The sequence below is a fragment of the Streptomyces sp. 8N706 genome, assembly GCF_052245415.1.
Taxonomy (GTDB): Bacteria; Actinomycetota; Actinomycetes; order Streptomycetales; family Streptomycetaceae; genus Streptomyces.
Map to the genome: position 1 here is coordinate 1 of NZ_JBQQBW010000026.1, position 57,671 is coordinate 57,671.

The window sequence follows — 57,671 nt, forward strand, 5'->3', positions numbered from 1 at the left end:
CTCCGGTACTGCCGGTCCCGGCTCGCAGCGCGGCGGTCAGCTCGTCGGTGTTCGTGCCGAGCACGACTGTGCGGGCACGCAGCCGGGCCCGCGTGGTGGCCAGCGAGTACGCCACGTCCAGCGCGGACGGCGAGCCGTTCCCGTCCTCGTCGGTCAGTCGGCGGAGCAGGGCCTCGGCCTGCGCGGGCAGCGCCTCCGGGGTGGCCGCGGAGAGCACCCACGGGATCAGCGGCGGAGCCGCGGCGGTCGCCGGCTCCGGTTCGGGCTTGGGCTCGGGTTCCTCCAGGATCACGTGCGCGTTGGTACCGCTGAGGCTGAACGAGGACACCGCCGCCCGGCGCGGACGGCCCACGCGCGGCCAGTCCATCGGCTCGTCCAGCAACCGCACCGCGCCGTCGTCCCAGTTCACGTGCGGGCTCGGGGCATTCAAGTGCAGGGTCGGGGGCAACCGGCCGTGCCGCATGGCCAGCACCATCTTGAGCACACCCGCCAAGCCCGCCGCGGCCTGGGTGTGCCCGAGGTTGGACTTCGCGGACCCGACCAGCACGGGCCGCGCCCGGTCCTGCCCGTAGGTCGCCAGCAGCGCGGTGGCCTCGATCGGGTCGCCGAGTGGGGTGCCGGTGCCGTGCGCCTCCACCGCGTCCACCTCGCCGGGCGCCAGGCCCGCGACGGCCAGCGCGTCCCGGATCACCCGCTGCTGGGCCGATCCGTTCGGCGCAGTCAGCCCGTTGGACGCGCCGTCGGAGTTGAGTGCCGAGCCGCGCAGCACGGCGAGCACCCGGTGGCCACGTTCGCGCGCGGTGGAAAGCCGCTCCATCACCAGCAGGCCGGCGCCCTCGCTCCACGCGGTGCCATCCGCGGCCGCGTCGAACGGTTTGCACCGGCCATCCGGGGCGAGCACCCCCACCTGGGAGAACTCCACGAACAGCGTCGGCGTGGTAAGCACCGTGATGCCACCCGCCAGCGCGACCGTGCACTCACCGGCCCGCAGCGCCTGCGCGGCCTGGTGCATCGCCACCAGCGCGGAGGAACACGCCGTGTCCACCGTGATCGCCGGGCCGTGGAAGCCGAACGTGTAGGCCAGCCGCCCCGACGCGACGCTGCCCGCGTTGCCGGTCGAAACGTCGCCGGTGAGGTCCTCGGGCGTCCGGTGCGCGCGGCGCGCATAGTCGTTGCCCATCAGCCCGAGGTAGACACCGGTGCGGGTGCCCCGCAACGCGGTCGGGTCGATCCCGGCGTCTTCCAGCGCGTGCCAGGCCAGTTCCAGCAGGATGCGCTGCTGCGGGTCCATCGAGACCGCCTCGGCCGGGGCGACGCCGAAGAAGCCGTTGTCGAACTCGGCGATCCCGTCCAGGAAGCCGCCGTGCCGCACGTAGCTGCGCCCGCCACGGCCCGGCTCCGGGTGGTAGACCTCGTCCAGGTTCCAGCCGCGATCTGCCGGGAACTCGGTGATCGCGTCCCGCCCGGCGGACAGCAGCGCCCACAGCTCGTCCATGGTGGACACCCCGCCGGGAAAGCGGCAGCTCGCGCCGACCAGCACCACCGGGTCGTCCATGTCGTGCGGGCCGGGCCCGGCGACCGGTGTCCGGCCGCCAGGTACCGCGCCGGGGAGCTGCCCGGACAGGTACCCGGCCAGGGCCGTGGGGGTGGGGTGGTCGAACACCGCGGTCGCGGGGAGCCGCACCCCGGTCGCGGCGGTGAGCCGGTTACGCAGCTCCACCCCGGACAGCGAGTCGAAGCCGATGTCGCGGAACGCCCGCGCCGGGTCCACCCGGCGCTCCACGCCGAGCACGGAGCCCACCGTGGCCAGCACGAGATCGAGCACCGACCGCTCGCCACCGGAGACGAACACGGGCGCCGCGGCCGCGGCGGCCGGCCGGGCCGCGCTCCGCCGGACGCCGAGCAGCCCGGCCCACACCGGAGCCCGCTCCGGGCCTGCCGCACGCACGTTGGCCAGGTCGAAACGGGCGGGCACGGTGCACGCCAGGTCGGTGCCCAGCGCCGCGTCGAACAGTGCGAGCCCGTGTTCGCGGGACATCGGCACGAGCCCGGTTCGCCGCAGCCGGGCCCGGTCGGTGTCGCCCAGCCGCCCGGTCATGCCGGTGTCCTGCGCCCAGAGTCCCCACGCCATCGACGAAGCGGGCAGTCCCCGCGAGCGGCGGTGCTGCGCCAGCCCGTCAAGCCACGCGTTGGCGGCCGCGTAATTCGCCTGCCCCGGCGTGCCGAGGACACCGGCTACGGAGGAGAACAGCACGAACGCGGCCAGGCCGAGGTGTTCGGTCAGTTCGTGCAGGTTGCGCGCACCCTCGACTTTCGGTCGCAGCACCGCGTGCAGCCGTTCGGCGGTGAGGGAGCGCACCGTGCCGTCGTCCAGCACCCCGGCGGCGTGGATCACCGCGGTCAGCGGGCGGTGCGCGGGGATCGCCGCCAGCAGCTCGGCGAGGGCGGCCCGGTCGGCGACGTCGCATGCCACGACCGTGATCTCGGCGGTGCCGGTCAGGTCCTCGAGACCGGACTCGAGCGCCGCCGCGCCGCCCCGCCGCCCCGCCAACACCAGGTGCCGCACCCCGTGCTCGGTGACCAGGTGCCGGGCCAGCTCCCGGCCGAGTACGCCGGTCCCGCCGGTGATCAACACCGTGCCTCCGGCGAGGGCGGGCCGGTCCCCCGTCCGCGTTACCCGAGCCAGCCGCGGCGCGAACGCCTGCCCGCCCCGGATGGCGATCTCCGGCTCACCGGTGCCCAACGCCAGCTCCAGGGCGGAGCCGTCGTCCTCGGGGTCGCCGGGGCGGTCCAGGTCGACCAGCACGAACCGGCCGGGATGTTCGGTACGTGCCGTGCGGACCAAGCCCCAGACCGCCGCGGCGTCGGGATCCTGGTCGTCCTCCGGGGCGATCGCGACCGCACCACGGGTCCGCACGATCAGGGGCCCGCCCGTCGCCTCCTCGTCGTCGATGGCCAAAAACTCGCGGACCCGCGCCAGTGCGTCCTCGGGCCCGGCCACGTCCACGATCGGCGCGTCCACGATCGCCGGGGCGGGCCGCCGCGCAACCGGCACCCAGTCCAGCCGGTGCAGCGCCCGGTCCACGCCCGCCGTCCCCGCCCGCACAGGCCCCACGGGCCGGAGCGCGAGCGCGCTGATCGTGGCCACCGCTTCCCCCGCCGCGTCGGCGAGCGCCACGGCGAACGAGTCGTTGCCCTGCGGAGTCAGCCGCACCCGCAATGCTGTGGCCCCGACCGCATGGAGTGCGACCCCGCTCCAGGAGAACGGCAACCTCACCGGCGCGTCCCCCGCATCCAGCAGCAGCGGGTGCAACGCGGCGTCGAACAGGGCCGGGTGCAGGCCGAACCGCCCGGGATCGACCGGCAGCTCGACCTCGGCCCAGCGCTCCGCACCGAGCCGCCAGGCCCGCCGCAACCCCTGGAAGGCCGGCCCGTACTCGTAACCTCGCTCGTCGAGCTGTGCGTACTCGCCGTCGAGGTCGATCTCCTCGGCACCGGCCGGCGGCCACTCCGTCAGGGTCGCGCCGCCGACCTCCGACGCCCGGAGCGTCCCGGTCGCGTACCGGGTCCACGGCGCGTCCGGCGCGGACCGGGCGTACATCGCCAGCGAGCCCGGATCCGTCTCGCCGATCGCGATCTGCAACTCGGTCTCGCCCCGCTCGGGCAGCACCAGCGGGCTCTCCAGCACCAACTCGTCCAGCATCGGCAGCCCCGCCCGCTCACCCGCGTGCAGGGCCAGTTCGACGAACGCGGCCCCGGGCAGCAGCACGGTGCCGCGCACCCCGTGCTCGGCCAGCCAGGGGTGCCGGGTGAGAGAGAGCCGACAGGTGGCGACCAGGCCACCGCCGGCGAGCTGGACCACCGAGTCCAGCATCGGATGCCCGGCGACGGGCCCGGAGGCGGCGGTGGGCAGCATCCAGTACCGCTGCTCGCGGAACGGGTAGGTCGGCAGCTCCACACTCCGGGCGCCGTCGAACAGCCCGTTCCAGTGCACGTCCACACCGTGCACGGCTGCCTCGGCCACCGCCAGCAGGAAGCGGTCGGCACCACCCTCGTCGCGTTTCAGGGTCTCCAGCACCACGCCGCCCTCGTCGTGGTCCTCCTGGTGGTCACCGAGGATCTGCCGTACGCCGCCGGCGAGCACCGGATGCGGGCTCGACTCCAGGAAGGTGGTGTGCCCGGCGGTGACCAGCCCGCGCACCGTCGCCTCGAACTCGACCGTGGCGCGCAGGTTGCGGTACCAGTAGTCCGCGTCCAGCCCGGTGGTGTCCACCGGACCGCCGGTCACGGTCGAGTGGAAGGGAACCTCGGCCGCCATCGGAGTCACCGGCGCCAGCAGTTCGCGCAGCTCCGCACGCAGCAGTTCGACCTGCGCCGAATGCGAGGCGTAGTCCACCGGCAACAGGCTCGCCCGTTTGTCCTCGGCGACCAGTGCGGCGGCGAACTGTTCGACTGCCTGGACGGTGCCCGAGACCACCGTCGCGCGCGGCCCGTTGACCGCGGCCACCGAGAGATCCTCGCCCCAGCGGGCCATCGACTCTTCGACCGCCGCTCTCGGCAGCCCCACCGACAGCATCCGGCCCGTACCGGAGAGCGCCCGCAATGCCCGGCTGCGCAGCGTGACGATCCGCGCCGCGTCGTCCAGGGACAGCGCGCCGGCTACGGTCGCGGCCGCGATCTCGCCTTGGGAGTGGCCCACCACCGCGGCCGGCCGCACCCCGTGTGCCCGCCAGAGTCCGGCCAGCGACACCATGACCGCCCACAGCGCGGGCTGCACCACGTCCACCCGGAGCAGCGCGTCCGCGTCGGTGAGCACGTCGCCCAGGTTCCAGTCCACGTACGGCGCCATCGCGTCCTGACAGGCCGCCATGTGCCCGGCGAAGACCGGGCTGGACTCCAGCAGTCCCGTGGCCATCCCGGTCCACTGCGTGCCCTGGCCGGGGAACAACAGCACCGGACTGGTGTCCCGGCAGGGTGACCCGACGACCGTGCCCGGTGCCGAACCGCCCTCGGCGAGCGCGTCCAGTCCGTGCACCAACGAGTCCCGGTCCCGGCCGAGGACGGCGGCCCGGTGCTCGAACCTGGCCCGGCCGGTCGCCAGCGTGAATCCGGCGTCCAGCAGGCCGACCCGGTCCAGGCGGAGCCGCTCGGCCAGCCGGCCGGCCTGCTCCCGCAGCGCCTCCGCCGACCGTGCGGACAGCAGCAGCGGCACCGCGGACGCCGGTCGCGGTGCCGCGGCGGGCGCGGGTTCCGGCGCCTGTTCCAGGATCACATGGGAATTGGTGCCACTGATGCCGAACGAGGACACCCCGGCCCGGCGCGGGAGTCCGGTCTCCGGCCACGGCGTGTCCTCCGCGAGCGGGGTGACCCTGCCGGACTCCCAGTCCACGTGCGGGCTGGGCTCGGTCAGGTGCAGGATGCGCGGCAGCACGCCGTCGCGCATGGCGTGCACCATCTTCAGGATGCCCGCCACCCCGGCAGCGGCCTGCGTGTGCCCGATGTTCGACTTGACCGACCCCACCAGCAGCGAGCGCGCCCGCTGCGGGCCGTGCACCGCCAGCAGCGCCCGTGCCTCGATCGGGTCGCCGAGCGTGGTGCCCGTGCCGTGCGCCTCCACCGCGTCGACGTCCGCCTCGGACAGTCCGGCGTCGGCCAGCGCCGCCCGCAGCACCCGTTCCTGAGCCGGCCCGCTGGGTGCGGAGAGCCCGTTGGAGGCCCCGTCCGAGTTGACCGCGGTGCCGCGCACCAGCGCGTGCACGGTGTGCCCCTGGCGCAGGGCGTCGGAGAGCCGTTCCAGCACCAGCATTCCGACGCCCTCGGACCAGGCCGTACCGTCCGCCGTCACGGAGAACGGCTTGCACCGGCCGTCCGGGGCGAGGCCCCGCAGCCGCGAGAACTCCACGAACATCTCCGGGGTCGCCATCACCGTCACCCCGCCGGACAGGGCCAGGTCACACTCGCCGAGACGCAGCGACTGCACCGCGAGATGAGTGGTCACCAACGACGAGGAGCAGCCGGTGTCCACCGTGACTGCGGGGCCGGTGAGGCCGAGCACGTAGGCCACTCGGCCGGACACCACGCTGGAGGTGTTCCCGGTGATCAGGTACCCCTCCAGCCCGTCCGGGACGGTATGCACCCGGGGCGCGTAGTCGTGCATCATCGAGCCGGCGAACACGGCCGTGCGGCTGCCCCGCAGCGAGGTGGGATCGATGGCCGCGTTCTCCAGGGCCTCCCACGCCGTCGTGAGCAGGAGGCGCTGCTGCGGATCGGTGGTCAACGCCTCGCGGGCGGGGAGCCCGAAGAACTCGGCGTCGAAATGGCCGGCGTCGTAGAGGAAGCCGCCGTGCCGGACGTAGGAGGTACCGGGCCGGTCCGGGTCGGGATCGTAGAGGGCCGCCAGGTCCCAGCCCCGGTCGTCCGGTAACTCGCCGATCGCGTCGATCCCGTCCCTGGCCACCTGCCAGAGCCCTTCCGGGGCGGCTATTCCGCCCGGGTAGCGGCACGCCATTCCCACAATCGCAATCGGTTCGCCCGGCATCCGGTGCCCTCCCAGAGGTTTGGACTTTGTCGGCTACCATGGACGCAAAATCATTCACCGAACTCGCGACCATCTAACCAAACGCCGATAATAATCGAGGTGCATCAACATGATTAGCGCCCGGACTCATTCCACACAACACCTCCAACCGACCAAAATCTGGGGCTTTCACTAGAAACTTCGGCCTGTTGTCAAGAATTTCTACCACTACCGTGACGCGTAGCAGATCCCGCCGAATTCCGCTACCCGCCAAAAGCGAGACAACCATTCCGTCGCACCGGTCCATCCCCAGGCGAGCACTCCCTTTGACCGTCGCCGGGCCGGCCACGGAGAACGGCCAAAACCGCAGGCCACGAGTTCGACCAGTGCCGCCGCTCGATTTGGGCAGGACGACTCGCCCCTACCCGGAACTCAGATATCAGATTACACAACAAGTCATGGATATGCACCTGAACGAGCAGGCCGCCACATGAATTGTCATCACCGCAAGCTCTTTATCCGGAAAACGCGGCGCGGTCCATGCCCCTGCCCACATTTGACCGGCACGAAACGAACTGCCTCTCCCGCAACTCGGTAAACGCATGACTGACGGCCGGCGCTTTTGTCTCCGTCACCAAGTGACCGGGAGTGCCGATACCGAGAACGCGGAGCCGTTGACGTAGCGCAGTTCGTCGCGTGGCGTGGCCAGGCGGAGAGTGGGGATGCGCCGGAACAGAGTGTCGAGGACGATGCGCAGCTCCAGCCGGGCCAGATTCTTGCCGAGGCACTGGTGCGGTCCCGAGCCAAAAGCCAGGTGCCTGCGGTTGTCCCTGGTGACATCGAACGTGTCCGGGTCGGCGAAGGCCGCGGGGTCGCGGTTGGCGGCGGCGGACAGGGCGGCGACGCCCTCACCCGTCCGTACCAGAGTGCCGCCGATCTCGACGTCCGCCGTGGCGCGGCGAATCAGGGACAGCTCGGCGACGGAGAAGAACCTCAGCAGTTCCTCCACCGCCGCCGGGGTCAGGCCCGGGTCGGCGGTGAGGAGGGCGAGCTGGTCGGGGTGTTCGAGGAGAGCCAGGACCCCGAGTGCGGTCATCGTGGCGGTGGTCTCCAGGCCCGCGACGACCAGGAGTATGCACAGTTCGACCATGGCCCAGCGGCTCTCGCCACCGCTGAAGAGCTGGTGGCCCGCCAGCCTGCCCAGCAGGTCCTCGGGCCGCTCGGTCATCTTGGTGGCGCACAGCGCGTCGAAATACGCGATCAGCGAGCGGAAGGACTCGGCGCGATCCGCATCAGCGGAGTCGTGGGCCGTCAGCACCGTGGTGTTGGTGGTGAACTCCTGCCGGTCACTGGTCGGGATGCCGAGCAGCTCACACAGCACCAGACCGGACATCGGCACGGCCAGCGCGGACACCAGGTCGGCGGGCTCGGCGCCGGCCAGCACATCGTCGAGCAGACCGTCGACGATGCGCTGGACCTTGGGGCGCAGTTCTCGCATGCGGGGGATGGCGAACTCGCCGGCGACCGCACGACGGGCGGGGCCGTGCTCGGGTGGGTCCATCTCGATCAGCGAGGGCCTGAAGCCGGGGAACACGGTCTCGCCGACGCGCATCCACGGGAAGTCCGGGTGCGAGCGGTCGGAGCTGAACCGGGCGTCGCCGAGCACAGCGCGGACGTCTGCATGGCGTGCGGCAACGAACACGGTGCGTCCGCTCGGGCCCGTCAGCCTGGGCAGGCCGGGGTGCTCGCGCAGGCTGGCGTAGTCCGGCGGCGGGGAGAACGGGCAGGTCCGAGACATCGGCCAAGTCTCGGCTCGCAGCGGGCTCTGGTCGTGCATGGTCACCACCTCGACTCTTTCGGAAATCAAGGACAACCGTATGACTGGTGACACCCGCTTTTCCCTAGAACCCCGTTGAGGTCGGAACGAAGCCGTCCGTCCGTATCACCCGGGGGAAGCCGTGACTGTGCCGACGCTGATCCTTCTGGGGGCGGCGGGAGGCGTGTTGCGCGGGCCTCTGGACGTCTACGCCCGGTTCCTCGACTGGCAAGCGGACCGCCGTGCCTACCTGCTGTTACCCGCCCGGGCAGGAGGGCGAATCGCCACGGTTCCAACAGTATTTCGACCCCGTCGGCGATCCTGTCGCGGCTGTGGTCCACAGCGCGATGGGTGCCGGGGCTGCGGTGCTCTTCGGTACCACGGGACAGATCAGTGGCGCGTACGCGGCTGTCGTCGTCGGAATCTCGGCGCCGGTGACCATGCGGGCGACAGAGCTGTTTCCGCAGCACCTGCCGAGCGAGCCAACCACCCGTCCCGGTGAGGCAGTCGGTGCCCACGTGGAGGATGTTCCGTATCAGGGTCAGCCGGGTGACGCGGCCGCGCACATGGTGGTGTGCGGAGACGACGGGCTCGCGCACCGGATCGCCGCCGACCTGGGCGGTGTGTACGGCGAGCAGGTCACGCTCGTCGTACCGCCCTCCGGTCGCCGGGTGCGAGCCGGTGGTCGGGCGGGCCGGCGCGGTCTCGCCGGCGCTGCTCGACCGGGTGAGCGCGGCCGTCAACCGGGCAGTCGGCGACGCCGGAAGCGGTGAACCTGCCGGAAATGCAAGGGTGTTGGAGGTCGCGGAGCTGACCGAGGCCGTGCTCGCCGACGCGGGGGTGGAGCGGGCAGCCGCGCTGGCGCTCGTGTACGACGACGACGAGACCAACATCCGTGCCGCTCTCACCGCCCGTCGGCTCAATCCCCGGTTGTCGGCTCGTCCTCAGGCTCTACAACCGGCGGTTGGGACAGCACATCGAGGAAATCCTGGACCAAGCCGCCGCGTTGACGACCGGTGGTGGGGCCGGGGACGGCTCCGAGTCCGATGCGTCCACGACCGCGCTGTCCGACGCGGACACCGCCGCGCCCGCGCTGGCCGCCACCGTACTCGCCGGTACCAGCAAGTCGTCCAGGCCGACGGGCTGCTGCTACGCACGGTGGAGCGGCAGCCGCCGGGGCCGGGGGAGGTGGCCGGTCCGGGGCTGGCCACGCTGGCGCTGCTGTCGGCGACCAGCAGTGATCCGGCCGGGGCGGACGGGTCCGCGAGCAGTGTGGAGCAGGGGTCCCAGCTGCTGCCCGATGAGCCGGCGGTCCGGGCCGCCACCGGGCGCGGAACCGTCGTCCTGGAGCAGGTGTCGTACTCCGGCCCGCATCGCCCGCCGGGGCCGGGGGAATACCGCCGGTCGCCTCCCTGGTCTCGCGGCGGCTGCGCTGGTCGCTCGCGGGCCTGGTGGGGTGCGTAGTCATGCTCGCGATCGCGTTGTCGGTAGTGGACGGGATGCATCCGCTGCGGGCCTTCCATCTGACGCTGCTCAGCCTCTTCGCCGCCGACGACTCCGCGATCGGGGCGTCGACCGGGCGGCAGATCCTGCAACTGCTGTCCAGCCTGGTCGGGTTGTTGCTGCTGCCGGTGCCGATGGTCGCGGTGCTGGAAGCCCTGGGGGCTTTTCGGAGCGCGTCCACGCCGCGGAAGCCGCCGCGCGGCCTGCACAGGCACGTGGTGCTGCTCGGGATAGGGGAAGGTGCAGCTTGATCGCCCAGCCTGCTCGGCCAGGCGTTCGGGACACCGCGCTGCGGGCCGGACGTGCAGGAAGTTGATCATTTCCCTGCCTTCGGCGTCCTCACCGAAGGTATCGGCCAAGAAGCGGTTCCAGCGTGGGGTGGGCATCTGCTCGGGCCCGGTGAAGGTGGACCGGCAGTGGAAGTCCTTGTTCGGGTCCGGGGTTCGCACAAGGCCGGTGCGCAGGTCGACCAGGCCCGAGGGCGTGCACAGAGCGTAGGGGTCGGCGTCGAGCCGGGCAGCGTTGAGGACCATGCCGGGGGCCGACTTCGCCTGCGTGAGCATCGCGTTCATGCCCGAGGTGCTCAGAGGGCGTTTGAGGTAGGCAGATTGCCGCTTATGCCCTAGTAGGTTCCTCGCCAGGTGGGGGTGGTCTCGTCCGTTATGCGCCTGGCGAGGTTGTCGATCGAGGCGATGTGGATCATGGCTTCAGAGCTGGTGGTGAGGGTCTCGTAGTCGCGGGCGAGACGGCGGTGCATCATGATCCAACCGATACTCCGCTCTACTACCCAGCGCCTTTTCACGACGTGAAATCCACGGGTATCCGGGTTTCTGTTGACGACTTCGACATCGATTCCGAGGCGGGCACCGTGCTCGACGACGGCGTTCTTGAAGCCGGTGTCGACCCAGCTCTTGGAGATGGTCGGGTACGTCTCCTTCGCCTGGTCGAGGAGTCGTATTCCCAGGGCGTTCTCCGAGAGGCCGGCTGCTGTGACGGTCACAGCGAGGATGAGGCCGATGGTGTCGGTGAGGATGCCGCGCTTCCTACCGACGATCTTCTTGGCTGCGTCCGTTCCCTGGCTGGTGAGGGGCACGTTGGTGGAAGTCTTCACGCTCTGGGTGTCGATCACGGAGGCGGTCGGCTCGGGCTTGCGCCCTTCCTTCACCCGGGCCAGGCCCGTCAGGTCGTAATTGAGCTGGGCGAAGATTCCTTCGTCGCGCCAGGCCGCGTAGCCCCGTGGACGGGAGTGACGCTGCGCACAGGCCCGCCGCCGGGACCGGCTGCCGGTTACAGCCCGGCTCCGGACTCGTCCCGGCCACGGTCCGCAACGGCCGGTGGCCCTGCTCGTCGAGCTGGTCGAGTTCATGTTCGTAGTCGACGGGGATGGAGCCGTAGTAGTTGACCACCGCGCTGCGGGCCGGCGAGATGTACGCCAGGACCTCGGCGTCCACCTCGCGGGCGGCGCAGCGCAGTTCACCGACCGCCAGGCCCATGTACTCGGTGTGCCAGCAGACCACCGTGTTCGTCACGACGGTCAGGCACCACGCCTGCTCGTTCTGCTGCTCGGGCTGGCGCGTACCGCCGCCGGAGGGTTTGCTACATACAAGCGCAGCGGCACCACCTCACCCGAGTCCGTGAGCTGAGCCGAGCCAGCACCGTACCGGCGTGGCGAACCGGGGCCTCTGCGAGCCTGTTCATCGAACGTGTCGACCCTTGACAGAGTCAAATATTCCGGGGCGAGAGCGCATTAATCCGGCCCCACCCTTCTTGCGCTCACATCTTGCTCCTGTGGATGTTTGACGCGGCACCCGTGCCAGAGCATGTCAACTGGTTGATGCCGACCTGGTGCTGCGGCCGACGTCATCTCATTCGCCGAGGAAGGGTGGTCAGTAGTGGAGGTGGAGGGGTTCTGTGACACGCGATTCAAGTCCGTGCGAGACGCGCTCGCCGCACAGATTCGGAGCGGTAACGAGTTGGGTGCCAGCGTCGTAGTCGACGTCGACGGGCGCACCGTCGTGGACATCTGGGGCGGCTGGTGCGATGCAGAGCACCGGATGCCCTGGGGCCGGGACACCATCACTAATGTGTGGTCGACGACCAAGACCGTGTGCAACCTCGCGGCGCTGATGTTGGTTGACCGGGGCCAGCTCGATCCTTACGCCCCTGTCGCGAGGTACTGGCCGGAGTTCGCCGAGAACGGCAAGGAGCACATCGAGGTCCGGCAGGTCCTCAGTCACACCTCCGGCGTGTCCGGTTGGGACACGCCGTTCAGCCCCGAGGACATGTACGACTGGGATTTCTCCACCCGGAGGCTCGCGGCCCAGGCGCCATGGTGGGAACCGGGAATCGCGTCGGGTTACCACGGGCAGAACCAGGGGCACCTCGTCGGCGAACTCGTGCGCCGTGTGACCGGCAAGCACATGAAGACCTTCGTCGCCGACGAGATTGCCGGACCACTCGGCGCCGACTTCCAGATCGGGGCGGGCGAGGCGGACTGGAGCCGGATCGCACCGGTCACGCCTCCTCCCCCAACCCCGATCGATGTGGCCGCTTTGGACCCCAGCGGTCCGATGTACAGGACCATGGTCGGGCCGCTTCCCGATCCCGAAGCCGCGAACACCCCGGCCTGGCGCCGCGCCGATCTGCCCGCGCTCAATGGCCACGGGAACGCACGGTCGGTGGCGCGCATACTCAAGGCTCTCGCGCTGGACGGCGCAGTCGATGGCATTCGGCTACTGTCGCCCGACACGATCGGGGTCATCTTCGAGGAACAGAGCCACGGAACCGATCTCGTCCTCGGCATCCCGCTGCGATGGGGCATCGGGTACGCGCTTCCCGAGAGCGAGACAGTGCCCTACGTGCCTCGGGGACGAGTCTGTTACTGGGGAGGGTGGGGCGGCTCCCTGATCGTCATGGACCTCGACACCCGCACCACTATCAGCTACATGATGAACAGGATGGCACCGGGCATCATCGGTTCCGATCGATCCGAAGACTACGTCCGCGCGGTACTAAGTTGCCTTAACTGACATTCTCGTCCTGAACCGGCGGCGCTGTCATCAGCACTCGCGCGCTGAGCGCGACGGTGGCGACGAGGGAGGTGCGCAGACACGATTCATGACGGTGCTCCTTTCGAGGGTGACCGTATGCGTGGCACCAAGTGTCTGGTGCCATTCGTCATCAATCACTTATATGGCCTGTTGACAGCTGTGGGTTCGGTCCATCGCGCGTCCATCACATCGCTGTTACGTGCCTGTGACTCGGGAACAGCGGCGCCACGGGGAGACTCCGCCGCACCTCTCGGGGCTGAAACGGCCCGTGGGTCCGCCAGGTTGAACCCAACCGCAACGGTCCGTGGTGTCCCGTACCCGCGAGGACGAACTCATCGCGCACGACGTGCGACAGCAGATATGGGAGATCCAGCGTCTGGCACTGCCGCACTTTTCGGCACGCCGGCAAGCCGACGGCAGCCAAGGGCAAGGAGGCATGGACTACGTTGAACCGACACAAGACCGTAATCTGTAGATCTTCACGGCCACTGGCTTCATCGCCAATCGCTCGGCGCAGGCTTCAAGCTGACCGCCTGTTTGTCAACGGCTCTTAACCGGCGGGCAGTCACGGGGGACACTGTCTCCCAGCAAAGGAAGTACATGGCACCCCAGGACCCAACCCAAAGTAAAGGCATGCTTGAGCAAGCCGTACAAAAACCAGTTACATCCGCAAGGAATTCGCGGCAGACGTCGACCTCAGACATCACCGTAGCCCTGTACGGGGGTGACCCGCTGGCCCGTGCGGGCGCGGTCGACCAGATCGGCCAACAGTCGGGCATGTCCGTGATTCAAGCGGCCGGCCGCTCACTCGACGAGGCCATAGGGTACGTGGCTGTGTCTCTGTCCGAGCAGGTCGACGTGTCGCACACGGCCCAATTGCGCAAATTGGCCGCAAATTACAAGAGGCGGGTGGTCCTGGTGTGCGATGAACTCGACGAACGTCAGCTGCCGCTGGTTGCTGAGACGGGAATCGCCTCGATCGTCTGGCGCCATCAGGCAACTCCCGCACGACTCGTAAAGGCGATTCGAGCGACGGCCAGAAACGAGGGCGATCTACCAGGGGACCTATTACGGAGAATTCTCGCTCAGCTCGGTCGGCAAACCCATGGCACAGTGGTGAACACAGTGGCTCCCGGTCGGCCCACGCCGCGGGAGTTGAATGTTCTGGAGCTGGTGGCACAGGGGTACGCCACTAAGGAGATAGCCGAGAAACTTGACTACTCCGAGCGGACCATCAAGAAGATATTGCACGATCTCATGATGCGGCTTCATCTGCGCAATCGCGCCCACGCGGTGGCCTATGTGATCAGAGAAGGTTACCTGTAGGGCCGCACCCGCGCTGGTTCTCGAGAACGAACCGGACGAACGGCAGTGACCTCGTATGCGTAAAGCTGCCCCGTGTCGGACCAGAACGGTCCGGCACGAGGGGCAGCTGTCTTCCGGGGACGGTCCGTCCGGACATCCGCGGCTGTCCCGCTTGAACACCGTCCGCACGGCAACCCCGGACATCACACCCAGATGGCGACCCTTTCAAACCTTGCTGGGAGGTTCGCGCGATGGAAAGGATCCCCGATGCCCGGCATCGGCGGCCGCCGCACCCGCCGAGTGGTGCCTCACCGCTGGGCCGGCGCGTCCGAGACGAGGAGATGACACCACGCATGACGAACGACTAACCAGCAGTCCTGCTACTCGACCCCATCCGCAATGGCACAGAATTCAAGCACGCCGCTCACGACCTGGGTTTCCATGTGCTGTCCGTCTATACCAACGACTATGCCGCGAGCTTCCCCGGCCACAAGGACGGCGATGACGTCTCCTAGTACAGCGGCGACGCGGCCGAGATTGTGAAGATGGTGACTTCCATCGGCCTCGATATGCGGGCCGTGGCTCCCGCCAACGAGATGTCGGTCCATCTCGCCGACCGGGTCGCCAGGGAGCTGGAGTTGCCCGGCAACCTTCACTCCCTCGCTTGGGCCCGGCGCAACAAGGCCGCCATGCGGGACCATGCCGTCGCGGCAGGTGTGCGGATTCCGAAGCACCGGCTCGTCGAGCGTCCGGCGGAGATTCCCGCGATCGCGCGAGAGATCGGTTTCCCGGTCATCGTCAAACCGACCATGGGCGCTTGCTCTCAGGGCACCACTGTCCTGCCGGAAGAGACGGACGTCAATCGCCTCGAGGGTCTCGTCACGCACGACGTGTTCGGACAGTCATACGTTGCGGTGAACATTCGGCCGGACACCCGACGCTAAGTATCAGCCCAGACGAGGATCACGACCGGAGTCGTCACGGACCGCTCAGGGCTGACGGTTGAGGGAGTTGCGCTGCTGCGGGAGCCGAACGCGCAGCCCGTCACGTGCGAGTCCGGCTCCGCGGTGGCGCTGAGGATTGAGACGAACCTTGCGTACGACGAGCGCGGTGTCGTACGACGTGCGCCCTCAACGAGAACGACTCCTGGGGCTCAGCCAAACTGGCCTCGCTCTTGGAGAAGCGCGACGAGGCCCGGAAGACGAGTGGTGACGCACGGCTCCGGATCGGCAGCTGCAGCACCGATCACAACGTCCAGTGGCGCTTCTCACGGTAGGGAGGACGAGCAGGGCTCCGGGAGGGCCTGGGTGCGCGCGTGGCACCCGGGCCCCGCGTTCGAAGCCGGTGCGCGCGTCGGAAGCAGCGCCCGCCAAAACCCCGTCCACCAGGGCGCCCCCTGAGGCGGGGCGTCTCCGCAGCCCGCTCGCCGACATCGCCTTACATCACCCCGCCGACCGCCGGATCGGAGCCCGGTCACCGGGTCGGCGGAGGGTGTGGGACAGCGGTCGTTCGAGGATCCTGGCGCCCCGTGGCATCCGTCAGCCAATCCCGGCGCATCAGTGGCAGAGTGTCCTCCACGGCCGAGATGTCGGTGACGGGCAGCCATACCTCGAAGCGTGCTCCGGAACGCCCGTCGGGGCGGTCCCGTACGGTGATCCGGCCCTGGTGCAAGGCGATCTGCTGGGCGACCAGAGTCAGGCCGAGACCGGAGCCGGGGCTGTCCGGGCCCCGCCGGAAGCGCTCGAAGATTTCCTCGCGCCGTGCGGCCGGGACGCCGGGCCCGTGATCGTCCACCGTGAGCAGCGCTGCCGGACGATCCTGACCGCCGGACGGGTGCAGCGCCACTTCGATACGAGTGTGCTCACCCTCCGTGCGGCCGTGTGTCCACGCGTTGGTCAGCAGGTTGCCCACGGCTGAGCGCAGCCCCTGCTCCCAGCCGTGTACCAGCAGTCCCGCGCACGTCTGCACGGACACCGCGGCGTCCGGGTGTGCGCGGCGCAGGTCGGATGCCGAGTCCTCCACCACCTCGGCCAGGTCCACGGGCGTGAACGAATCCGCCTCGACCAGATCGCCCTGGCCGAGTGTCTTGAGCATCATCAGCAGCCCGAGCAACCGGGTGTGTTCACGCCCCAGATCCTCCAGCACCTCGGCCCGGTCGACGGGGGCGAGATCGGCATGCGCGGTGAGGATGTCGAGATTGGTCCGCATGCTCATCAAGGGAGTGCGCAGCTCGTGGGAGGCGGCCGCGGTGAACGAGCGAGCCGTGGCGAGTGCCTCGTCGGTGCGGGCCGCCTGTTCGTCGTAGCGGGCAAACACGGTCTGCACGGTACGGGCCAGGTCGTCGACTTCGGTGATACGGGTCGGCGTGTGCTCCAGGCGCGTGGTGCGGTTCCTGGGGTCCAGGCCGCTCGTACGGCGCTGCAGTCGGCGCAGCGGCAGGACTGCCCGGGCGGAGATCACCCATGCGATGGCCCCGGCCAAGGGCGCGGCCAGCAGCGTGACCGTCACGACCCGCTCGCGCACCACCGAGACCTCCGCCTGGTAGGCGCTGTCCGGGGCGAAGATCCACAGATTCGGAGCGTTGTTCTGCCCTGCGGTGTAGACGCGTCGCGACAGCACATGCCAGGTCTCGCCGCGGGACCGCACGGTGACCGGGCGCGGGGCGCGGGCGGGCAGCCGGATGTCACGGTCGGGCTGCGGACCGGCCGAGATCGTGCCGTCCGGGCCGGTCAGCCGGATCCCCATGTCCCGTGCCGAACCCTCCAGCCGCCGCCGGGACTTCGCGGCGATGACCGGCTGATCGTCTTCTCTGGCGTGCAGGTACCTGTTGGCGTTCTGGGAGACGGCCGTCGCCCGGGCGCTCAGTTGTGCGTCCTGGTGCGCGCGCAGGTCATCGGCGACCAGGCGCAGCAGCAGCCAACCGGTGGCCAGGACCAGCAGCGGTACGCTCACGCCCACGGCGAGCGCGAGGCGAGTGGACAGCCTCACACTCCGCCTCCGAGCGACCGGTCCCTGGGGTCCGGACGCTCCTCGCGCAGGACGAAGCCGAACCCGCGAACGGTGTGCAGCATCCGGGCACGTCCGTCGGCCTCCAGCTTGCGCCTGAGATAGCTGACGAAGGTGTCCACCACATCGGAGCGCACCTGGAAGTCGTAGCCCCACACACGATCCATCAACTGGTCGCGGGTCAGCACGACGCCGGCGTTGCGGGCCAGGACCTCGAGCAGCTCGAACTCGCGCCGCGTCAGGTTCAGCGGACGCCCGTCCACGGACACCTCGCGGCCGGCCGGTTCGAGAACCAGGCCGCCGACCCGCACCCGGTCGACCGCCGTCGGCGGGCGACGGCGCAGCAGGGCGCGCAAGCGCAGCTCCAGCTCCCGCAGGGCGAACGGCTTGACCAGGTAGTCGTCTCCCCCCGCCTGCAGCCCGGCGATCCGGTCGTCGACCTCGTCGAGGGCGGAGAGCATCAGCACCGGCACGTCGTCGTCGGCCTCGCGCAGAGCGCGGCACACGTCGATACCGCTCACATCGGGCATGCAGATGTCCAGTACCACGATGTCGGGGTGGTCGGCCCGCACCACGTCCAGCGCGGCGTGGCCGCCATCGGCCAGCGTCACCTCGTAACCGCTGAGCTGGAGTCCCCTCTTCAGTGAGCGCCGGGTGGCATCGTCGTCATCGGCGACGAGCACCCGTCCGGCACGGCCGGTCATGCGTATCTCCGCTCCATCGTCGTGGGTGATCCGTGGGTGATCCCCAGCGCGGCGTTCCGGAACCGCCATGCTACGCGGCCTCGGACACCGGACGACGTCATAGAACGGCCGGCGACAGCGGTACCCGGCGACCGGTGCCGGCGGGTTGTCGGTGCAGAAGCAGGGCGAGGCCACCCAGAGCGGCGCCCACTTCGCCGAGCTTGGCCGGACGCACGCGGAGCGGCGTCCGCGAACCTCGGCAGGTCACGTTCGCGTCCAGCTCACGCCGCAGCGGCTCCATCAGGGCCGGACCGGTGTCGGTCAGCTCACCGCCCAGGACGATGACACTGGGACCGAAGGCGTTGCACAAGTCGGCCAGGACCTTGCCGACATGCGCACCGGCCCGTGCCAGGGCCGAGTACGCGGCCTGGTCGCCCACGTCCAGCGCGGCCACCAATTGCGGCACGTCCTCGGCGGAGCCGTGGGCGTCGAGCACGGCCCCGATCGACGCCACGGTCTCCAGGCACCCCACGCGACCACATATGCAGGCCTCGCCCCCGGGGTCGACGGTGATGTGGCCGAACTGCCCCGACATCCCGTGAGCGCCACGGTGCAGCGTTCCGCCCAGCACGAGGCCACCCCCGACGCTGTGCGACAGGCACAGGTACAGGACGTCCTGCTCGTCGATGGCCGCGCCCCAGGTCCGCTCGGCCAGTGTGGCCAGTCGTGTGTTGCTGTCGAGGCACGCCGGGATTCCGAACCGCTCGCTCACCAGTGCCGACACGGCGTTCCGGCGGATCGCCCCCGGTGAGTCGTCCTCCAGTGGGCCGACCGGGCCGGTCACCCCCACACCGATGCCCTTGAGCGCGTCCAGTCGCAGTGTTCCACCCGTCAGGGTGCGGGTCAGCCGTCGCGCGACGTCGACACGCTCCTCCCACGACGCGTCGGGGCCGTGTGGCTCGCTCGCACTGCTGATGCTCCCGTGCACCGTGGTCATCGCCGCCACCCGTACCGCCTGCCGTGCGAAGTCGATACCGAGCAGATCGGCAGCCCGGGGGTTCAAGGACAGCTTCTCCGCCGGGCGGCCACGTCCCCGTCCCGCGACCTTCGGCACCGAAGCGCTCACGGCACCGCTGTCCATGAGCGCGCCGACCACGTCGTAGAGCGTGGTGCGGGACAGACGGCAGAGGTCCCCCAACTCACCTCGGGTCAGCGAACCGTGCCTGCGCAGCAGCCCCAGAACCAGACTCTCGTGCTTTCTCCGTGACTGCGACGCACCGGTTCGCTGCCACTCCGTCTTCGGAGGCATGGGAGATCGCATCACTTCTCTTATCACTGCCATGAGGTCGGCCTTTTCTGGCTCATGATCGCTTCCGAGGGACCTTGCTTCTCCACGAGGGCTACAGCCCGGCGACAGCTCCTAGGAGTTCCGGGACGCGGTCCGGCAGCTCTCCGCGCCCTTGCAGCGTTGCAGCGCCGTCAGGGTGCGGTGCAGGGAGGCGCGCTGGTCCGCCGAGAGGGACGATGCCCGGTTGTTCATCTGGTCCGGGTCGGAGTCCAGCGCGTAGAACTCGCGTTCCCCGTCGGCGTACTCAACGTAGAGGGAGTCCGAGGTCCGAATCGCCCGGTAGGTCGGCGGGTTCCCGCTGTCCTCGGGCGCCGCGTCGGGATCACCCTTCTTGGACGCCGCGTGATGGTGCTCGACCAGAACGGCCTGGCGCCAGCCGTCCTCCGGGCGGCCGCGCATCAGGCCGGTGAGGCTCTGCCCGTCCACGGTCGACGGGGGTTCCACACCCGCGAGTTCGAGGAAGGTCGGGTTGATGTCGACGTTCTCCGCGGGCTGCGAAACCTTCTCGGCGGCCGGTACGCCGGGCCCGGTGACCACCATCGGCACCCGGACGTCGGTGTCGTAGGCGGTCTGCTTCCCCGGCCGGAGCCGGTGCTCGCCCATGTGGAAGCCGTTGTCCGACCCGAATACGATGTAGGTGTCGTCCGCCAGGCCCTTCGCCTCCAGCGTGCTCTCCAGCTGACCGATCATCGTGTCGACGGCTTGGACGGAGCGCACGCGCTTGGCGAACTTCCGGTCGATCTGCTTCTTCTCCTTCGGCGTCAGCGGTGTCAGCGCGTTCTGCCACTTCGGCGCATTGCGGGTCGCCTCGTCATAGGCGTCGGTCCGCGGAGCCTTGAGCCCGGGGAACGTATCCTCGTCGCGCGGTGCGGGTGTGGACGGGGCGTGCGGTGCGAACGTCGCCACTTCCAGCATGAACGGCTTCTTCGCCTTCGCCGAGGAGTCGACGAACGACGTGGCCTTCTTCGACAGCACGTCCGTCAGGTAGTCCTCGGGATCGTCCCCGTAGGACACGACCTTGCCGTTCTCGTTCAGGTCGTAACCGAACTCCTGGTAACCGTCACCGGCGACGTCCCACTCGTCCCAGCCGGAGGGGACGTACGGCTTGGACGTACCGTTCTTGTCGTCAGGCCGGTACCCGTTCAGGTACTTCCCCATGAACCCGGTCCGGTAGCCGGCGCGTTGCAGCGCGGGCCCGAACGTCTTCTGCTCGTTGTCGTTCCTCATGAACGCGCCGTAGCCGCCGTCGTCCCCGTTGTTGGTGAAGACACCGGTGTTGTGCGGGTACTGACCGGTGAGAAGCGACGAACGCGACGGACAGCACAGCGAGTCCGTGGCGAAGAAGTTCGTGAAGGTCGTTCCCCCCTCCTGCATCTGCCGCACGTGCGGCAGGTACTTCACCAGGTTCCAGTCCAGGTCATCGGTCAGGATGTACACGATGTTGGGCTTCTTCACGGAACCCGGGGCGTCGTCGGCGGGCGAGGCACCGTCAGTGGCCGTGTTCGCTACCTTCGAGCAAGAGGCGAGCAACACGGTGACCAGGGCCGCGCACAGCGCGGATAGCACCGTGCGTGAGCAGCGGTTGCCGAACACGTGGCAAAACCTCCATTGAGTTGTAAGACTCCGGAGCCGGGACCGTAGGACATGACCTTGTGTGATCCTTGTGATGCCACCTGGTGACTCACGGCGTCGTGATACGTCGCCGTGAGCCTTCCGGGAAGTCGGCATGTGCCGCCGTGTCGACAGCGCAGGACGGCGTCGCTATGCGACGTGCGGATTGCCGCTCGACGCGCCGGGGCCACCGTCGACACGGATATGAGCCCCGTTCACATGGCTCCATCCGAGCCGGCCAGAAACACGATGACGGCAGCGGCCTCGGCCGACTCGCCGAAGCGCCCCATGGGCACACGGTTGAGAGCGGACGCGATGATCTCGTCGCTCTGCAGGAACCCCGCAACCATGTCCGTGGAGATCATGCTGGCGGTTCGGGGCTGTGGCCCCCACCTACGCACCCCCTGCGCATCGGTGACCCGGCCCAGCGCGTCAGCAGCCTGAGCACGGCAGGTCCCGAGCACGGCAAGACGGGAGAGCTGCTGTTCGTCATTGTGCGCAATTCCACCAGTGCGGCCGCGTCTGCGTGACGGTTCAGCGCCCTCACCGTCAACGCACAGCGCATCCACTGCGACGCGCCGTACGCCCAGGACGGGAAAGCTGCCCCGGCCTCGTCGTACACGGCCCGCTCCTGGTGCTCGTGATGCTCGGACCGGTACGCCGCAACGCTCCGTACCGGCGCGTGCGGTCACTGGCCCACAGGTTGCGGCATCCCGCATGCGCAGGCGAGCACGTGCCGGTGTGTGGACCACCGTGTACGTGCCGGAAACCCCATGGGGGTTCTCCCGCACATCCTTCGGCCGGGAGGCCTCGAGTGAAACGGGCCTCCCGACCCTTCCGAGATGCTTGGGGGCTCATACGTGGCCTACACGGCAAAGGCACGGCCCCGGAATGCCGGCTCAGCTGACCGTCGCTTCGATGATCGAGTAGGGAGTCGGCGTCGCCACAACCCTGTCGATGCTGATACCAGCAGCGTTCAATAGCGACTCGTACTCCGCCTGGGTTCGTTCCATCCCGGTGAGCATGCCGAGCATGGTGAGGTCCACCATTTTGGCCAGATGCGGTTCGCTGCCGTCCGGCACGATGGACTCGACGATCAGCACTCGAGCTCCCGATCCACCTGCCTTGGCTGCTGACTGGAGCACGCGAATGGCGGCGTCGTCGTCCCAGTCGTGAAGGATGTAGCTGAGTACGTAGATGTCCGCGGCAGGCACGCTGTCGAAGAAGTCGCCACCGACGGCCTCAACCCGACCGTCGAGCCCCTGGGCGGTAATGGTGGACCGCGCCGCCGGCACCACCGGCGGGAGGTCGAACACGATGCCCCGACGGTCAGGCAGGTCCTTGATGAGCTCGACCAGAACGCTGCCGTCGGCTCCGCCGATGTCGGCGATGAGCTCACCACCAGGCAATGGGTAGTCGTCGAACATGCCGGTGCGAAGTCCGCTGGTGACCGAGGCCATCGCATTGCTGAACTGCTGCGATCGGTCCGGGTTCTCGTTCACCCAATCGAAGAAGGGCTTGCCGAGGTAGTGCGCCGCAGCGGGCTCGCCCGTCCTGAGCGTGTGGAGCAGGTCGCTGAACGGTGCGTAGTGGGTCTCCATCCACATGATCGCCGCCCCGTACAGCGAAGCGCTGGCGTTGCGGGACAGCGTCGCTCCTATGGGCGCCAGGGACACTCGATCGCCATCGAGGGTGAACAACCCCAACGAGGCGAGAGTGCGCAGCAGGCGGCGCAACGGCTCGACCTGCGCGCCGGATTTCTCGGCCAGTTCGCTCACCGTCAGCAGACCGCGGGCCTCGTCCAACATCGTCAGCACGTCCAGCTTGGCCACGACGTAGACGGCCTGGGAGACCTGAAATCCTCCCAGCAGCTGCATCATGACGTCTGTCGGCTCGGGCGGGGTCATCTGCGCTCTCCTCGTGACGTCCGTCGGTGACGACGGACTGATCGAAAGTCGCTGCTCGGCGGCGATGCTTCGCCCAAACCAGGCGGCCACCGCGCGCGAGATCTTCGACCACGCCAGGTGTGCGTGGTGACGAACACATGCGACAAGCCATCCTTCATGGCAGGCTCCCGTCAAATTTGCACGCAAGCACCACGGGTCACAAGGCGATGAGGGTCGGAATTATTCGGCTCTGGCCAGGAATTAATCGGGCAGACCGGAAACGGGAGACGGCGCGGCAGCGAACTGGTGCGTCGCCATCACGAAGAAAGCACGAGGCACGGTCATCCCCCAGGCCGCACTCGCTCTTCGCGCTCAGCAACCACATCGAGAACAGTGCTCCTTCCCTGCGCGTGGTGCTCCTGACAGTCCTCGGACCGAGGGTGTGCCGCACCACGCTGCTGTGGTGCGGCACACCCTTGAGTGCCGTGCGCTGGGGACACCGCGCTGAGCGCCCGGGTGCCCTCGCGCCGTCAGGCCGCGGCCGGGAGGGGACGGGCAGTGGGCCAGTCGTCGAGAATGCCAGGCCCAGAGGAGTCAGCGTGTGCCGCACGGTGTTGCGCCGACGGCTACTGGAGATCAGTCCGGTGCCGCGCAGCACGGCGGCGTGCTCGCCGGCCGAGGAGACCGACACCCTGCCCTGCGCGCCAGTTCGCTGCTGGTGGAGGCGCGGTCGTCTATGGCTGGAGTACCAAGTGACCGTCCGTATACGGGAGGGCCTTGGCGTGCGGCAGATGCACCAGGAACTCCTCGATCGCCGGAACTCCGTCCTCCCGCGACACCTTCGCCTTGATGAGCTGGTTGGCCACCTCGATCTCGAGCACGCGCTGCGGGCCGTGGTCCCGTACGCCCCGAAGCCTGGCGGGAAAGGTATTGGGCCCAGGTTCCGTGACAACTTTGACGTACTCGGGTCGGACTCCGACTTGGACCTGGGTGGTGCTTTCCGGGATGTCCCACGCCACGGCCAGGGGCCGGCCACCCAGCGTGAAGTTCCCGCGGCCCCGGTCCACGGCCAGGAAGTTCATTGCCGGTGATCCGATGAAGTAGCCGACGTACGTTGATGAGGGTGCCTCGAAGAGTTGCTCCGGAGTGCCCTGCTGCACGGCTCGGCCGTCCTTCATGACCAGCACTTCATGAGCGAAACTCATGGCTTCGTACTGGTCGTGGGTCACGTAGATCACGGTGGGGCGGAACTGCTCGGTGATCTCACGGATCTTGCGCCGCAGCGAGTGCTTCAGCTGCGGATCGATGACGGTCAGCGGCTCGTCCATCAGCACGGCCGCCACGTCGTCGCGGACAAGACCACGGCCGAGCGAGATCAGCTGCTTGTCGTCGGCGGTGAGCCGCCGGGCGGGCTGCCCCAGCCGATCATCCAGGTCCAGCGCCTCGGCGACCTGATGGACCTTGGCTTCGATCCTCGCCTTGTCCCACCGGCGGCACTGCAGCGGGAAGGCGAGGTTCTCGTACACCGTCATCGAGTTGTAGATGACGGGAAACTGGAACACCTGGGCGATGTTGCGCGCCTTCGTGGGCAGGGCCGTGACGTCGACGCCGTCGAACAGCACCTTGCCCTGTGAGGGCTTGACCAGCCCGGACAGGATGTTCAGCAGTGTGGTCTTTCCGCAACCCGACGGCCCGACCAGCGCGTAGGTCTTGGCCGTCTCGAAGGTCAACCTCAGCGGCTTGAGAGCCCATCGCTCCTCTTCGGCACCCGGCGCGTAGCTGTGGCCGACGTCGACGATGTCCAACTGCGCCATATCAACGCCCTTCCACTGAAGCGAGATCAAGATCGTATGAAGGTGTCCGCACGAGCGTTCCCTTCTCGTCGAATGCGAACAACCGCTCGGGACGGAGCCGCAGTTTCACCAGATCACCGAGAGCGACGTCATGGATGCCCTCGATCTGCACGACAAACGGAGTCTCGCCGACGGCCACGTGAACGAAGGTCTCGGACCCGGAGATCTCAACGAAGGTGACCTCCCCCTCGACACCGGTGGAGGCCAGGCTGACGTCCGTTGCACGCAGGCCGAACTGGTAGGCACCATCAGGCAGGCCGGCGAGATGAGCGGACACGTGCGTGGCCTGGAAGCCGGCCACTGTGACCTGACCGCCCTCGATCCGGCCCGCAAAGATGTTCATGGGCGGGTCGTTGATGATGGACGCCACCGTGGTCGTCGCCGGGCGCTCGAAGACCTCCTGCGGGGTGCCGGTCTGGAGGATCTGTCCCTCATGCATGACCAGCACCACGTCACCGAGCATCATCGCCTCAGCGGGTTCCGTGGTCGTGTAGATCACTACCGTGTCGCCCTGATCCGAGAAGAGCGTTTTGAACTCGTCGCGCAGCTGTTCACGCAACTTGTAATCCAGGTTTGCCAGCGGCTCGTCGAGCAGGAGAATGCCGGTGCCGCGTGCAAGGGCGCGAGCCACCGCGACGCGCTGCTGCTGGCCGCCGGAGAGCTGCGAGGGCTTGCGCCGCTCGAAGTCGGCCAGGCCCACACTCACCAGGCTGTGCCGGACACGCCGCTGAATCTCACCCCGTGACAGTCCGGCCCGCCGGAGCGGGAAGGCGACATTGTCGAACACCGTGAGATGCGGGTAGTTGATGAACTGCTGGTAGACCATGGCGGTATCGCGTCGCCAGACCGGCGTCTTCAGGAAATCGGCTCCCTCCCTGGTCAGGGAGCCGGAGTCCACCCGCTGCAGACCGGCAAGCACCCGCAGCAGCGTCGTCTTTCCGGCCATCGTCCGACCGATGACGGTGTGGAGCCGTCCCGGTAGAAAGGTCGCTGTCACGTTCTTGAGATGGTCGACGCCGTCGACCGACAGGGACAGATCAGTGGCGCTCAGATTCATCGGACCGCTCCCGACAGGTTGCCTTTTGACAGATAGCGCTCCACCCAGAGCGCGAGCAGGATCAGCGGAGCCACGCCGAAGAGCGCGGCGGCGGACAGGGTCCACCAGGGTGGGATCGATGAGTTGAGGGCGACGACCGCTTGGGGCAGAGTCTGGATCTCTGTGAAGGTCAGCCTGAAGGCGAAGAAGAAGTCGTTCCAGCCGAACACCGCGCAGAACATGGCCGCCACGGTCAGCCCTGGCAGGGAGTTCGGCAGGATCGCACGGACGAAGGTCTGGAACGGAGGGCATCCGTCAAGCATGGCCATCTCGTCGATCTCACGCGGGATGCCGTTGAAGAAGTCCACCATCACCCAGACCGCGATCGGCAGCAGCAGGGCGACCGTCACGATGACCAGGCCCAGGATGCTGTCCAGGAGGTTGACCTGCTGCAGGAGGTAGAAGAAGGGGATCACCAGGACGACGGGCGGCATGATCCGCTGTGACACGAAGAAGAAGACGATGTCGCTGTTCTTGATGAAGCCGAGCTTGAACCGGTAGCGGGACAACGCGTAGGCAGCCAGGGAGCCGAGGGCGAGGCTGATGGCAGAAGCCGCGATGGTGATGATGGCGCTGTTGATGAAGGGATGGATCACATCGATACCACCGGCACCACCGAAGATGTTGTGCCAGCCGGTGGCGGTGGGTTCGTACTGCATCCAGGGGATGTAGGTGGCGCCCCCCTGGACCCCGTTGGCGTCCTTGAAGCTGGTCGTCATGGCCCAGAAGAACGGTCCCGCGACGAAGCATGCCCAGAGTCCGATGACGGTGTACTTGAATGCGGGGTAAAGGAGCGATCTCATGAGTCCCCCTTCAGTTTGAGGGCCTTGGTCAGCAAGGCGGCAACGGCCGTGAGCGTGACGATCATCAGGACCAGGTAGGTCAGGGACATTGCGCCGCTGTACCCGGTCTGCTGATCCCTGAGCCCCTGGATGTAGAGGTAGTAGCCCGGAGTCTCCGTGGAGGAGCCCGGCCCTCCGGAGGTGAGCACGTAGACGCTGTCGGAGAGCTTGGACGCCTCGATCAGCCGGATGATGACGGCCGCGACCGACACCGGTGCCATGAGCGGGAAGGTCACTTTCCAGAAGGTGCGCCACGTGTCGGCGCCGTCGATCGCGGCGGCCATGAACGGTTCCTTGGGGAGGCTCAGCAGGCCGGCCAGCAGCAGCAGGAACATGAACGGGGTCCACTGCCAGACCTCGACGGTCATCAGCGCGGCCAGTGCCGGCCCGGACTCGGTGAGCCAAGCGATCTCGGTGAGGCCCAGCCTCCCGAGCAGATCATTCACTGGCCCCAGTGACTCGTGGAAGATCGTCTGCCAGATGGCGGCCATCACGACGGGAGTGGTCATCATGGGGACGAGGAACAGCACCCGCCAAAGCCGTCGGCCGCGTACGTCACGCCAGACCAGCAGGGCCATCCCGAACCCGATGACGTACTGGATCAGGACCGTGCCGCCCGCCAGCAGGACCAGGCGCATGATCGAGGCCCAGAAGCGGCTGTCGCCCAGCATCGTGGCGTAGTTGGCCCCTCCGATGAAGTCCATCTGGGGGCTGCTGACGTTCCAGCCGGAGAAGCTGACACGAATGGTGAACAAGAGCGGGAAGATGATGATCAGCGCGAGCGTGAGCAGTCCGGGGAGCAGGAACATGCTCTTGTGCCGACGCAGGACGTCCATGGTTCTCCTTGCGGAAGTGGGGGAGCGCCCCCCAGGGGGGCCGGCCGGCGTGGCCGGCTCCCCCGGGGGCGTCCTGCGATCGGGTCAGGAGTAGTCGTAGTCCTCGAGGGCCACCACGTTGCGGTAGGCCTTTTGGACCTTGTCCGTGCCGATCTGCTCGGTGGTCTTGGCCCATTCCTCGGCCACGTCGTCCAGCGCCCGCTGCGGAGACTTCTGCCCTGCCAGAGCGGCCGAGACCCCGTTGGCCAGGGCGGACATGTACTGGTTGACGCCGGGTACGCGCAGGTCGAAGAGGCGGTTGGTGCTCTTCTCCATGCCGGAGAGGGTCTGCACGTACGACTTCGCGACGTCCTTGTCCCAGCCCTGCTTCTCCCAGAAGGCCGCATCGAAGTGGGACTCGCGGTACGGGTTGACACCGAAGCGGCCGATGGTCAGGTCCAGGGCGGTGTTGGCCTCGTTGCTGAAGAAGCACAGGTAGTCGAAGGCCATCTGCTGGTTGGGCGCGGCCTTGGCCACCGCCGAGGTCCATCCCCAGGTGAAGTAGGGAGCCTGGTTCGGCGTCTTGTCCCACTTCTCCGTCTTGCGGTTGTAGACCTCCTTGGATCCCGGCAGCGGAGCCGCCTCGACCTTGTTGCGGATCTTGCTGTCCGGTTGCTGGGCCTGGATGAACGCGTCGTCCCACGAATAGGACATCAGCGCCTGGCCGCCTCCGAAGGAGAAGATTTCATCCCCCAGGCCGAAGTTGGCGCCACCGGGTGCCCAGGTCGACTTGGCCTTCACCATGTCTCCCAGGGCGCGGACGAAGCCGGGCGTGTTGATCAGCGGCTTCATGGTGTCGACGTCGAAGAAGACGCCACCCTTGACGTCAGGGTGCTTCACATACGGCGCCGCACGGCTGATAAACGCGGAGAACGTCAGGTCGTCACGCTTGGTCACCTCGGCGCTGCCGAAGTTGCGCTTGCCGTCGCCGTCGACATCCTTGTCGCTGAAGAACTCGGCGACCTCCTGGTATTCGGCCCAGGTCTCGGGGACCCGCAGTTCCTTGCCGGTGGCCTCCTTGTACTCCGCCTGTCGCTTCGGATCCTTCAGGACATCGGTGCGGGCCTTGAGGTAGTGCCGGTCACCGTCGACCGGGTACTGCACCACCTTCCCGTCCCAGGTAGCCACGTCCATGTAGGCCTGCGTGACGTCCTTCATGCCGGGGGTGTCCAGATACTTCTTGGGCACGGGCGCCAGATAAGGAGCCATGTCGCCGATCCACAAGGAGGGGTAGAACATGACGTCATACGCCGGCTGGCTCGCCTGCAAGGGCGTGAGGATCTTCTGGTGCAGTTCCCCGAACGGGACGTTGACCACCTCGACCTTCGCCCCGGTGATCTTCTCGAACTGCTTGGCATGCAGCTGGGTCGGCTCGCCGATGACGGGGACGGCGTGGCTGATGACCTTCAGTGTCTGACCGGAGTAGTCCCTGCGGCTGATGGACTCGTAACTGCAGGGCCCCGGGACGTCCTTCACCTTCGTCTTCGGGTAGTTCTTGCCGTACTCGCTGTAGCTGATCTCCGATCCGGGCTTGAACAGCGCGGCCTTGTCGGGCTTGTTCTCGACCTGGCTCTGGCCGGTGCATCCGGTGGCGGCGAGGGCCGCGACCGCGGTGGCGGCGACCAGGCCCTTCGATCTCTTGCGCATGGGGGCTGCTCCTTCGCCGTCAGGGAATCAAGATCGCTCGGCCGCGTACGGCACCAGCGGACAAGTCGTCGAGGGCGTCCTGGAAGGACGCCAGGGGGTACCGCTGGGTGTGCAGGCTGACCTTGCCCTGGGCCGCCAGGACCATCAGCTCGGCGAGGTCGTTGTAGGACCCCACGAGGTTGCCGATGAAGTTGATCTCCGTGGAGATGACGTCGATCGTCGGGACGTCGAGCTGACCGCCGTAACCGATGACGTAGTAGTTGCCGTTGCGGCGCAGGCAGGCCACGCCCGTCTCGACGGCGCCCCCCTCGCCGACGAAGTCCAGCACCGCTTCCGCCCCGTGCCCTCCGGTCAGCTCCAGGACGCGTTCGGCCTCGGTCCCGTCCGCGAGAAGCGTGTGTTCGGCCCCCAGTTCCTTGGCAAGGGCGAGGGCATCCGGGCTCCGGTCGATGACGATCATCTCGACCGGCGAGAGGGCCCGGAGCACCTGTATGCCGATGTGCCCGAGTCCACCGGCGCCGATCACCACGGCCCGGTCACCAGGGCGCAGGACCCGGGCCGCCTTGGCGACAGCGTGGTACGCCGTGAGCCCGGCATCGGCCAGAGCCGCGACCGAGGCCGGCTCAAGGGAAGGGTCGAGTGCCACGACCGAGCGGGCGGTCGTCTTCAGGTACTCGGCGTAGCCCCCGTGGGTGTCGATCCCCGGGAAGGATGAGTTCATACAGTGCACGTCGTCGCCGGCCCTGCAGGCACGGCACAGACCGCAGGTCACCAGGGGGTGCAGGATGACCGGGTCGCCGACCTTGACGTGCGTGACGGCCTCCCCCACCGCATCCACCCAGCCGGCGTTCTCGTGACCGATGGTGTAGGGCAGGACGACCCCGCTCTTCTCCTTCCACTGTCCTTCGAGGATGTGGAGATCGGTGCGGCAGACCCCCGCACCTCCGACCGTTACGATCACATCCAGTGGACCGGTGATCTGCGGGTCCGGCACATCCACGAGCACTGGCGGCTCGTCGTACTCGATGACCTGCACGGCTTTCATTTGCGGCTCCCCTGCGAGTCGGCGGGTGGCTGGTGCGCCGATTACACAGGCCGCCGCTCGCAGGTCGATGTCTCAGAAGCCGTCCGCGAATGTATCAATGTGATACACGCCATAGGCGTGGGGCCGCCGAGCTGCTCCAATCACTCCACCGAGGATTGTGACGAGCGCCATACGGGAGTGTTAAATGCCCCGACGTCCACCTGGCAGCTCTCTGACAGCAGCCAGAGAGCTGTGTCTGGAAGTCACCAAGGATCCGAGCGTCCGCCCGCTCGTGGTCGCCTCGTGGCAACGTTCGATCGAGCACGAGGTGAAGTCGAGCTGCCTCGACGCTCCGTACCTGGAGAACGCCAATCTGGACAGCCCGCTCGCCCGGGCGGCGCTACCGATCCTGAACAGGCTGCACGAGCAGCTTGCCGACGACCCGGTGTCCACGATGGTCACGAACCGGGACGGCGTGGTGCTGTCCCGAATGGTCTCCCACGAGGGTCTGACGACGCGGCTCAACCGCGTGCACCTGGCCCCGGGCCATGTGTTCTCCGAGCGCTACGTGGGCACCAACGGCATCGGGACCGCGCTGGCCAGCGGCCGACCCGTCATGATCTCCGGAAGCGAGCACTACGTCGAGGCGCTGCGGGACTTCCACTGCGCGGCCGTGCCGATCCTGCATCCCACCCGGCGCACCCTGCTGGGAGCCTTCAATCTGACAACGAGCCTTCAGGGCTCTGCCGGAATGCTCATGGCCTTGGCCCGCTCTGTCGCGGGCCAGATCGAAAGCGAGATCGCCGCGATCAGTTCGCGGCGAGAGCGGGCCCTGTTCCAGGACTACATGGACGCGTGCTCCTCGGTGCGCCCCGGGCCTGTCCTGGCCCTCAATCGTGATGTGGTCATGATGAACGAGCAGCTGAGTACGGCCGTGACCGGACCGGATCACTACGCGCTGATCGACCACGCACGGGAGATCGCCGACGACCCCCGGTTCGAAGGGACTCGTAGTATCGCCCTCCCCTCTGGCCGCGTCGCCGAGCTCCGGGTCAGCCGTAGCCGGCGCGAGGACAGCGACGCGGGCGCCATCTTCCGCGTCCGGGTGATCGGACGTCCCCAGCCCGGGCCGGTCGTCTCCGTCGGAGGTGCGCGGTCGAGCCTGGGGTTGGTGGGCTCGTCCCGGCCATGGCTGCGCGCGGTCGCCGAAAGCGAGGCGGCGTTCATCGCCGGGACCTGGCTTCATCTCGTCGGCGAAGCCGGTGTCGGCAAGAGCACACTGGTCGAATCCCTCCACCGAGCCCACGGTGGCGGCGGCCCGCTCGCGATGGTCGAAGCGCCGCTGTCGGAGTCGCCGCACGCCACGGAGCTCTGGCTGAGCCACATCAACGACCTGCTGGCCGAACCGTCGAACGTGGTCGTCCTGTGCGATGTCCACCTGCTGGGCGACCACGTGCGCAAGCAGCTGAGGAGTCTCCTGGCGCGGCTTGATCGGACCGCCACCGGGCAACTGGTCATGACAAGCCAGCCGTCCATGGTCGGTGCCGACGACCAGCTCGACCGTCTGTGCGGCGCCTCGGTGGAGGTGCCGCCCCTCCGTCATCGCTATGGAGACATCGAGCACCTGGTCCGGTTCTTCCTGCTCAAATATCGGCCGAGCGGAGAGAGCAGTTGTTCCTCGGAGGCGCTTGCCATGCTTCAGCGATGTCCTTGGCCAGAGAATGTCCGGCAGCTCGAGCCGGTGATCCGTGGCTTCGCACGGCGACCATCCGGCCGGATCCTCCGAGTGGAGGATCTCCCGCCGGAATGCCGGGTGTCCTCGCACAGGGTCTTGACCACCATCGAAGCGCTGGAACGTGATGCCATACTGCGTGGGCTGATGGACCGCAACTCCAACGTCCAGCGCACCGCACAGGATCTCGGGATCTCCCGCGCCACCATATACCGCAAGATGCGCCGTTACGGGATCGTCCCGTCGAGCCTCACGTAGCTGGGGTGCGGACCATGGGGAACTGCACATCAGCGCCCACAAGATCAAGCACAAGCCCTCCCTGACCGCGTCGGTGACCAGCGAACTGGTGCCGGTCGACGTCCGGTTGCCCGGCAGCGCGATGCCGACTCCAGCCCAGCGCACCGTAACAACCACCGGTTCCCTTGGGCTCATGGCACTTGGCGACAGCGGTGTACGGCATCGCGGGGGCGCCTGACGGTCGTGGTGCTGGGGGCCGTCCACGGGAACCGTGGGGTGTTGCTGCGAAGCACGTGCGTCAGAATTCCTGATGCGCCCTGGCCCTCCCGGAACGGCGTACCCGGCTGTCCGGCGAGGGAGGAGGCAGGACCGTGGACGTGCTGCAGGAACGCTGCGCCGGCCTGGACATCAGCAAGAAGGACGCCAAGGCGTGCGTTCGCACCCCGAGTGCAAAGCGGCGGGGGTCCTTCACGACCGGGACCACGACGGGATCGACGACGAACGCGGTGCTCGCCCTGCGCGACCACCTGCTTGCCGCGCGGGTGACGCTGGTGGTGATCGAGGCGACCTCGGAATCTTTGAACACAGGCCCTGGCAAAGGGCGTTCAGCGGTGATTCCGGTGGTAACCATTCCGCGGTGGCCCTTCCCTCCACTTGCTACTTGTGAGTAACGTGCACCTGTCCCCCACGACGCACAGACCCTCCAGCACCAGAAGAGCACCTCATGCCATCCGACGCACCATCCCACCCCCACTCGTTCCTGCCGCCCCGGCGGCAGTCCCCGCAGACCCGCAGCACCACCGGCGACGTGCGCCGACTGCGCTCCGCCTACCGGCTGCTGCGCAGCAGCATGACGCTGACCGCGCTCGGCTACTTAGTCCTCTTGCTCCTCCTGTCCGGGTTCGCTCCGGACGTCATGGACACCGAGCTGTTCTTGGGGCTCAACCTCGGTCTCCTCATGGGCCTGCTGCAACTGCCCGTCGCCTTACTGGCGGTCATCGCCTACGAACGACTCGCCCAGCGCAACGTCGACCCGCTTGCCGACGGCGTACGGGCAGCCGCCGCGCAGCAGGACGAGACTGTTGAGGGACGCGGCTGGTGAACACCTTCGACTCCTCCGCCCAGACCCTGTCCCTGGTCATCTTCAGCGCGGTCGTCAGCGTCAGTCTGCTGATGTGCATCATGGCCAGCGCAGAAAGTGAGGACCTCGGCGACTTCTACACCGGCTATCGCAGCCTCTCTCCCGTTCGCAACGGACTCGCCATCGCCGGTGACTACGTCTCAGGCGCCACCATCCTGAACACCATCGGCATCGTCGCACTCACCGGCTACGACGGCCTCACCCTCGCCCTCAGCACCGCGCTGTCCCTGCTGCTACTGATGTTCCTGCTGGCCGAACCTCTCCGCAACGCGGGCAAGTTCACCATGGGCGACGCCCTCGCCCGGCGCTTCCCCAGTCGGCAGGTGCGCATCGTCACCAGCGTCATCACCCTGCTCGCCGTCGTACCGATGATTGTCGTCCAGCTCGCCGGAGCCGGTCATCTCGTCGCCCTCATCCTGGGCTTCTCCGGCGAAGGCGTACGCACCGGGTGCATCACCGTGCTCGGCCTGCTGATGATCGCCTACGCGACCATCGGCGGCATGAAGGGCACCGCCCTCATCCAGATCATCAAGATCGTCGTCCTGACCGGCGCGGTCACCATCGTCGCGTTCCTGGTCATGGACCGGGTCGGCTGGAGCCCCGTCGAGCTGCTCGACCGAGCCAAGCGGGGCAGCGGAGCCGGGATGGCCTTCCTCAGCTCGGGCCTGCAGTTCGGCACCGACACCACAGGACGCCTGGACACCATCAGCGGCATGCTCACCGTGGTCATCGGGGCAGCCGTCCTCCCTCACGTCACCATGCGCATGTACACCGCGAAGAGCGCACCGGACATACGCCGCGCCATGTCCTGGGCGTCAGCCGTGGTGATCTACATCGTGCTGCTCATCGCCGTCATCGGCATCGGCGCCACGGCCTTCATCGGCAGCCGTAAAATCGGTGCCGGGAGCCCGCAGGGCAGCCTCGCCATCCTGCAGATCGGCCAGGCAGTCGTCGAAGGCTCGGGAACCTTCTCCACCCTCGTCTTCAGCGCCGTCGCCACCGCGGTCTTCCTCACCCTGCTCTCGTCCGTGGCGGGGATGACCCTGGCCTGTGCCTCGTCGCTGGCCCACGACTTGTTCGCCCAGGGGCTGCGCGACGGCACGGTCTCCCGGAGCCGTGAAATGGTCACCGCCCGGCTGGCCGGACTCGGCGTGGGGCTGCCCGCCGTGGCTCTCGCGATCGTCGTCCAGGACTGGGCGCTTCAGGCACTGATCACCCTGTCGTTCTGCATCGGCGCCTCGGTCATTTCTCCGGCACTCGTCTACAGCCTCTTCTGGCGCCGCTACACCCGTACCGGCCTGCTCACCACGCTCATCGGCGGCAGTGCCTGCGTCCTGGTGCTCCTGACGTTCTCCACGGTGACATCCGGAGGCCCCAACGCCCTCATCCCCGGCCAGGACTTCAGCTGGTTCCCGCTGCACACCACCGGGCTGGTCTCCATCCCCGTCGGCTTTTTCCTCGGCTGGCTCGGCACCCAACTCAGCGACCGCCGTACCCGGCAACGGGAGCAACAGCAGTTCGAGGCCATTGAACCGCGCATTCTGGCGGGTGCCGACACGCCACCCATGTGAGCGGGCCGTGGGGCTGCCGCGCTGGACAGCCCCCACGGTAACCGGACGTGGTCCAGACGGGACATGGTCCGCGAGTGCCGAATGGGATACCGGCCAGCCGATCCTTCTCCCGGTGTCTCACATCGGCGCTCCTCGCCACTGCCCCGCGCCTGCTGTCGTGGTGAACCAAGGCGCGGCGGCCGAGACCAGCCAGAGGAGGAACAGCCCACCGCCGAGCCGAGTCGTCAGGCGGGGCGGTACGCAACATGGTTGCGTACCGCCCCGCCGCTCAGCGTGTCAGCTCGCCGAGGTGACCTTCACAGGCTCGGTGCCGGTCTCGCTGTGCCGCTCGGCCCAGTTCTCCAGCGCCGTGCGGCAGGCGTGGTCCAGGTGGTGCAGCCCGGACAGGTCCACCTCGATCGGCCGGTCTTGGGGCAGCGTCTCCAGGCTGTCGAGGATCTTCGGCAGGCGCAGGAAAGTCGCGTTGCCCGACAGGTACGCCTGGACGGGGCCGGCGCCCTTGTCGATGACCTCGAGCTTGACGTGCGAGGCTTGCCAGGCGGTCTTGGCGACTGACAGCGCCAGGCCGATCAGCACGCCCTCGAACATGTTGACCGCGACGATCGCTACGGCCGTGACCACCAGGATCAGCGCCTCACCGCGGTGCTCCCGCCACAGCGGCACGATCTGCCGGAACGGAATCAGCTTCCAGCCCGCGTGTACGAGGATGCCGGCGAGGGCGGGCAGCGGGATCAGCGCCAGGGTGGACGGCAGCAATGCCGCGAACAGCAGCAGCCACACGCCGTGCAGCACGCGGGAGGCCTTGGTCTTCGCGCCCGCCTGGACGTTGGCCGAGCTGCGCACGATCACGGCGGTCATCGGCAGCGCGCCGAGCAGCCCGCACAGGGCATTGCCCGTGCCCTGTGCCATGAGCTCCTTGTCGTAAGCGGTGCGCGGCCCCTTGTGCAGCCGGTCCACGGCCGCCGCGCTGAACAGGCTTTCGGCGGAGGCGATCAGCGCGAATGCGAGGATCGTGCCGAAGATGGCGGGGTCGGCCAGCTCGCCGAAGGCGTCGGCCCCGGGCGGCTGGATTGTGCCGAGGAGTCCCTGCATCTGAACCGTGGCGACCGGCAGGCTGAACGCCAGCGAGGCGAGTGTGGCCAGTGCTACCGCCGCCAGGGCGCCCGGCACCGCCTGGGCTCGCTTCGGCATCCGCTTCCACAGCACCATCACGGCGATGGTGCCCGCGCCGACCCCGAGCGAGGCCAGGGCCTCGGTGCTGCCGAGGGCGTGGACGAGCGCCTCCGGCAGCCCCGCGATCTTGTCGATGCCGGACGCCGGGGCCTTCAGCCCCGCCGCCGCGTACAGCTGGCCCGCGATGATCACGAGCCCGATTCCGGCCAGCATGCCCTCGACCACGGAGACCGAGATGGCCCTGAACCAGCGGCCCAGCTTCAGTGCGCCCGTGACGAGCTGGAGCAGTCCGGCGGCCAGCACGATCACGCCGAGCGCAGGCAGCCCGAACTCGCGGACGGCCTCGAAGACCAGCACGGTCAGACCCGCGGCCGGCCCGGACACCTGGAGGCTGCTGCCGGGCATCAACCCCGTGACGATGCCGCCCACGATGCCGGTGACGAGGCCGAGCTCTGCCGGGACGCCGGAGGCGACGGCCACGCCGACGCACAGCGGCAGCGCGACCAGGAAGACGACGAGGGAGGCGGCGAAGTCCTGCTTGAGGTAGGGGAATTTGGTCATAGCAGTCATGGCGCCGCTCACAGGGCCGCGAAGGTGTCGGTGTCCGCGCGGTGTTCGCGTACGGCCCCGGTGTGCACTTCGTAGTACCAGCCGCGCACCCGCAGCCGTCCCTCGGCCAACGCCTTTTCCACACAGGGGTAGGAGCTCAGGCGGAGCAGCTGGGCGAGTACGTGGTGCTGCACGGCCGCGGCGACCGCCGGGTCGCCCGGGTCGGCCGGCGCCGGCTTGTCCGCGGCATGCGCGAGCCAGTCGCGTACGGCAGGGACGGCCTCGAGGTCGTCGCCGCGCACCAGCGCGCCGACGGCACCGCAGTGGGAGTGGCCGCAGACGACGATGTCCTGCACGCCGAGCACCTCCACGGCGTACTCGATGGTGGCGGCCTCGGAGGTGGGGCGCTCGGAGGCGTACGGGGGGACGATGTTGCCCGCGGTGCGCAGCTCGAAGAGCTCGCCGGGGCGGGCGCCCGTGATCAGGGCCGGTACGACCCGGGAGTCGGAGCAGGTGATGAAGAGGACCTGCGGGGACTGGCCCTCGGCGAGCTTGGCGAACTCCTCAGGGCACTGTCCAAACGTGCGGGCGTTGTCGATGAGGGGCTGCATGTGTGGTGATTCCTCCTGGCGCGCCGTGGGGGCGCGTCGGACGGGCAGGACAAACGTGGGGGGTGGGGACTGCTCCGCTGTCAGCAGCGGAAGACCTGGAGTGCGGCCGGGGAGTGGGCTGTCGAAAACCCCGACGAGCCGTGGTGCCCGGCTCTGGGCGGGATCGATTCATCCGCGACGGCCGGGTCCTGCGCCGCCGACAGGGGGCGCTCGGGCGGCTGGGGCACGGAGTCGGCGGCACAGTGCCGGTGGAGGGTGCGCAGGGGGCGGCCCGGGCCGCCGAGGTAGCCGACGTCGCGACAGGTGACGGCTTCGTCGCTCAGCGCCTTCCCAGAGAGCTTGCTTACGGACTGGGCTTTGCCATCAGAGTGGCGGGCCGTGTGCGCGAGTGCGAAGGGCGTCGCGGGTGCCAAGAACGGGAGGGCGAGCAGGACAGCGGCGAGGACCGCAAGCACGGTCCGGGCCGTCACACCTCGGAACATACGCCCTCCAGGAAGTTCACACCTCTTGCTCGCGCCAACGATTGGTCAATGACTGGTCAAGAAACACATTAGCCCGACGAAGTTGTTTGCAGGGTTAACTTAACGTTTCCTGCTGAAGAGAGCCTGAAGAGGCAGGGTTGGTTGGCGTGAACTCGCCCTTTACACATCGGAGTTGCTCGGCTATGGGGCTCGACGAGCCGCCCCGCATCCCGCGCCGGCGCGGTGGGCTGGGAGATCGCCCGGATGTACTTCTTGCGGTAGCCCCTTCAGCATCTCCGTGCTGAACACCTCGTCGAAGGGCAAGCCCGAGGCCAGGACCGGTACTCCACAGTCGGGGAGCCGGTCCGCGGCGAGCCGCAGGGCCTCGACTGGTCCGCACCGGGCACGTCGGTGAGGCACACCCCCTTGATGCCGTCGGTCAACGCGCCGTACCGGATGGCGTGGACCTCAGCGAGGTGGTCCAACAGGTGTGGGAAGCCATCGAGCGAGGCCCTGCGGTGGCATATCCAGCCTTCGTCACCTGCTCGTCGGAGTACGGGGCATGATGGCGGCTCGGGGCTGCACAGCCGAGGTGCTCTCCCATGCGGCGTGCCAGCAGCTCTATCCGCGGCGCAGACCGTCGGGACAGCTGCTCCCGCACCATGACGCAGAAGACCGGCCGGACGGCTCTTCCTGATGGCGATGTCTGAATCTCCCAGCCAGGTGCTCGGGGTGGCCTCGGAGTTGCTCGGCTTGATTCCCCAGGCAAACCCGCGCTGACCTGCGGCCGGGCGTCAGGAGGGAGGGGGCCGCCGTAGCCGCGCCCGGACATGCGCGGGCCCCGGCCCGGATCGAATGACCCTGGGCCGGGCCGGATTCGCCTGCCGATCAGTTGAACGCGGCGGCGAACATGCCGGGCTCGTAGGAGCCTCCCTGCTGGCGCACGATCACGGCGAGCCGGTTGGCCGCGTTGATCAGGGCGACCAAGGAGACCAGCGCGGCGATCTGGTCCTCGTCGTAGTGCTTGCGTACCTGGGCCCAGGTCTCGTCGGACACGCCGTGGTGGGCGTCGGCGAGCCGGGTGCCCTCTTCGGCGAGCGCCAGCGCGGCCCGCTCGGCCTCGGTGAACACGGTGGACTCGCGCCAGGCGGCGACCAGGTTGAGCCGGACCGCGGTTTCACCGGCGGCTGCGGCCTCCTTGGTGTGCATGTCGATGCACCAACCGCAGCCGTTGATCTGGCTGGCGCGCAGCGACACCAGCTCCTGCGTGGACTTCGGCAGCGGCGACTGGTGGATCACCAGGCTGGCGTTGGCGAACCGCTTGGCGAACTTGGCGGCGATCTCGTTGTCGAACATGTTGAATCGGGCGTCCATGACTTCGTCCTCACTCGTGGTGTTGCACTGAACGAACACGAGATGCCGGCGACCCGCTCCTTGTGACGGGGCGGTCGTGTGACGTGCGCCACCGCTCATGGGTGTCACAAAGCTGCGGGGACCGGCGTCTTGTGCGCGTGGCACCGTCGAGAGCGAACAGGCAGGAGCAGCCGGTGAAGAGCGAACACAGCGAGCGCATACAGGACACGGCCGGGCAGCTCCCCGGCGGCGGACGCACGGACCCTGCCACCGAGGCGTTCGTCGCCCACCGCAACCTGCTGTTCACCGTCGCCTACGAGATGCTCGGCTCGGCCGCCGACGCGGAGGACGTCCTGCAGGAGACCTGGCTGCGGTGGGCGGGTGTCGATCTCGGCACGGTGCGGGATCAGCGTGCGTACCTGGTCCGGATCACCACGCGCCAGGCGCTGAGCCGGCTGCGTACACTCGGCCGCCGCAGGGAGTCCTACGTCGGCCCCTGGTTGCCCGAGCCGCTGCTGACCGCGCCCGACGTGGCCGAGGATGTCGAGCTGGCCGACAGCATCTCCTTGGCGATGCTGCTGGTGATGGAGACGCTCACGCCGACCGAGCGGGCCGTGTTCGTGCTGCGCGAGGTGTTCGAGCTCGGGTACGACGAGATCGCCGAAGCCGTCGGCAAGAGCCCGGCCGCGGTCCGCCAGATCGCGCACCGGGCACGGGCACACGTCGCGGCGCGCCGGCCGCGCGGGATCGTTTCCCCGACCGAGACCCGAGAGGCGCTCGATGCGTTCCAACGGGCGGCCGAAACGGGCGATCTGCAGAGCCTGCTCGACATCCTCGCGCCGGATGTCGTCTTCCTGGGTGACGGTGGCGGAGTCAAGCAGGCCGTCCTGCGGCCCATCGTGGGGGCCGACAAGGTGGCCCGCCTGCTGGCCGCCGGGCTGGGCAGGATCACCGCAGCGTCGCTGCAGCCAGCACAGGTCAATGCCTGCCCGGCGCTGATTCTCCGGCTCAACGGCGCGATCGACACCGTCGTGGCGGTGCGCATCGACGATGGCCTCATCACCGGGCTCTACGCCGTGCGCAATCCCGAGAAACTGTCGCACATGCAGCGGGAGACCGCCCTGCGCCGCTGAGCCCGGGGCCTCGGAAAACGAACACAACCGGTTGTGGTGCTCATTGTTCGTGCAGCGGTCGACCGCAAGAACGCCGCACGCCGAAGACACACCGCGGCTTCCCGCTACTCCAGTCAGTCATACGCGTTCGGCGGAAGCCCGGAGTCCAATCCAGTGACTCTCAGCCACGACTTACCCCGTGACTCTCATGTGCCGCGGTCACCGGCTTACGCTCCGCTGGACCGTGGTGATCAGTACAGGTAAGGGGCATCGTGCAGAACCATACGTTCGCGATCGATATCGGAGCCATCCGGCTGGAGACGTTGCAGAGCGTCTCCGGCCTGACGTACGGCCAAGACGTCATCGAAGTGAAGCAGATGACGCCTGACGGAGAGCCGGTGTTCCGCAAGCAGCCTGGCTCCGTCCAGTCCGGGGAGGTGACCATCACCCGAGGCATGGACAAGAGCGAAGCATTCACCAACTGGATCAAGCAGACCAGGCAGAAGCACGACTTCGATAGCTCCGTGCAGAACGTGACCATCGCGCTGCTCGACGCTCAGCAGAGCACGGTCCGTCGCTATCACCTCGTCGGGTCCTGGGCTTCGGGCACCGGCATCGAGACGGTGACCATCCAGTTCGATGACATGGTCATCGAGTAGGAACGCGGCCTGCAGAGGAGCGTCCTCTGAAACAATTGGGCCGAGCTTTCGCGCCGGCGAGAGCTTTGGAGGAGTTGGACCGGTGGCGGGCGGCCTGCGGCGCCGATCTCGTGGAGTACGAGTCGCGGGAGGTTCCCAACGCCCTCAACCCGGCGCAGAAGGCCATGCTCGTGCGGCAGGCCCGCCAATCGGTCGAGGGCAAAACGCTCGCCGAGGTCGAGGAGGCACGGGAGGGCACCCGTCGGGTGTACCGGCTCGTGTCCGAGGTGGTGCTGGACGAGGGGGACCAGGCCCGCCTGGAGGACGGCGTCGTCAAGCTCGACACCCGCGGTGGACCGGCTCGGTCATCTCCGCATCGGTCACAGTGGCGTCGGTGGTCGCGATGTTGGTGATGAAGCGCAGTGGGCCGGCCGTAGCCGATCCGGAACTCGCCGACCAATTCCCGGCACCGTGTCAACCGCTGCTTGCATCGACTCCAGTCAGCGACTTGGCCGGCACCGCTGGACCATCGAACGCACCAAGGCCGACAGGACCGCTCCGCGAGCGTGGCGATCAGCGGACCTTATGGGGACTGTTGATCCTGGACACCTTCGGCTCGGGAGCCGTGCGAATTCCCAGAATCGAGGCCGCTGCGCCGAGCACCAGGCCCGCGACGACCCCGGCGTCCATGGACGCGTTGCCGAGCGGCCATGACATCAATGCCGCGGTGGAGGGGACGAGGCAGAAGACCGTACTGGTTCTGGCGGCCCCCGCACGGCGTACCGATTCCAGTTGCAGCCGGGTGCCGACGATGGAATTCACCACTACGAGCCACAGCGAGACCCAAGCGGCCGCCTGCCAGTCGAGCACGGGCCGGGATTCCCATGCGGCCAGTACGAGCAAGGGAGGTACGGCCGCGCTCAGTTGGACGGCGGCGGCCGCCCTGAGATCCACGGCTGTGCAGTAACGCTGGTGCCACACCGCACCGGAGACCAGGCCACACAGGCCAACCAGCGTCAGTGCACTGCCCGTATCGAGACCGTTGGCCTCCAGCAACCGGTTGCCCAGCGCACAGACGACGGCCAGCGCGCCCAGCACCAGCCCGAGCACCTGCCTTGCGTGGAGACGCTCGCGGAACACGGCGCCCGCCAAGGCGGCGGTCAGGACAGGGTGGAGACCGAACACGAGCGCTGAAACGGCCGGAGGCACACCAACAGCCAGACCGCCGTAGAGACCGGCGAAGTGCACACAGTGCGCGAGTACGCCCACCATCATGGTGTGCAGGAGAAGCCGCCCTCTGGGCCAGCGCGCCCGTACCACAACAGCGATGCACACCATCAGGGCAGCCGCCAGCGCTATGCGAAAGGCCGTGAGGAGGAAGGGCGGGGCGGCGCCCACCCCGATCGATCCGACGGGGTAACCGGAGGCTGAAGCCAGCACGATGCCGGCTGCGAGTCCGGGGGTTATGCCTGGTCCGCCCAGGTTCGCGCGAGGTGGCCGTCGCCCCGGCTGAGGGATTTTCACTTTCGGCCTTTCACACCGCCGCGAGCATGGCTTCGTGAGGCGTCATGCCGTTGACGCCGGCCGAGTCGACACAGCGCCGGACCCAGTGCCTGATGACCGTTCCGACCACGTCGTGCGCCAGGGGCTTGTCGAACAGTTCTCCGGGGCGGTCCTGGCGGGAGAACCATTCCAGCCGGGACGTGAGCGCACCGCCCAGCGTCAGCACCTGGCCTGGGAGTGCCAGGACGTCCCGCGCCGCCACGCGGCCCATGAGGTCGTGCCCGGCGGCACCGGCGGGTACCGAGTGGTTGTGCGCCAGGAGCAGCAGCGTGCCGGGCCGGAGCGCCTCGATGTCGGAGTTCTCCAGCTCGTTGCCCCAGGTGTTCGCGATGATGGAGCCGCCGCGCCCCAAGCACTGGGGGGTGAAAGTGCCCGGTCTGGAGGGCAGGACGGGGTAGCCGTCCTGGACCGTGGCGTCCGGTGCGTAGGCGATGTCGGACACTGCTACGCCCTCAAACCGGGACCTCTTCACATAGGTGAAGAAGTCGCTGCCCATGGCTCCGTCGGACCCGATGGCGGTGATGGGTCCGTGCGGGGTGGGCTTGAGTTCCTCAAAGGCGGCGATCACACCGGTCGTCGAGAAGGAGGACTTGCCTCCGCAGCCGCCGACCTCTCGCCGGACCCCGAGGACGTGGGGCGTGTGCTCCAGGAGGATGTCGGCCAGGCCTGCGAACCGTCCGAAGTCGGGCGTGAGTTTGACCTTTCCCCCCATCTCATTGAGGAACGCGCCGATCCCCGCGAAAATCGGCTCGATTGTGCTCCTGAAGTCCACGTCGAGGGGGTCGGCGAGTACGCGGTCGATATCCGCGTCCCGCGGTCTGATGATGCACCTGCCGCCGCCGACGCGACTGCGCAGGAAGCCGCGCGGAAAGCGGTCGCTGATTCCGTTGAGAATCCCTTCTTCGAGGGCGATGTTGATGAGGGTGTTCTTTAATTGGCTTTCATCGAGCGCTAAACGCTGAAGGGCGACGACCGCGTCCTCGTCGGAGGTGGTCGCCGGGACCATTCGACTGCCGCCATAGGCGTAGTCGGTGTCGTGCTGGTCGTCCCACGCCACCCAGGCGTCACCCGTGGACGTTTCGATTCTGTGAAATGAAACCGAGTCCGAGCTGTTCGACATTTCTCCCCCATGGCGCTGTTTTGTGGTTTGACAGTCTGCACGAGCCGCATGACCCACGCAACGAACGCCTTGCCCCGTTATGCGGCATTCCCCCTCTGGTTCCCGTTTTTAAAATACGCGGCCTTGGCGGAAAACGTGCTGGAGAATCATTGATTCCGAATTTCCCGTCTCGTGACCAGGGAAATGAGAGGCGCCTCGGGAAAATTTGAGGCCATCGTCTGGCCGTAAATAACGGACGATCGACGGGACCGCCGCTCAGCGACGGAAAGCGGCCCGCCTGTCGGCGGCATCCACTGAAGTCGCCCTGGCTCCGCCACGGTCACTTTCCCGGTGGTCAGTTGGTTGTCGAAAAGCCGCAGGAACGTGAGCCGCCTCTGGCTGACGGTGGTCCATCGGAAGGTGCCTGCCTTCACTATCGTCTCGAGGTACCCCTTCTGGAGAGGGCCAACTCGGCGACCTCGGCGACCTCGGCACCGTTGGCAGCGTCCCGTCCTGCTCGGGTGAGGGGTGCCGGAACTGCTCGGGAAGGGCCCCGATCGCCCTGCGGATGGGTCCGATGATGGGCCATCCGACGGAGAAGCAGGTGTGGACCCCCGCGGTCCCGCAGGGCTCGCAGGTGCGTCAGGAACGCCTTTGCGTCGCTGGCGGTGTCCGTGCGGATGAGAACCGGGGTGCCGTGGCCGTGGGTGTGGGGGATCTGGGCGAGCGCGGTGTCGAGGACGGCGATGTTCGCCAGTGTTGTCCAGGGAGCACAGCATCGGGTGTCGTTCGTAGCGGCCGACGATGCGCCGGGCGTGCATGATCCGGCCAACGTTCACTCGAGGATGTCCACCACCGCCCACAGCAGGTCCTCGGAGAGCGCGAGCACATGGTGATGAGCTCTAGCGGAACGTGAGCGACCCGCCGCACCATGCCACAGTTTGCCCTCAAGTATCCAATTTGCGCACTCAATTCAGACACATTCAAGAACTGTCGGGCGAACCTGTCACCTGCAATGGGGCGAGCGCCGCCGAACAGTCGCCACCAATTCCACTGCCCCACCGCATTCGACCGGCACGGCTTCCGGGGCGTGTGGCGGCTCCAGGCCCTCCAGCCGGGCTGCCACGACCTGTTCCAGGGCGTGTCGGTATGCGTCGTGCCGGTCCTTCGAGGCGGAAGCCCTCGGTGACCGCGTCCATCTGGGGCTCCGGCCCGGGGCGGGTGCCTGGTCATGAAGGATGTTGCAGCGAGACCCCGCATCCCGCGCGGTAACAGCTGTTACCATCAGGCTATGGCTAAGACACAGCTCGGCGCCCGGGTCGACGACGAAATCGTGGAGCTCGCCAGGGCGCGCGCGAGGGAACTCCAGATCCCGATTGGGGACTACCTGGCCCGGCTGGTGCTGGACGATGTCAGCGGCCTGCGTGCCCGCGGCCTGGACGCGGCCCGTCGCTTCCTCGACGAGCACCAGAGCGTCTTCGACGACGTCGAGAATGCCCCGCAGCCCGGACCCGGAGCGCACGCCGCGTAATGGACCTGCACATCGACGTCCCCTGGATCCTGCAGGTCGCCGAAATCGCCGGAGCGGGCGACCCCGCGCCCGACGACTACGGAATCCCCATCGCTGCCGTCGCCTGCCACAAGGCCGAACTCCTCGGGCAGCCCGTCTACGACGGCCCCTACGCCCGCGCCGCCGCCCTCATGCACATCCTGGGCCGCTGCCGCTGGCTGGAACGCTCCAACATGGCCGTCGCCGCCGCGACCGGCGTCATGTACCTGGAAGTCTCCGGCATCCCCGTCAAACCCACCCGCGACGACGCTGTCGCCCTGCGCGACCTGCTGCGCGACCCGGCCTGCACCGCCGCGAAGATCGCGGCCCTGCTGCGGACGTGGCCCTCGACCACCTGACGGCCCACGGCGCTTCCACAGCAAGCTCGCGGACCTGGATCTGACGACTGGAGGCTGCAGGACTGGGCGAGGGCGTCGGCGCGCGGCGCGGCCCTCGGGCAACCCGCCGAGACCCCGGGCAACGCGCCGACCCCACCGGGCACGACGACGGGGCCGCTGCCCTGGGCCGGCTCCACCGCGTTGATCCGCATGCCCGGGAACGCCTTCACGCACCGCACAGTGAGCATGTCGACCGCGGTCTTCGACGCCGGGGGGCGGCCCCCGGGTATGCGTACGTCGGTGTGCCCTGAGCGGTGACCCGGGCCATTGAGGCCAGGCCGCCGTCGACGTTGACCAGACCGGGTCGGCGGATCGCTGCAGCAGAGTGACCTGCGCAGCCCGCGCAAGTGGTGCTGGCCTGACTTCGTGATGTGGGTGATCCCGCACCCGCCGCGCAGCCGGGCCCGTTCGTGTGGGTCATGTCCGAGGGCGAAGAGCAGGAGGGCGGCGGCGTGGTCGACGTGTTCACGGACGAGGGACTCGCGCTTGCCGAATTCGCTGCCGAGGCGGAAGGGGCTTTCCCCGGCCGAGACGGCCGAGGAGCGGCCCGAGTGCCATGCGCTGTGCCTGACGGCAGACGGACTCTTCCTGGAGCTGGTTCGCCACCCGGTCCCGTGCCGGCCGCTGAGCGCGCCCCCGGTGCGCCGCGAGCGAGCACCAAAGTCGCTGGCGGCCTCCTGAAGCTCGATCCGGAGACAAACAAGCCGCAGGCCAAGGAGCAGGCTGAGCGCAAAAGCGGCCAACTGGCGCGCGCATTGGCCAAGTAGGGCGCTCAGCGTGCGACACGAGGTCGCACCAGGTAAGTAAGGACAGCCGTACGAAGGAGGGTTGAGGAGGCTGGACTTCGGGCCAGTGTCCAGGGCTCGTCCCCGCGCTCCCATGCGTCGCTGGTGACGGCGGGGTGTGAAGCGGAGCGCTCAAGCCCAGGAGCGTCCCGGCCATCGGGGTGCAACGGGCCAGAGAATCCACGATGGCCGGTTCTTTCGGTTGGTGGGCAACATGCTCACCGCTGGATATTTGGAGGACTGGAGTTGGTACGCCACGCTGAGCGGTGCGCCGCAAGGCGGGGTGGCAAGCCCGACGCTCTGACAAGACGAGTCTTCTCCTGGCGGTGTCGCAGCAGGGGCTTTGTCCTCTCTGCAAGCAGACGCTGATCGTCGGAGCCGAGTACGAACCGGACAAGCGTGCAGCTCACCGCCGACCACGAGATAATGGTGTCGGGAAGACCATCGGGATCGCGGCCCTCCAGTAACTTGATGCCTTTGCTGGTTCCGCGACCCACGTAAGCGCCGCGTTCCCTGGCACCTCGCTGCCGTCCGGGTCGTGGGCGTCACCTGCGCCACTGCACGCCAATACCGTCCCGGCGCATCGAGCAGTCCCCGGCTTGGCGTAGGTACGCGCTCCCCGGCGTATACGGTCCGGCCGGGCCGCCCGAACGGGCCGTACTGAGCTGGAATCCGTTCGGTTGGCAGTGCCCGTTGGCGCCTTCAACGGGATTCACGCGCGAAGCTGCCCAGCAGTGACGCGAGGCGGGGCGACCAGAGAGGTGGATGCTGATCATGGCTGAACCAACCGTCATTCTCGTTCACGGAGCGTTTGCGGACGTGGCGTCGGCATCTCGCAGGGCATCCGCGACGCCTTCTGGTGGCAAGGCGTTCAGTCGGGCCACCGGGGCGCCTACGAGTGCATCGCCGCGTTCTCCGCCACCGACGTCCGCGCTGACCTTGACGCGGTGGATGTGCCCACGCTGGTCATTCACGGCGATGACGACCAGGTGGTCCCGTTCGAGGTGGGCGGCAAGGCGTTCGGCGGCCCGGATCAAGAACGCAACGCTCGAGTGGCGCACCTGCCCGGCAGAGCGTGCCGTCCTGTATCTCGCCACCGCCGGCAACGTCATCCCGCCGGTCCTGCGGCGCTTCATGGCCTAGCGGGCCGGCAGCGCGACCGTCGAGGTCAAGGGCGCCTCGCACGTCGTGACGATGTCCCGCCCGGACGCCGTGGTCCGCCAGATCGAGGCCGCGTACCGTCACCCGCTGATCCGACGGAACTCCCGGAAGGAGCAGTCCTCTGATGAGCACTGCGGACACCATCGTCCTGATCCACGGCTTCTGGGTCACACCCCGGAGCTGGGAGCACTGGATCGCCCACTACGAAAAGCGCGGCTACCGCGTTCTCGCGCCCGCCTACCCGGGCTTCGAGGTGGAGGTCGAGTCACTCAACGCCGATCCGACGCCCATCGAACGGCTCACCGTCGCGCAGGTCGTCGAGAGCTTGGAAACCCTGGTCCGCGGACTGGACAAGCCGCCGATCCTCATCGGCCACTCCGCCGGCGGCGTCTTCGTGCAGCTCCTGCTCGACCACGGTCTGGGCGCGGCGGGGGTGGCGATCTGCTCCGCCGCCACCGAGGGGGTCGCCGTGGTGCCGCTGACCCAGATCAAGTCGGCCTTCCCGGTGCTGAAGAACCCAGCCAACCGGCACCGGGCGGTCGGCCTGAGCGCCGAGCAGTGGCACTACACCTTCGCCAACACGTTCTCCCAGGAGGAGTCCCGGACGCTGTACGAGCGCTATGCCGTCCCGGCCTCCGGCGGCATCTTCTGGGACAGCGCCCTGGCCACCCTGCGCCCTGGCCACCAGAGCACATACGTCGACTACCACAATGACGACCGCGCGCCGCTGCTGTTCGTCTCCGGCGAGAAGGACCATCTCATGCCGCCGAAGGTTCAGCAGTCCAACGCCCGGCACTACACATCGGACACGGTCACCGAGATCAAGGAGTTCCCGGGCCGCCCGCACCTGCTGCCGGCAGCACCCGGCTGGGAGGAGGTCGCCGACTACGCCCTCGACTGGGCCGCCTCGCACGCCCGGTAGGCCACAGGTCCGGGGCGGCGGGCCCAGTCGTATCCCTTGTCGGCGTGCGGTCCGCTCCTCCTCGTACCAGCTCGAGCAGCGACGCGCGCACGCTCTTGGGGTCCCACTTCTTCTGGCCCCAGAGCCGCTTGAGCACGGGCTCGATGCGATCGGCTTCCTTCTGCGTGTCCTTCGCGCTGGCGGGGGACAGTGAAGTACGCCGAGTTCGACGGGGACTTCATCGCCGAGTTCACCTCGGTCGCCACCGGCGAGAACCTGTCCAAGGACGTGCTGCGGCGCCGGCATGATCAGGCTCTACCGAGCTCCGTGGACGACGGTGCCGTTCCGCAGATCGTCATGCTCCTTGCCCGACCGGCGCCGAACTGCCCAGCTCCGTCGGGAGGGCGACGCCGGTGTCGATCTACCACGGCGTCATTCAGTCGAGCGACGCCGTGTGACTGGGCCGGGGGTGTGATTCACGCTGGGTCAGGAGGCTGGCGAGCAGGCTCAGGTTTTCGGCGGCGTCGCTGTTCGGTGCGGCGGTGTAGGCCATGAGCACCACTCCGGTACGGCCCGGGAGGGCGTAGGCATCCCAGTCGAGGGTGAATGCTCCGACCATCGGATGGACAAAGTGCTGGGTTCCGCGCTGCCGTTCGCGGACGTCGTGCCGGGCCCACATGCGGCGGAAGTCCTGGCTGTGAACCCCGAGTTCGCCGACAAGTTCCCGTGCACGGGGATGATCCGGGTCGGCGGCTACGGCGGCGCGCAGCATGCCGACCGATTCCGCCGCGCTCGACTCCCACTGCGTGCACATGGTGCGGGCGCTGGGGTAGTAGAAGAACAGCCGCAGAAGGTTGCGTTCGTGCGGCGAAAGATTGTCCAAGTCGCCGAAGAGCGTGCCTGCCACGTGGTTCCACGCGAGTACGTCGAGGTGGCGTCCGAGGACGAGAGCCGGCGTGGTCATGGTGTCCAGCAGCCGAAGGGTGGTCTCCGGAACGCGCTCGGGCCGGCGGTTGCGGCGGCGTCGCTGAGCCGGGCGCCGGGCGGCGCGGGCGAGGGTGTAGAGGTGGCGGGCCTCTTCGGCCGACAGCATCAGCGCGCGGGCCAGAGCGTCCAGGACCGCGTCGGAGGGGCGTATGTCCCGTCCCTGCTCCATGCGCTGGTAGTAGTCGGTGCTCACGCCGGCCAGCAGGGCCAGCTCTTCGCGCCTCAGCCCGGTCACCTTGCGGCGTGGGCCGGGTTCGAGCCCTACGTCCTCAGGGCGTAGCCGACTGCGCCGGGTCCGGAGGAAGTCCGCGAGTTCGCGCGAATAGCTGTCGTCCATGGTGTCCATTGTCCAGTCTGTCGCGCTGGTCCGGGTGGGTCTGCCAGTCCTAGGGAAACCCGAACGCCCCAGATCAGCGGCGACGAGGCGACAGTGAAGGCCGGACCGCGATCTGCGGCTCCGCTCAATCAGGAAAACAACGACCCCGGCAAATCTGCTGATGGCTGACGCGTGGCCACTATCGGTGCGGGGTCCGCCCCTGCGGGCGAGATGGAGGAGACACAATGCGACGGTGGGTACTCAAGCCCGGAAGGTCCGGCACGGACGCGCTGGCTCTCGAGCAGGCGCCGATTCCCGAGCCGGGCCCCGGCCAGGTGCGTATCGCGATGAAGGCAGCGTCACTGAACTACCGCGACCTGATCATCGCCAACGGCGGCTACGGCCAGTCCGTTGCCGCCGACACTGTAGCCGTTTCGGACGGAGCCGGCGTCATAGACGCTCTGGGTGAGGGCGTCGCTACCTGGACGGTCGGCGATCGTGTTGCCGGCCTGTATTTCGGGGGGTGGGTCGACGGCCCGCCGAAGCCGGGCATGGGCTTCGGTCTCGGTTCGCCCGGCGAGGACGGCGTTCTCGCCGAGTACGTCGTCCTGGACGCGGATCGGGTGGCCCGCATTCCGCGGTCCCTGGACTTCGTGCAGGCATCGACGCTGCCGTGCGCCGCGCTGACCGCCTGGAGCGCCCTGACCGCGGAGCATCCGGTGCGGGCAGGCCATCGGGTACTTGTCCTGGGAACCGGAGGTGTGTCCACGTTCGCCTTGGTCCTGGCCCGTTCCCTCGGGGCCGAGGTGATCGCGACGACGAGCCGGGAGTCGAAGGTCAGCCGCCTTCGGGATCTAGGGGCCGCCGAGGTCATCAACTACCGCTCGACCCAGAACTGGGGCGAGGTCACCTTCAGCAGGACAGGCGGCGTGAACAAGGTCATCAACGCAGCCGGCGGGGACGCGATGACCCAGTCGATCATGGCGGTCGGGCACGGCGGAGAGATCGCGGTCATGGGCCTCTTCTCGGCTGGGGACGCTGCGCCTCCGCTGCCGGTTCTGATGGCCAAGGGCGCATCCATCCGCGGTACCTCCGTGGGCAGTGCGAGCGCATTTGCCTCGCTCGTCGACTTCATCGACGCGAAGGGTCTCGTGCCGCCGGTCCATCGCCGGTTCGCCTTCGATGACGCCAGGCAAGCGTATGAGGCCCAGGCCGCACCGGACTTGTTCGGCAAGATCGTCATCGAGGTCGCGCCATGACAGCGGGCGACTTCGACGGCAAGAACGTCCTCGTCACCGGAGGCGGCAGCGGCATAGGTCTGGCCACCGCGCAGCTTCTCGCCCAACGCGGCGCCACGGTAGTCATCACCGGCCGTCGCCGCGCCCGGTTGGACGCTGCGGTTGCCACGTTGGCCCTAGACGATGTCCTACGTGGTGATCGGTCGTTGGGCTGTTCATGGGGCGGGACACGTGGAGTTGGATTGTTCCGGACGGCTTGTGGGAGCTCGCCAGGCCGTTGATTCCGGAGGACCGGGTGCGGCCGCAGGACGGCGGGGGCCCAGAACACGCCTGATGAGACGGTGTTCGCAGCGATCCTTTATGTGCTGCTCGGCGGCTGCGCCTGGCGTGCTCTGCCGCCGTGCTTCGGCATATCAAAGTCGACGGCTCACCGCCGGTTCATGATCTGGTCGAGGGCAGGGGTCTGGGGCCGGCTCCACGAAGCGGTTCTGACACCAACTCGACGACGCGGGTCTCATCGATGTCTCCCGCGTCGTCCTCGACTCCGCTCACGTGCGCGCTGAAAAGGGGGCGAACACACAGATCCGAGCCCCGTGGACCGAGATAAGCCGGGATCCAAGATGCACGTCCTGTCGGACGCGAACGGACTGCCCCTGGTCGTCGGTGTCTCCGTCGCCAACGTCCACGACAGCGAAGGCCTGAAGCCCATGGTGGAGGGTCACCCAACGAGACACGACCCCCTGGGCTGCCGCCACTTCAAGCCGCAGCGTCTGCATGCAGACAAGGCCTACGACATCCCCCACCTGCGGACATGGTTACGGGGCAAGCGCATTGGCGTGCGCATCGCCCGCAAAGGCATCGAGTCCAGCGAACGGTTGGGCCGCCGCCGTTGGGTGATCGAGCGGACCATCTCGTGGCTGTCCGGATACCGCAGGCTCAGTCCGCGCTACGAACGCCTTCCCCGAAACTACCTGGCCTATCTCGGTCTCGCGGCGGCCCTGTGCTGCTACCAGCGACTTCTCCGCCTCACCACATAGGACACCGTCTGGGCAATTCGGTACCTGCTGACGTTACTGACGCGGACGACCTCGACCGGTTGTTACGGCTGGGGCCGGTGAGCGAGGAGCGGCAAGAGGACCCGGTCGGTGATGGCTTCGAAGTCGGAGACTTCCAGCGGCCGGTTCTGGAGTACGGGGAGGTAGCCGAGGAGCGCGATGACGGTGGCGGAGGACATCGCGTCTGGCGGTGTGCCAGGCAGGGCGTCACCGTGCTGGCGGGCTCGTGCGACTGCTGCCGCGATGGCCTGGTCGACGGCGGCGACGAGACGGTCGCGCAGGGAGCCGGCGAGTTCGGGGTGGTGTGCGGCTGCCGCGAGACCAGCTGTGATCAGCCGGTGACGGTCAGGCGTGAGGCAGCCGGTGACCCGGATGAGCGTGCGGACCAGGTCATCGCGGAGCGGGACGGCCTGGCCGGGGGGCTCGGTGCCGCCGGGGTCGGCGAATCCGACCGTCTCCAGGGCGTCGGCGACCAGGTCGGCGCGTGAGGCCCACCGCCGGTAGACGGTGGCTTTCCCGACCTGGGCGCGAGCGGCGATCTTCTCCATGGTCAGAGACTCGTAGCCGCCCTCGGAGAGCAGGGTGAGGGCGGCGTCCGTGATGCGGCCGTCCCGGGTGGCGTCGCGAGCGGGGCCGGCCGAGCCCGCAGGCCGCTGCCGGGGGGAGGGACGGGGCGCTGTGTGCATACTGGGACTCTACCGTATCGAGTCGCTACCGTTCTTAGTTGGTGAACGGTACGCGACGACCACACGCCCCGTGGAGAGACTCATGAGCATGACCGTTCTGGTGACCGGAGCCAACGGCGACCAAGGAGGCCACGCCGCCCGGCAGCTCCTTGAGCGCGGCCACCGGGTCACGGCACTGGTGACCGACCCGGGCAAGCCCAGCGCCCGAGCCCTGGCCGAGGCCGGCGCCCAGGTGGTTCGCGGTGATCTCGCCGACCCGGACGCCGTCCACCGCGTGGTGGACGGCGCGGACGCCGTCTTCGCCGTGCCGCTGGGCGGCCCCGGCGAGGACGAGAAGGCCCGCAACGGCCGGCTGCTCATCGAAGCGGCACGCGAGAGCGGCGTTCGGCACTTCGTCCAGTCCTCCGTCGCCGCCCTGCCCGCTCACCGCGAGTTCCCCGACTCCGGCACCGGATTCAGCTTCGAGCCCTACACCCGTGCGCGCCTGGACCTGGAAGAGAGGGTGCGGGCGGCCGGGTTCACGTACTGGACGATCCTTCAGCCGGTGGCGTTCATGGACAACTTCGCGGGCGCCAAGGCGCAGCACATGTATCCCGGGATGAGCTCAGGCCGCCTGGACTCCGTGCGACCCGCTGATGCCCCCGCCCAGCACATCGCCTCCCGCGATGTGGCGGCCTTCGCCGTGGCCGCCGTCAACGACCCGGAACGCTTCAGCCACCACAGCATCGAGCTGGCCTCGCAGGCCCTGACCATGGACGAGATCGCCGCAGTACTGAGTGAGGAGACCGGCCGCCCCTACACCTACAGCGCCCTCACCCGGGCCGAGGCCCAGGGCGCGGGCATCGCCGCGGGCGTCGTGCACAGCCAGCTGTGGGACACCCGGATCGGCTACAACGCCCCCCTCGGGGACGACCTGGAAAAGCGCTGGGGCATCCGCCCCATCACCTTCCGCCAGTGGGCCCGGAAAAACCGGGAAGCGATCCCGGGCCTCCACCGCCTCTGAGATCATCGACACCCCCGCGGAGGCGTACGGCAAGACGAAGGCCCGGACGGCCCGCGGGCCGGTGACGGGAGGCGAGATCGTCTCGAAGCACCGCCGAAGAGACCGGTGCGTTGCCGGGCGGGCTGCCTGCTGGGGTGCTATTCGGTCTGGGGCTCAGACCCATGCCGTCCGCGATCCTGCTCATCTCCTCGGCCGAGCCGGCCCGCCACGACCGAGGGGGTGTGTCAGCCTTCGTCCTCGCTGTCCTCGCCGTCCTCGGTGGCGTGGGGTCGCGGAAGGGGCGGAGGCCCTGGCCGGGACCACTGTCCTGGATGTTGAACTGGTAGCGGCCCAGGAAGTTGATGTGCCGGTCCTTGAGCGGGGGGAGCCTGACGACGCCGCGGTGCAGCTGGGACCGCCCGGCCCTGTCCGGTGCGCAACCTTTCCCAGGGACGGCCCAGCAGTCCGGGCAGGTACGGTGTCCGGCCGCCTCGCGGACGGCTGGTGCCACGGCTCGAGTCACGGGCACAGTCTCCCCTGCGCTGCCTCACGGTTCCGACTCCCCGGCCCTACCTGACAAGGTCGTGGCTCAGCGGACGGTCAGCGAGCAGCGCCGTGCGGGCGATGAGGTCTGCCACCTGCCGTCGGGCGCGGTGACCGTGGGGCCGCTTGGGAGGGCAACGTAACTCGTTCTGGAGCGACAACCATAGGAGCTCTACCAGGAGTAGAGTCGCGGTATGAGCGATGCACCCGACACCAGCATCAAAGTCTCCAAGGCCGCTCGCGAGCGCCTCGGGATACTGGCTACCGAGCGCGGAACCACCATCCGTGGCCTCGTCGAAGAGCTCGCAGGAGCACAGCCCACCCAGGCCGAGCTCGAAGCCCGCGGAGAAGCCGCCCGCGCCTACCTGCGTGAGCACATGAGCATCGAGGTCACCGAGGAAGACCTGGCCGCCGGCGACCGGCTGGTGCAGGCGATGGCCGCCCGCGCCGCGCAGCAGGGCGGAGCCGCTGCGTGATCCCGTTCTTACTGGATCACACCGCGCTGCTGGCCCTCGGCGCCGGACACCGGCAACTCTCCGGACTCATCGTCCGCACCGCCCAGGGACGCAGCATCGGCCAGGTGCCGGCACTCTCCCTCGCCGCAGCGGAAGCCGAGCGCAGGGGACTCGGCGAGCAGGTAGCAAGCCTGCCCGGCCTCGAGGTGGAACCCGTCGACCTCATGGCCGCCCTCGACGCCGGCGCCCTGATCGGATCCGGCGTCGACTGGCGCATCACCCACGCCGTACACCTGGCCCGCCCCTCGGCCGAGTGGCCACGCGGACGCTTCGTCCTCTCTCTCCAGCCCGAGCTGTACGAGCGTACCGGCGTCGAACCGATCAATCCCGAAACCCTTTGACCCACCCACGCCACGGGCACACGCTCATCACCCGTACCCCTACTGCCGACCCGACCGCGTCGGCGCCGACCTCCCGGTCACCGAGGTAGCAATACAGGGCACTGTGCGGGCCCGGGCGTGGCTGGTGTCGGCGGCTGCCAACCGTCTTCGGCACCTTGGCGCACCGTCGCTTAGCCAAGACGATGTCCTATGCGGTGAGGCGGAGAATTCTTCATGACACGCGTGCAGCGGCCGGGCGTGCCGCGGAGCCGTCCCGGTTCCCTGGACCGATCTGTTCGCCGAGGGCCTGGCGGGCATCCTTGAGCCGCGCGGCGGGGCCTCCGACTCACGCGGTGCCGGCAGCGCGGCCTCACACCCCTGGCACCACAAGTGAAGCTGAGCCTGGATCGGCTCAGCCTCCCGAGGCATCTCACGCGTTCGATGGTGTGGCTCGCAGGCCGCCGAGCAATGTGGCCAGGTAGCGGTGTGCGGTGTCGATCCGGTCGGCGGAAGCGCCGCCGTGGACGTCTACGGCGTAGGCGATGCCGCACATGAGCGGGACCAGGTCGGCGGCGGCCAGGTCGGGACGGACCGTCCCGGCCTCGCGGGCCCGGTCGAGGATTTTGGTGGCGGTCGACCACAGCGACGCCTTGAGCTTCCTGGTACGCGGCAGGGCATCCTCAGGTGCGGCGGTGACCGGGGCCAGGGAGGCGTCGGTGACCTGCGCCTCGACGGTGCGGGTCAGGAAGCCCTCGAGCGCCCGCCAGGGGTCGGTGTCGGCCAGCGCCTGCTCACCGTGCGCGGCCAGGGCTTCCAGGCAGGGAGTGGCGACGGTCTCCAGCAGCGCCTCGGGAGTGGAGAAGTGCCGGTAGACGGTGCCGACTCCGAGTCCGGCGCGGCGGGCGACGTCGTTGAGCTGCAATGGCGTGCCCTGCTCGACCAGCTCACGGGCGACGGCGACGATCCGGTCCCAGTTGCGGGCCGCGTCCTTGCGCAGTGGCGTCGTCATGGGGACATGTTAATCGGATGGCTCATCCGGATAGTCCCGCCGCCCGTGCCGGCATCACCTGACGGGTCAGGCCGCCACGAGGGGCGCGTGCCGCTCGCTGAGTCGGCGCACGGCCTCGGCGACGCGGGGGTCGGTCGCCGCGCGGAACGGCGCCACCGGGCGCGACTGGGCGCCGATGACGATGCCGGTTCGGCCCGTCAGAGCCTCGTCGGTGGCGGCGATGATCGAGGGCCTGGCGGCCACGGATGCCGGAGCCGCGGTCGAGCGTTCGAACTTGCGACGCACCAGCGGCCACAGCAGCCGTAAGGCTGGTGAGACGATCTTCGGGTCGGTCAGGGTGCCGTTGGTCATGTCGGTCGCGGCGCCACCGGGGTCGGCGGCGAAGACCGAGACGCCCATACCGTCCAGTCGCGTCGCCAGGTCGAGCGTGTAGGCGAGGTGGGCGAGCTTTGCGCGGCCGTACCAGTGGAAGCCGTAGTAGCCGCCGGGCGGCTCGACGGCGTCGAACACCCGCTTGGCGACGACGACCGCGCCCGAGGTCACGTTCACGATCCTGCTCGGCGCACCGGCCGTCAGCGTGGGCAGCAGCAGTTCCGTCAGCAGGTACGGCGAAAGGTGGTTGACGACGAACGACGCCTCGACGCCATCCATGGCCAGTCGCTCGGGGAACATCGCCCCGACGTTGTTGACCAGCACGGTCAGCGGTTTACCAGAGGCGGCATAGTCGGAGGCGATCCGGTCGGCGAGCGCGCGCACCTCGTCGAGCGAGCCGAGGTCGGCGGACAGGAACCGACCAGGGTGTGCCGGGTTCGCCGCGTTGATTCGGTCGACCGCCCGGGCGCCCCGGTCGGCGTTGCGTCCGACCACGGTGACCGAGAACCCGGAGGCAGCCAGCCCCAGCGCCGTCTCCAAACCGATGCCGGCCGTCCCGGCCGTGACCACAGCTGTCTTCCTCATGTGCTCCTCCACCCCAGATATTCGGATAGTTCATCCGCTTGACAAGGACCGTAGCACACATTCGGATGAACTATCCGGTTAGGATTCCGGGTGGCCGTTACCCATCCGCGATCCTCGTTTCCCCGCTGAGTGATGCCGCAGGCGGACGGCCCGGCAATGGGTGAACGTCAGGGCCGGAGGTACTTCAGGGGGAACTCGGACAAGGCATAGAGGCCGGCCTGGAAGCCCGCAACAACCACGATCGCCAGACGGCGGGGCATCCCCCGAACCCGTCTGACGATGTCAGAGTGGCGACCGCTCACTCGCCGGCGCGGGCAACGGCTGAAGGCTGCGTATGGGGGCAGAGCCCGCCGCCGGTCGTGCGGGGAATACGCATCCGGTGCAGAAGGGCACGAGTGGCACGGCGGCTGAGCGTGCTGCGCCACACGATCCCGAGGTGCCGGGCCCGCAAGTGCGAGAGAGTCCTTGTGCCAAGCCCGCTGTCCTCGAACCGTTCCTCGAGCACCACATCGGTGATCACGCCCCGAGCACAGTCCTCACAGACGCGATAGGTAACCTGCCCGACCACCTTACGGATGTGCACCAGCAGCAGACACTGCCCTGCGTCCACCCCCGGGGCGGGAGAATGCACAAACTCCACGTCCCGATGGGCGAGGACCCTGCGATACCACCGGCCCTTGTGCCCTCCGGTGCGCCGGTGCCTGCCGTAATGCCCGACTGCCGGGCGCCGACCCTCCCCCGGGACAGCCGAATGACTGTAGTGGTCAGGAAGCGCATATTGTCCCGGCATGTCACACACCTGCCCTGCGCGTCGCCGGCCGATGCCCCGTCATGGCGCTCCCCCATCGGCTGCAGTCCGACACAGTTGTGGCTCAGCGGACGGTCAGCGAGCACCGTACATTTGGCGAGGTCGTCCAGCTGCGCCGGGCGCGGTGACCGGGTGGGGCCGCCCTTCAGTACAGACGGG

44 protein-coding genes and 8 pseudogenes are annotated in these 57,671 nt (G+C 68.4%); 22 read left to right on the forward strand and 30 right to left on the reverse strand.

Going from position 1 to position 57,671, the window contains the following annotated elements:
* Both ACTWQE_RS12465 and ACTWQE_RS12470 read right to left on the reverse strand, forming a co-directional pair.
* Positions 1-6,514: SDR family NAD(P)-dependent oxidoreductase (locus tag ACTWQE_RS12465; protein ID WP_443329028.1), on the reverse strand; the 6,514-nt coding region annotated here is incomplete at its 3' end.
* 634 nt (positions 6,515-7,148) lie between these two features.
* The gene (locus ACTWQE_RS12470) at positions 7,149-8,315 is read right to left on the reverse strand and encodes a cytochrome P450 (RefSeq protein ID WP_443328962.1); all 1,167 of its coding nucleotides are present in this window, start codon (positions 8,313-8,315) and stop codon (positions 7,149-7,151) included.
* A gap of 584 nt (positions 8,316-8,899) precedes the next feature.
* Here ACTWQE_RS12470 and ACTWQE_RS12475 point away from each other — a divergent pair.
* Positions 8,900-10,075, forward strand: a pseudogene (locus ACTWQE_RS12475) (NAD-binding protein); the annotation flags it as partial.
* A 60-nt stretch (positions 10,076-10,135) separates the two neighbouring features.
* On the opposite strand, the pseudogene ACTWQE_RS12480 reads toward ACTWQE_RS12475, so the two are convergent.
* The 3 pseudogenes from ACTWQE_RS12480 to ACTWQE_RS12490 all read right to left on the reverse strand — a co-directional run.
* Positions 10,136-10,471: pseudogene (locus ACTWQE_RS12480) on the reverse strand (DNA primase); the annotation flags it as partial.
* Positions 10,459-11,067 (reverse strand): annotated as a pseudogene (locus ACTWQE_RS12485) (transposase); the annotation flags it as partial. The pseudogenes ACTWQE_RS12480 and ACTWQE_RS12485, both read right to left, overlap by 13 nt.
* A gap of 217 nt (positions 11,068-11,284) precedes the next feature.
* Positions 11,285-11,365, reverse strand: a pseudogene (locus tag ACTWQE_RS12490) (hypothetical protein); the annotation flags it as partial.
* Between the two features lie 402 nt (positions 11,366-11,767).
* Here ACTWQE_RS12490 and ACTWQE_RS12495 point away from each other — a divergent pair.
* The 3 genes from ACTWQE_RS12495 (at position 11,768) to ACTWQE_RS12505 (ending at position 15,135) form a co-directional block, all read left to right on the forward strand.
* Entirely contained in the window at positions 11,768-12,865 is a 1,098-nt protein-coding gene (locus tag ACTWQE_RS12495) for a serine hydrolase domain-containing protein (RefSeq protein ID WP_443328963.1), read from the forward strand.
* A 654-nt stretch (positions 12,866-13,519) separates the two neighbouring features.
* Positions 13,520-14,212 (forward strand): helix-turn-helix transcriptional regulator, encoded by a 693-nt coding sequence (locus tag ACTWQE_RS12500; protein ID WP_443328964.1) that lies wholly within the window; start codon positions 13,520-13,522, stop codon positions 14,210-14,212.
* A gap of 524 nt (positions 14,213-14,736) precedes the next feature.
* A complete protein-coding gene (locus ACTWQE_RS12505; protein ID WP_443328965.1) occupies positions 14,737-15,135 on the forward strand; it encodes an ATP-binding protein in 399 nt (132 codons plus the stop codon).
* Between the two features lie 529 nt (positions 15,136-15,664).
* Here ACTWQE_RS12505 and ACTWQE_RS12510 read toward each other — a convergent pair.
* From ACTWQE_RS12510 to ACTWQE_RS12565, 12 genes are all read right to left on the reverse strand, one after another.
* Complete coding sequence (locus tag ACTWQE_RS12510; RefSeq protein ID WP_443328966.1) at positions 15,665-17,179, reverse strand: sensor histidine kinase; 1,515 nt, start codon at positions 17,177-17,179, stop codon at positions 15,665-15,667.
* Positions 17,176-17,901: a response regulator transcription factor gene (locus ACTWQE_RS12515; protein WP_443328967.1), complete on the reverse strand. Its 726-nt coding sequence runs from the start codon at positions 17,899-17,901 to the stop codon at positions 17,176-17,178. The genes ACTWQE_RS12510 and ACTWQE_RS12515 overlap by 4 nt, the downstream gene beginning before the upstream one ends.
* Positions 17,902-17,998: 97 nt before the next feature.
* Complete coding sequence (locus tag ACTWQE_RS12520) at positions 17,999-19,189, reverse strand: ROK family protein (RefSeq protein ID WP_443328968.1); 1,191 nt, start codon at positions 19,187-19,189, stop codon at positions 17,999-18,001.
* Between the two features lie 111 nt (positions 19,190-19,300).
* Entirely contained in the window at positions 19,301-20,821 is a 1,521-nt protein-coding gene (locus ACTWQE_RS12525) for a sulfatase family protein (protein WP_443328969.1), read from the reverse strand.
* 233 nt (positions 20,822-21,054) lie between these two features.
* Positions 21,055-21,204: a hypothetical protein gene (locus ACTWQE_RS12530; RefSeq protein WP_443328970.1), complete on the reverse strand. Its 150-nt coding sequence runs from the start codon at positions 21,202-21,204 to the stop codon at positions 21,055-21,057.
* A 534-nt stretch (positions 21,205-21,738) separates the two neighbouring features.
* The gene (locus ACTWQE_RS12535; protein WP_443328971.1) at positions 21,739-22,746 is read right to left on the reverse strand and encodes a methyltransferase; all 1,008 of its coding nucleotides are present in this window, start codon (positions 22,744-22,746) and stop codon (positions 21,739-21,741) included.
* A 713-nt stretch (positions 22,747-23,459) separates the two neighbouring features.
* Entirely contained in the window at positions 23,460-24,539 is a 1,080-nt protein-coding gene (locus tag ACTWQE_RS12540; RefSeq protein ID WP_443328972.1) for an ABC transporter ATP-binding protein, read from the reverse strand.
* 1 nt (position 24,540) lies between these two features.
* The gene (locus ACTWQE_RS12545) at positions 24,541-25,635 is read right to left on the reverse strand and encodes an ABC transporter ATP-binding protein (RefSeq protein WP_443328973.1); all 1,095 of its coding nucleotides are present in this window, start codon (positions 25,633-25,635) and stop codon (positions 24,541-24,543) included.
* Complete coding sequence (locus ACTWQE_RS12550) at positions 25,632-26,477, reverse strand: carbohydrate ABC transporter permease (protein WP_443328974.1); 846 nt, start codon at positions 26,475-26,477, stop codon at positions 25,632-25,634. Before ACTWQE_RS12550 ends, ACTWQE_RS12545 begins: the two co-directional genes overlap by 4 nt.
* On the reverse strand, positions 26,474-27,352 hold the full coding sequence (locus ACTWQE_RS12555) for a carbohydrate ABC transporter permease (protein ID WP_443328975.1): 879 nt from the start codon (positions 27,350-27,352) through the stop codon (positions 26,474-26,476). The genes ACTWQE_RS12550 and ACTWQE_RS12555 overlap by 4 nt, the downstream gene beginning before the upstream one ends.
* Positions 27,353-27,436: 84 nt before the next feature.
* Positions 27,437-29,038: an extracellular solute-binding protein gene (locus ACTWQE_RS12560; protein ID WP_443328976.1), complete on the reverse strand. Its 1,602-nt coding sequence runs from the start codon at positions 29,036-29,038 to the stop codon at positions 27,437-27,439.
* A gap of 19 nt (positions 29,039-29,057) precedes the next feature.
* Entirely contained in the window at positions 29,058-30,083 is a 1,026-nt protein-coding gene (locus ACTWQE_RS12565; RefSeq protein WP_443328977.1) for an NAD(P)-dependent alcohol dehydrogenase, read from the reverse strand.
* Positions 30,084-30,267: 184 nt separating this feature from the next.
* On the opposite strand from ACTWQE_RS12565, the gene ACTWQE_RS12570 reads away from it, so the two are divergent.
* From ACTWQE_RS12570 to ACTWQE_RS12585, 4 genes are all read left to right on the forward strand, one after another.
* Complete coding sequence (locus tag ACTWQE_RS12570; RefSeq protein WP_443328978.1) at positions 30,268-32,052, forward strand: sigma-54-dependent Fis family transcriptional regulator; 1,785 nt, start codon at positions 30,268-30,270, stop codon at positions 32,050-32,052.
* Between the two features lie 350 nt (positions 32,053-32,402).
* Entirely contained in the window at positions 32,403-32,702 is a 300-nt protein-coding gene (locus ACTWQE_RS12575) for a hypothetical protein (RefSeq protein ID WP_443328979.1), read from the forward strand.
* Between the two features lie 53 nt (positions 32,703-32,755).
* The gene (locus ACTWQE_RS12580; RefSeq protein WP_443328980.1) at positions 32,756-33,133 is read left to right on the forward strand and encodes a DUF485 domain-containing protein; all 378 of its coding nucleotides are present in this window, start codon (positions 32,756-32,758) and stop codon (positions 33,131-33,133) included.
* Complete coding sequence (locus ACTWQE_RS12585; RefSeq protein WP_443328981.1) at positions 33,130-34,743, forward strand: sodium/solute symporter; 1,614 nt, start codon at positions 33,130-33,132, stop codon at positions 34,741-34,743. The genes ACTWQE_RS12580 and ACTWQE_RS12585 overlap by 4 nt, the downstream gene beginning before the upstream one ends.
* Positions 34,744-35,019: 276 nt before the next feature.
* Here the strand turns inward: ACTWQE_RS12585 and ACTWQE_RS12590 are convergent, their stop codons facing one another.
* The 5 genes and pseudogenes from ACTWQE_RS12590 to ACTWQE_RS12610 all read right to left on the reverse strand — a co-directional run bounded on the left by ACTWQE_RS12590 (position 35,020) and on the right by ACTWQE_RS12610 (position 38,911).
* Positions 35,020-36,477: a SulP family inorganic anion transporter gene (locus ACTWQE_RS12590; protein ID WP_443328982.1), complete on the reverse strand. Its 1,458-nt coding sequence runs from the start codon at positions 36,475-36,477 to the stop codon at positions 35,020-35,022.
* A gap of 17 nt (positions 36,478-36,494) precedes the next feature.
* A complete protein-coding gene (locus ACTWQE_RS12595) occupies positions 36,495-37,076 on the reverse strand; it encodes a carbonic anhydrase (protein WP_443328983.1) in 582 nt (193 codons plus the stop codon).
* 80 nt (positions 37,077-37,156) lie between these two features.
* A complete protein-coding gene (locus ACTWQE_RS12600; protein ID WP_443328984.1) occupies positions 37,157-37,546 on the reverse strand; it encodes a hypothetical protein in 390 nt (129 codons plus the stop codon).
* A 200-nt stretch (positions 37,547-37,746) separates the two neighbouring features.
* A pseudogene (locus tag ACTWQE_RS12605) lies at positions 37,747-38,099 on the reverse strand (cell division protein ZapE); the annotation flags it as partial.
* Positions 38,100-38,425: 326 nt separating this feature from the next.
* The gene (locus tag ACTWQE_RS12610; RefSeq protein WP_443328985.1) at positions 38,426-38,911 is read right to left on the reverse strand and encodes a carboxymuconolactone decarboxylase family protein; all 486 of its coding nucleotides are present in this window, start codon (positions 38,909-38,911) and stop codon (positions 38,426-38,428) included.
* 173 nt (positions 38,912-39,084) lie between these two features.
* Here ACTWQE_RS12610 and ACTWQE_RS12615 point away from each other — a divergent pair, with 173 nt between their 5' ends.
* From ACTWQE_RS12615 to ACTWQE_RS12625, 3 genes are all read left to right on the forward strand, one after another.
* Positions 39,085-40,023, forward strand: coding sequence for an RNA polymerase sigma-70 factor (locus ACTWQE_RS12615; RefSeq protein WP_443328986.1), 939 nt, complete (start codon positions 39,085-39,087; stop codon positions 40,021-40,023).
* A 251-nt stretch (positions 40,024-40,274) separates the two neighbouring features.
* The gene (locus ACTWQE_RS12620) at positions 40,275-40,661 is read left to right on the forward strand and encodes a phage tail protein (protein ID WP_443328987.1); all 387 of its coding nucleotides are present in this window, start codon (positions 40,275-40,277) and stop codon (positions 40,659-40,661) included.
* Between the two features lie 74 nt (positions 40,662-40,735).
* Entirely contained in the window at positions 40,736-41,053 is a 318-nt protein-coding gene (locus tag ACTWQE_RS12625) for a hypothetical protein (RefSeq protein ID WP_443328988.1), read from the forward strand.
* Positions 41,054-41,213: 160 nt separating this feature from the next.
* On the opposite strand, the gene ACTWQE_RS12630 is transcribed toward ACTWQE_RS12625, so the two are convergent.
* The gene (locus ACTWQE_RS12630) at positions 41,214-42,164 is read right to left on the reverse strand and encodes a DMT family transporter (RefSeq protein WP_443328989.1); all 951 of its coding nucleotides are present in this window, start codon (positions 42,162-42,164) and stop codon (positions 41,214-41,216) included.
* Between the two features lie 10 nt (positions 42,165-42,174).
* Positions 42,175-43,260, reverse strand: coding sequence for a hypothetical protein (locus tag ACTWQE_RS12635; protein ID WP_443328990.1), 1,086 nt, complete (start codon positions 43,258-43,260; stop codon positions 42,175-42,177).
* Between the two features lie 1,333 nt (positions 43,261-44,593).
* Between ACTWQE_RS12635 and ACTWQE_RS12640 the strand changes: the two genes are divergently transcribed.
* Positions 44,594-44,833, forward strand: a complete 240-nt coding sequence (locus ACTWQE_RS12640; protein WP_443328991.1) for a hypothetical protein — start codon at positions 44,594-44,596, stop codon at positions 44,831-44,833.
* Positions 44,833-45,210, forward strand: a complete 378-nt coding sequence (locus ACTWQE_RS12645) for a fic family toxin-antitoxin system, toxin component (protein ID WP_443328992.1) — start codon at positions 44,833-44,835, stop codon at positions 45,208-45,210. Before ACTWQE_RS12640 ends, ACTWQE_RS12645 begins: the two co-directional genes overlap by 1 nt.
* Before the next feature lie 167 nt (positions 45,211-45,377).
* Here the strand turns inward: ACTWQE_RS12645 and ACTWQE_RS12650 are convergent.
* Positions 45,378-45,585 (reverse strand): annotated as a pseudogene (locus ACTWQE_RS12650) (short-chain dehydrogenase); the annotation flags it as partial.
* 618 nt (positions 45,586-46,203) lie between these two features.
* Between ACTWQE_RS12650 and ACTWQE_RS12655 the strand changes: the two are divergent.
* The 3 genes and pseudogenes from ACTWQE_RS12655 to ACTWQE_RS12665 form a co-directional block, all read left to right on the forward strand.
* Positions 46,204-46,335 (forward strand): annotated as a pseudogene (locus tag ACTWQE_RS12655) (reverse transcriptase/maturase family protein); the annotation flags it as partial.
* Positions 46,336-47,012: 677 nt separating this feature from the next.
* Positions 47,013-47,177, forward strand: a complete 165-nt coding sequence (locus ACTWQE_RS12660) for a hypothetical protein (RefSeq protein WP_443328993.1) — start codon at positions 47,013-47,015, stop codon at positions 47,175-47,177.
* Positions 47,178-47,319: 142 nt separating this feature from the next.
* Positions 47,320-48,117 carry an alpha/beta hydrolase gene (locus ACTWQE_RS12665; protein ID WP_443328994.1) on the forward strand — a complete coding sequence of 266 codons (798 nt, stop codon included), beginning with the start codon at positions 47,320-47,322 and terminating at the stop codon, positions 48,115-48,117.
* Between the two features lie 415 nt (positions 48,118-48,532).
* On the opposite strand, the gene ACTWQE_RS12670 is transcribed toward ACTWQE_RS12665, so the two are convergent.
* The gene (locus ACTWQE_RS12670) at positions 48,533-49,420 is read right to left on the reverse strand and encodes a helix-turn-helix transcriptional regulator (protein WP_443328995.1); all 888 of its coding nucleotides are present in this window, start codon (positions 49,418-49,420) and stop codon (positions 48,533-48,535) included.
* Positions 49,421-49,644: 224 nt separating this feature from the next.
* Between ACTWQE_RS12670 and ACTWQE_RS12675 the strand changes: the two genes are divergently transcribed.
* The 3 genes and pseudogenes from ACTWQE_RS12675 to ACTWQE_RS12685 all read left to right on the forward strand — a co-directional run bounded on the left by ACTWQE_RS12675 (position 49,645) and on the right by ACTWQE_RS12685 (position 51,674).
* Positions 49,645-50,658: a zinc-dependent alcohol dehydrogenase family protein gene (locus ACTWQE_RS12675; protein ID WP_443328996.1), complete on the forward strand. Its 1,014-nt coding sequence runs from the start codon at positions 49,645-49,647 to the stop codon at positions 50,656-50,658.
* Complete coding sequence (locus ACTWQE_RS12680) at positions 50,655-50,918, forward strand: SDR family NAD(P)-dependent oxidoreductase (RefSeq protein WP_443328997.1); 264 nt, start codon at positions 50,655-50,657, stop codon at positions 50,916-50,918. The genes ACTWQE_RS12675 and ACTWQE_RS12680 overlap by 4 nt, the downstream gene beginning before the upstream one ends.
* Positions 50,855-51,674 (forward strand): annotated as a pseudogene (locus ACTWQE_RS12685) (IS5 family transposase). The gene ACTWQE_RS12680 and the pseudogene ACTWQE_RS12685 overlap by 64 nt, the downstream one beginning before the upstream one ends.
* A gap of 62 nt (positions 51,675-51,736) precedes the next feature.
* On the opposite strand, the gene ACTWQE_RS12690 reads toward ACTWQE_RS12685, so the two are convergent.
* A complete protein-coding gene (locus tag ACTWQE_RS12690; RefSeq protein ID WP_443328998.1) occupies positions 51,737-52,378 on the reverse strand; it encodes a TetR/AcrR family transcriptional regulator in 642 nt (213 codons plus the stop codon).
* Positions 52,379-52,460: 82 nt separating this feature from the next.
* Between ACTWQE_RS12690 and ACTWQE_RS12695 the strand changes: the two genes are divergently transcribed.
* The 3 genes from ACTWQE_RS12695 (at position 52,461) to ACTWQE_RS12705 (ending at position 54,759) form a co-directional block, all read left to right on the forward strand.
* On the forward strand, positions 52,461-53,381 hold the full coding sequence (locus tag ACTWQE_RS12695; RefSeq protein ID WP_443328999.1) for an NmrA family NAD(P)-binding protein: 921 nt from the start codon (positions 52,461-52,463) through the stop codon (positions 53,379-53,381).
* Positions 53,382-54,097: 716 nt separating this feature from the next.
* Positions 54,098-54,379: a hypothetical protein gene (locus tag ACTWQE_RS12700; RefSeq protein ID WP_443329000.1), complete on the forward strand. Its 282-nt coding sequence runs from the start codon at positions 54,098-54,100 to the stop codon at positions 54,377-54,379.
* On the forward strand, positions 54,376-54,759 hold the full coding sequence (locus tag ACTWQE_RS12705; RefSeq protein WP_443329001.1) for a hypothetical protein: 384 nt from the start codon (positions 54,376-54,378) through the stop codon (positions 54,757-54,759). Before ACTWQE_RS12700 ends, ACTWQE_RS12705 begins: the two co-directional genes overlap by 4 nt.
* 409 nt (positions 54,760-55,168) lie before the next feature.
* Here the strand turns inward: ACTWQE_RS12705 and ACTWQE_RS12710 are convergent, their stop codons facing one another.
* The 3 genes from ACTWQE_RS12710 to ACTWQE_RS12720 all read right to left on the reverse strand — a co-directional run bounded on the left by ACTWQE_RS12710 (position 55,169) and on the right by ACTWQE_RS12720 (position 57,344).
* On the reverse strand, positions 55,169-55,747 hold the full coding sequence (locus ACTWQE_RS12710; protein WP_443329002.1) for a TetR/AcrR family transcriptional regulator: 579 nt from the start codon (positions 55,745-55,747) through the stop codon (positions 55,169-55,171).
* A gap of 66 nt (positions 55,748-55,813) precedes the next feature.
* Positions 55,814-56,704, reverse strand: a complete 891-nt coding sequence (locus tag ACTWQE_RS12715) for an SDR family NAD(P)-dependent oxidoreductase (RefSeq protein ID WP_443329003.1) — start codon at positions 56,702-56,704, stop codon at positions 55,814-55,816.
* 298 nt (positions 56,705-57,002) lie between these two features.
* Positions 57,003-57,344, reverse strand: coding sequence for an N-acetyltransferase (locus tag ACTWQE_RS12720; protein WP_443329004.1), 342 nt, complete (start codon positions 57,342-57,344; stop codon positions 57,003-57,005).
* Between the last annotated feature and the right edge of the window lie 327 nt (positions 57,345-57,671).

Bases quoted from the DNA above. Each gene is read 5' to 3' on its own strand.
- ACTWQE_RS12470 (WP_443328962.1), bottom strand. From the start codon at position 8,315: ATGTCTCGGACCTGCCCGTTCTCCCCGCCGCCGGACTACGCCAGCCTG.
- ACTWQE_RS12500 (WP_443328964.1), top strand. From the start codon at position 13,520: ATGCTTGAGCAAGCCGTACAAAAACCAGTTACATCCGCAAGGAATTCG.
- ACTWQE_RS12505 (WP_443328965.1), top strand. From the start codon at position 14,737: ATGGTGACTTCCATCGGCCTCGATATGCGGGCCGTGGCTCCCGCCAAC.
- ACTWQE_RS12515 (WP_443328967.1), bottom strand. From the start codon at position 17,901: ATGACCGGCCGTGCCGGACGGGTGCTCGTCGCCGATGACGACGATGCC.
- ACTWQE_RS12520 (WP_443328968.1), bottom strand. From the start codon at position 19,189: ATGCCTCCGAAGACGGAGTGGCAGCGAACCGGTGCGTCGCAGTCACGG.
- ACTWQE_RS12530 (WP_443328970.1), bottom strand. From the start codon at position 21,204: ATGATCTCCACGGACATGGTTGCGGGGTTCCTGCAGAGCGACGAGATC.
- ACTWQE_RS12535 (WP_443328971.1), bottom strand. From the start codon at position 22,746: ATGACCCCGCCCGAGCCGACAGACGTCATGATGCAGCTGCTGGGAGGA.
- ACTWQE_RS12540 (WP_443328972.1), bottom strand. From the start codon at position 24,539: ATGGCGCAGTTGGACATCGTCGACGTCGGCCACAGCTACGCGCCGGGT.
- ACTWQE_RS12545 (WP_443328973.1), bottom strand. From the start codon at position 25,635: ATGAATCTGAGCGCCACTGATCTGTCCCTGTCGGTCGACGGCGTCGAC.
- ACTWQE_RS12550 (WP_443328974.1), bottom strand. From the start codon at position 26,477: ATGAGATCGCTCCTTTACCCCGCATTCAAGTACACCGTCATCGGACTC.
- ACTWQE_RS12555 (WP_443328975.1), bottom strand. From the start codon at position 27,352: ATGGACGTCCTGCGTCGGCACAAGAGCATGTTCCTGCTCCCCGGACTG.
- ACTWQE_RS12560 (WP_443328976.1), bottom strand. From the start codon at position 29,038: ATGCGCAAGAGATCGAAGGGCCTGGTCGCCGCCACCGCGGTCGCGGCC.
- ACTWQE_RS12565 (WP_443328977.1), bottom strand. From the start codon at position 30,083: ATGAAAGCCGTGCAGGTCATCGAGTACGACGAGCCGCCAGTGCTCGTG.
- ACTWQE_RS12570 (WP_443328978.1), top strand. From the start codon at position 30,268: ATGCCCCGACGTCCACCTGGCAGCTCTCTGACAGCAGCCAGAGAGCTG.
- ACTWQE_RS12580 (WP_443328980.1), top strand. From the start codon at position 32,756: ATGCCATCCGACGCACCATCCCACCCCCACTCGTTCCTGCCGCCCCGG.
- ACTWQE_RS12590 (WP_443328982.1), bottom strand. From the start codon at position 36,477: ATGACCAAATTCCCCTACCTCAAGCAGGACTTCGCCGCCTCCCTCGTC.
- ACTWQE_RS12595 (WP_443328983.1), bottom strand. From the start codon at position 37,076: ATGCAGCCCCTCATCGACAACGCCCGCACGTTTGGACAGTGCCCTGAG.
- ACTWQE_RS12610 (WP_443328985.1), bottom strand. From the start codon at position 38,911: ATGGACGCCCGATTCAACATGTTCGACAACGAGATCGCCGCCAAGTTC.
- ACTWQE_RS12640 (WP_443328991.1), top strand. From the start codon at position 44,594: ATGGCTAAGACACAGCTCGGCGCCCGGGTCGACGACGAAATCGTGGAG.
- ACTWQE_RS12645 (WP_443328992.1), top strand. From the start codon at position 44,833: ATGGACCTGCACATCGACGTCCCCTGGATCCTGCAGGTCGCCGAAATC.
- ACTWQE_RS12660 (WP_443328993.1), top strand. From the start codon at position 47,013: ATGACGACCAGGTGGTCCCGTTCGAGGTGGGCGGCAAGGCGTTCGGCG.
- ACTWQE_RS12665 (WP_443328994.1), top strand. From the start codon at position 47,320: ATGAGCACTGCGGACACCATCGTCCTGATCCACGGCTTCTGGGTCACA.
- ACTWQE_RS12670 (WP_443328995.1), bottom strand. From the start codon at position 49,420: ATGGACGACAGCTATTCGCGCGAACTCGCGGACTTCCTCCGGACCCGG.
- ACTWQE_RS12675 (WP_443328996.1), top strand. From the start codon at position 49,645: ATGCGACGGTGGGTACTCAAGCCCGGAAGGTCCGGCACGGACGCGCTG.
- ACTWQE_RS12680 (WP_443328997.1), top strand. From the start codon at position 50,655: ATGACAGCGGGCGACTTCGACGGCAAGAACGTCCTCGTCACCGGAGGC.
- ACTWQE_RS12690 (WP_443328998.1), bottom strand. From the start codon at position 52,378: ATGCACACAGCGCCCCGTCCCTCCCCCCGGCAGCGGCCTGCGGGCTCG.
- ACTWQE_RS12695 (WP_443328999.1), top strand. From the start codon at position 52,461: ATGAGCATGACCGTTCTGGTGACCGGAGCCAACGGCGACCAAGGAGGC.
- ACTWQE_RS12700 (WP_443329000.1), top strand. From the start codon at position 54,098: ATGAGCGATGCACCCGACACCAGCATCAAAGTCTCCAAGGCCGCTCGC.
- ACTWQE_RS12710 (WP_443329002.1), bottom strand. From the start codon at position 55,747: ATGACGACGCCACTGCGCAAGGACGCGGCCCGCAACTGGGACCGGATC.
- ACTWQE_RS12715 (WP_443329003.1), bottom strand. From the start codon at position 56,704: ATGAGGAAGACAGCTGTGGTCACGGCCGGGACGGCCGGCATCGGTTTG.